The 50,819-nt window shown below is 69.8% G+C and carries 43 protein-coding genes, 2 tRNA genes and 1 pseudogene; 12 read left to right on the top strand and 34 right to left on the bottom strand.

Annotated features, from left to right (window positions below):
• The first annotated feature begins 590 nt into the window (after positions 1 to 590).
• The 4 genes from BLW43_RS10100 (at position 591) to BLW43_RS10085 (ending at position 3,847) form a co-directional block, all read left to right on the top strand.
• The gene (locus BLW43_RS10100; RefSeq protein WP_139284028.1) at positions 591 to 1,013 is read left to right on the top strand and encodes a hypothetical protein; all 423 of its coding nucleotides are present in this window, start codon (positions 591 to 593) and stop codon (positions 1,011 to 1,013) included.
• 7 nt (positions 1,014 to 1,020) lie between these two features.
• Positions 1,021 to 1,320, top strand: coding sequence for a hypothetical protein (locus tag BLW43_RS10095; RefSeq protein WP_093252598.1), 300 nt, complete (start codon positions 1,021 to 1,023; stop codon positions 1,318 to 1,320).
• A gap of 152 nt (positions 1,321 to 1,472) precedes the next feature.
• Positions 1,473 to 2,327 carry a hypothetical protein gene (locus tag BLW43_RS10090; RefSeq protein ID WP_093252595.1) on the top strand — a complete coding sequence of 285 codons (855 nt, stop codon included), beginning with the start codon at positions 1,473 to 1,475 and terminating at the stop codon, positions 2,325 to 2,327.
• On the top strand, positions 2,324 to 3,847 hold the full coding sequence (locus tag BLW43_RS10085; RefSeq protein WP_093252588.1) for an esterase/lipase family protein: 1,524 nt from the start codon (positions 2,324 to 2,326) through the stop codon (positions 3,845 to 3,847). Before BLW43_RS10090 ends, BLW43_RS10085 begins: the two co-directional genes overlap by 4 nt.
• A 402-nt stretch (positions 3,848 to 4,249) precedes the next feature.
• Here the strand turns inward: BLW43_RS10085 and BLW43_RS10080 are convergent, their stop codons facing one another.
• Positions 4,250 to 5,914 (bottom strand): methyl-accepting chemotaxis protein, encoded by a 1,665-nt coding sequence (locus BLW43_RS10080; protein ID WP_175478839.1) that lies wholly within the window; start codon positions 5,912 to 5,914, stop codon positions 4,250 to 4,252.
• Positions 5,915 to 6,250: 336 nt separating this feature from the next.
• Positions 6,251 to 6,400 (bottom strand): hypothetical protein, encoded by a 150-nt coding sequence (locus tag BLW43_RS23490; protein ID WP_175478838.1) that lies wholly within the window; start codon positions 6,398 to 6,400, stop codon positions 6,251 to 6,253.
• On the opposite strand from BLW43_RS23490, the pseudogene BLW43_RS24725 reads away from it, so the two are divergent.
• Positions 6,356 to 6,676, top strand: a pseudogene (locus BLW43_RS24725) (hypothetical protein); the annotation flags it as partial. The gene BLW43_RS23490 and the pseudogene BLW43_RS24725 sit on opposite strands and share 45 nt — an antisense overlap.
• A 25-nt stretch (positions 6,677 to 6,701) precedes the next feature.
• Here the strand turns inward: BLW43_RS24725 and BLW43_RS23485 are convergent.
• Positions 6,702 to 7,049, bottom strand: coding sequence for a hypothetical protein (locus tag BLW43_RS23485; protein ID WP_175478837.1), 348 nt, complete (start codon positions 7,047 to 7,049; stop codon positions 6,702 to 6,704).
• Between the two features lies 1 nt (position 7,050).
• Between BLW43_RS23485 and BLW43_RS23480 the strand changes: the two genes are divergently transcribed.
• The 3 genes from BLW43_RS23480 to BLW43_RS10065 all read left to right on the top strand — a co-directional run bounded on the left by BLW43_RS23480 (position 7,051) and on the right by BLW43_RS10065 (position 10,935).
• A complete protein-coding gene (locus tag BLW43_RS23480; RefSeq protein ID WP_175478836.1) occupies positions 7,051 to 7,623 on the top strand; it encodes a hypothetical protein in 573 nt (190 codons plus the stop codon).
• Positions 7,620 to 9,536 carry a PhoX family protein gene (locus tag BLW43_RS10070; protein WP_093252580.1) on the top strand — a complete coding sequence of 639 codons (1,917 nt, stop codon included), beginning with the start codon at positions 7,620 to 7,622 and terminating at the stop codon, positions 9,534 to 9,536. Before BLW43_RS23480 ends, BLW43_RS10070 begins: the two co-directional genes overlap by 4 nt.
• Before the next feature lie 187 nt (positions 9,537 to 9,723).
• Entirely contained in the window at positions 9,724 to 10,935 is a 1,212-nt protein-coding gene (locus tag BLW43_RS10065; RefSeq protein WP_093252576.1) for a winged helix-turn-helix domain-containing protein, read from the top strand.
• A 102-nt stretch (positions 10,936 to 11,037) separates the two neighbouring features.
• Here BLW43_RS10065 and BLW43_RS10060 read toward each other — a convergent pair.
• The 4 genes from BLW43_RS10060 to BLW43_RS10045 all read right to left on the bottom strand — a co-directional run bounded on the left by BLW43_RS10060 (position 11,038) and on the right by BLW43_RS10045 (position 15,323).
• Positions 11,038 to 11,113, bottom strand: a tRNA-Glu gene (locus BLW43_RS10060).
• A 67-nt stretch (positions 11,114 to 11,180) separates the two neighbouring features.
• On the bottom strand, positions 11,181 to 12,389 hold the full coding sequence (locus tag BLW43_RS10055) for an acyl-CoA dehydrogenase (protein WP_093252574.1): 1,209 nt from the start codon (positions 12,387 to 12,389) through the stop codon (positions 11,181 to 11,183).
• A gap of 62 nt (positions 12,390 to 12,451) precedes the next feature.
• Positions 12,452 to 13,348, bottom strand: a complete 897-nt coding sequence (locus BLW43_RS10050; protein ID WP_093252738.1) for a cation diffusion facilitator family transporter — start codon at positions 13,346 to 13,348, stop codon at positions 12,452 to 12,454.
• Positions 13,349 to 13,703: 355 nt separating this feature from the next.
• Positions 13,704 to 15,323 (bottom strand): ABC transporter substrate-binding protein, encoded by a 1,620-nt coding sequence (locus BLW43_RS10045; protein WP_093252571.1) that lies wholly within the window; start codon positions 15,321 to 15,323, stop codon positions 13,704 to 13,706.
• A 280-nt stretch (positions 15,324 to 15,603) separates the two neighbouring features.
• On the opposite strand from BLW43_RS10045, the gene BLW43_RS10040 reads away from it, so the two are divergent.
• A complete protein-coding gene (locus BLW43_RS10040) occupies positions 15,604 to 17,025 on the top strand; it encodes an amidase (RefSeq protein ID WP_175478835.1) in 1,422 nt (473 codons plus the stop codon).
• Positions 17,026 to 17,049: 24 nt separating this feature from the next.
• Positions 17,050 to 17,757 (top strand): isochorismatase family protein, encoded by a 708-nt coding sequence (locus BLW43_RS10035; protein ID WP_217632143.1) that lies wholly within the window; start codon positions 17,050 to 17,052, stop codon positions 17,755 to 17,757.
• Between the two features lie 55 nt (positions 17,758 to 17,812).
• Here BLW43_RS10035 and BLW43_RS10030 read toward each other — a convergent pair whose 3' ends face one another.
• From BLW43_RS10030 to BLW43_RS09900, 27 genes are all read right to left on the bottom strand, one after another.
• On the bottom strand, positions 17,813 to 19,225 hold the full coding sequence (locus BLW43_RS10030; RefSeq protein ID WP_093252566.1) for an amidase: 1,413 nt from the start codon (positions 19,223 to 19,225) through the stop codon (positions 17,813 to 17,815).
• Positions 19,222 to 19,425, bottom strand: a complete 204-nt coding sequence (locus tag BLW43_RS10025; RefSeq protein ID WP_093252563.1) for a hypothetical protein — start codon at positions 19,423 to 19,425, stop codon at positions 19,222 to 19,224. Before BLW43_RS10025 ends, BLW43_RS10030 begins: the two co-directional genes overlap by 4 nt.
• Positions 19,426 to 19,445: 20 nt before the next feature.
• On the bottom strand, positions 19,446 to 20,861 hold the full coding sequence (locus tag BLW43_RS10020; RefSeq protein ID WP_093252561.1) for an amidase: 1,416 nt from the start codon (positions 20,859 to 20,861) through the stop codon (positions 19,446 to 19,448).
• Positions 20,837 to 21,844: a DMT family transporter gene (locus tag BLW43_RS10015; protein ID WP_093252558.1), complete on the bottom strand. Its 1,008-nt coding sequence runs from the start codon at positions 21,842 to 21,844 to the stop codon at positions 20,837 to 20,839. Before BLW43_RS10015 ends, BLW43_RS10020 begins: the two co-directional genes overlap by 25 nt.
• Positions 21,841 to 23,220, bottom strand: coding sequence for a hypothetical protein (locus BLW43_RS23475; RefSeq protein WP_175478834.1), 1,380 nt, complete (start codon positions 23,218 to 23,220; stop codon positions 21,841 to 21,843). The genes BLW43_RS10015 and BLW43_RS23475 overlap by 4 nt, the downstream gene beginning before the upstream one ends.
• Before the next feature lie 13 nt (positions 23,221 to 23,233).
• Positions 23,234 to 24,223, bottom strand: a complete 990-nt coding sequence (locus tag BLW43_RS10005) for an ABC transporter ATP-binding protein (RefSeq protein WP_093252552.1) — start codon at positions 24,221 to 24,223, stop codon at positions 23,234 to 23,236.
• Positions 24,220 to 25,320, bottom strand: a complete 1,101-nt coding sequence (locus tag BLW43_RS10000; protein WP_093252550.1) for an ABC transporter ATP-binding protein — start codon at positions 25,318 to 25,320, stop codon at positions 24,220 to 24,222. The genes BLW43_RS10005 and BLW43_RS10000 overlap by 4 nt, the downstream gene beginning before the upstream one ends.
• Positions 25,321 to 25,335: 15 nt before the next feature.
• Positions 25,336 to 26,253: an ABC transporter permease gene (locus BLW43_RS09995; RefSeq protein ID WP_093252547.1), complete on the bottom strand. Its 918-nt coding sequence runs from the start codon at positions 26,251 to 26,253 to the stop codon at positions 25,336 to 25,338.
• 31 nt (positions 26,254 to 26,284) lie between these two features.
• A complete protein-coding gene (locus tag BLW43_RS09990; RefSeq protein ID WP_093252544.1) occupies positions 26,285 to 27,226 on the bottom strand; it encodes an ABC transporter permease in 942 nt (313 codons plus the stop codon).
• A gap of 60 nt (positions 27,227 to 27,286) precedes the next feature.
• Entirely contained in the window at positions 27,287 to 28,894 is a 1,608-nt protein-coding gene (locus BLW43_RS09985) for an ABC transporter substrate-binding protein (protein ID WP_217632142.1), read from the bottom strand.
• Between the two features lie 248 nt (positions 28,895 to 29,142).
• The gene (locus BLW43_RS09980) at positions 29,143 to 30,102 is read right to left on the bottom strand and encodes a GntR family transcriptional regulator (protein ID WP_093252541.1); all 960 of its coding nucleotides are present in this window, start codon (positions 30,100 to 30,102) and stop codon (positions 29,143 to 29,145) included.
• A gap of 202 nt (positions 30,103 to 30,304) precedes the next feature.
• Complete coding sequence (gene rpoC, locus BLW43_RS09975; protein ID WP_093252539.1) at positions 30,305 to 34,540, bottom strand: DNA-directed RNA polymerase subunit beta'; 4,236 nt, start codon at positions 34,538 to 34,540, stop codon at positions 30,305 to 30,307.
• 89 nt (positions 34,541 to 34,629) lie between these two features.
• A complete protein-coding gene (gene rpoB / locus BLW43_RS09970) occupies positions 34,630 to 38,727 on the bottom strand; it encodes a DNA-directed RNA polymerase subunit beta (protein ID WP_093252537.1) in 4,098 nt (1,365 codons plus the stop codon).
• Positions 38,728 to 38,985: 258 nt separating this feature from the next.
• Positions 38,986 to 39,369: a 50S ribosomal protein L7/L12 gene (gene rplL, locus BLW43_RS09965; protein ID WP_093252534.1), complete on the bottom strand. Its 384-nt coding sequence runs from the start codon at positions 39,367 to 39,369 to the stop codon at positions 38,986 to 38,988.
• A gap of 83 nt (positions 39,370 to 39,452) precedes the next feature.
• Entirely contained in the window at positions 39,453 to 39,968 is a 516-nt protein-coding gene (gene rplJ, locus BLW43_RS09960) for a 50S ribosomal protein L10 (protein WP_093252532.1), read from the bottom strand.
• Between the two features lie 269 nt (positions 39,969 to 40,237).
• Positions 40,238 to 40,960: a 50S ribosomal protein L1 gene (gene rplA, locus BLW43_RS09955; RefSeq protein WP_093252529.1), complete on the bottom strand. Its 723-nt coding sequence runs from the start codon at positions 40,958 to 40,960 to the stop codon at positions 40,238 to 40,240.
• Entirely contained in the window at positions 40,960 to 41,388 is a 429-nt protein-coding gene (gene rplK / locus BLW43_RS09950) for a 50S ribosomal protein L11 (protein ID WP_093252526.1), read from the bottom strand. Before rplK ends, rplA begins: the two co-directional genes overlap by 1 nt.
• Before the next feature lie 108 nt (positions 41,389 to 41,496).
• Positions 41,497 to 42,030 carry a transcription termination/antitermination protein NusG gene (gene nusG, locus BLW43_RS09945; RefSeq protein WP_093252525.1) on the bottom strand — a complete coding sequence of 178 codons (534 nt, stop codon included), beginning with the start codon at positions 42,028 to 42,030 and terminating at the stop codon, positions 41,497 to 41,499.
• Between the two features lie 172 nt (positions 42,031 to 42,202).
• Positions 42,203 to 42,400 (bottom strand): preprotein translocase subunit SecE, encoded by a 198-nt coding sequence (secE, locus tag BLW43_RS09940; RefSeq protein ID WP_093252522.1) that lies wholly within the window; start codon positions 42,398 to 42,400, stop codon positions 42,203 to 42,205.
• Positions 42,401 to 42,424: 24 nt separating this feature from the next.
• Positions 42,425 to 42,500: transfer RNA gene (locus BLW43_RS09935), tRNA-Trp, on the bottom strand.
• Positions 42,501 to 42,557: 57 nt separating this feature from the next.
• Entirely contained in the window at positions 42,558 to 42,851 is a 294-nt protein-coding gene (locus BLW43_RS09930; protein WP_093252520.1) for a DUF1330 domain-containing protein, read from the bottom strand.
• A gap of 152 nt (positions 42,852 to 43,003) precedes the next feature.
• Positions 43,004 to 43,864, bottom strand: a complete 861-nt coding sequence (locus tag BLW43_RS09925; RefSeq protein ID WP_342741602.1) for a cytochrome c1 — start codon at positions 43,862 to 43,864, stop codon at positions 43,004 to 43,006.
• A gap of 21 nt (positions 43,865 to 43,885) precedes the next feature.
• Complete coding sequence (locus BLW43_RS09920) at positions 43,886 to 45,199, bottom strand: cytochrome b (RefSeq protein WP_093252505.1); 1,314 nt, start codon at positions 45,197 to 45,199, stop codon at positions 43,886 to 43,888.
• Between the two features lie 4 nt (positions 45,200 to 45,203).
• Positions 45,204 to 45,773, bottom strand: coding sequence for a ubiquinol-cytochrome c reductase iron-sulfur subunit (gene petA / locus BLW43_RS09915; RefSeq protein WP_093252501.1), 570 nt, complete (start codon positions 45,771 to 45,773; stop codon positions 45,204 to 45,206).
• 155 nt (positions 45,774 to 45,928) lie between these two features.
• Positions 45,929 to 47,251 carry an MATE family efflux transporter gene (locus tag BLW43_RS09910; protein ID WP_245730993.1) on the bottom strand — a complete coding sequence of 441 codons (1,323 nt, stop codon included), beginning with the start codon at positions 47,249 to 47,251 and terminating at the stop codon, positions 45,929 to 45,931.
• A 71-nt stretch (positions 47,252 to 47,322) separates the two neighbouring features.
• Positions 47,323 to 47,823 (bottom strand): PaaI family thioesterase, encoded by a 501-nt coding sequence (locus tag BLW43_RS09905; protein ID WP_093252497.1) that lies wholly within the window; start codon positions 47,821 to 47,823, stop codon positions 47,323 to 47,325.
• Positions 47,820 to 48,269 carry a PaaI family thioesterase gene (locus BLW43_RS09900; protein ID WP_093252494.1) on the bottom strand — a complete coding sequence of 150 codons (450 nt, stop codon included), beginning with the start codon at positions 48,267 to 48,269 and terminating at the stop codon, positions 47,820 to 47,822. Before BLW43_RS09900 ends, BLW43_RS09905 begins: the two co-directional genes overlap by 4 nt.
• 119 nt (positions 48,270 to 48,388) lie before the next feature.
• Here BLW43_RS09900 and BLW43_RS09895 point away from each other — a divergent pair, with 119 nt between their 5' ends.
• Positions 48,389 to 48,808 (top strand): MerR family transcriptional regulator, encoded by a 420-nt coding sequence (locus BLW43_RS09895; protein ID WP_093252492.1) that lies wholly within the window; start codon positions 48,389 to 48,391, stop codon positions 48,806 to 48,808.
• Positions 48,809 to 48,946: 138 nt separating this feature from the next.
• Positions 48,947 to 50,737 (top strand): acyl-CoA dehydrogenase C-terminal domain-containing protein, encoded by a 1,791-nt coding sequence (locus BLW43_RS09890; protein ID WP_093252489.1) that lies wholly within the window; start codon positions 48,947 to 48,949, stop codon positions 50,735 to 50,737.
• Positions 50,738 to 50,819: the final 82 nt, after the last annotated feature.

The following is a 50,819-nucleotide window of genomic DNA, read 5'->3' as shown; positions in this document are numbered from 1 at the left end:
GTCCACGCCGTGTTCCCGTCGCGCCGGGGCCTGCTGCCCTCGGTGCGCGCCCTGCTCGACTTTCTCGCCGCCGAATGCGGGGCGCAGCGGCGCGCAGTAACGTCAGAGACCGAGCGGCGGGGGCCGTGAAATCCGCCCCGGCGGCCGGCGACGACGCTTCGGAGCGGCGCGACGACGTCACGGCCGCCCGCCCCCCACACGGTTCTGGGCGGGGTCACGCCGATCGAGTACACCAACCGGACCAATAAGGCCCACAACGACAAGATCGCCAACTCATGAGCAAGGGCGTTCCGCGGGGGGGGGGCCAGGTAAAGCCCGCCGCCGCCAGCGCGCCACGGGCCGCAAGCGTCGGTTGCTGACGATCGGCGACATCCGGCCGCGCTTCCCGCCGGGCGGCCAAAGGTTCGGGTTCAGCGCAACTCAGCCGACGACCCCGGCGCCGCCGGATGCGGGACAGCGGCCAGGCCAGCCCGCAGGAGACGCGACGATCCACGCTTTCATGAACTACCCGGAGAAAGCCGCTTGGCACAGCCGGCGCCGTCCGGCATTTTGGCCGCAGGGTGGTCGGTGATTGCGGTTGGGGTGGTTGCGTGATCAGGATCAGGGCGGCGCAGATGTCGCGGTGCGAGCAAGTCTCGCGTGAGGCTTTCCGGGCGGAACTGCGTGCCTTCATCGCCGCCCGACTGCGCGCGCAGGGTCGGGTGGCCGCGCCGGGGGCGCTGAGCGTCCTTGTCGACAGGGCGCTGGCGAAGGGCCGGGCGCGTGGACTGGCGCGGCGGGACGCGCTGGCCGTCTATGTGGGGTTCGCCTGCCTCGCGGGGCTCGATTTCGACCTGGATCCGGCGGTGGCCGAGGCGTTGGGCGAGGATCGCAGCATGGCGGATGCGCGCATGGTGACGATGGTCGACCGTCTCGATCCCGAAGATCGCGCCAGGCTGGATGCGCGCCTGCTCGGCGAGGACGCGCCCGACGCGGGCGGCCCGGCGGCCCTGCCGTGGTGGCTAGCGCCGTGAGGCTGAAATGAGCGGTGACGGCCCCGCCTGCGACCTTCGGGACGGCGCGTGCGAAAGCTTCCAGCCCGCGCCCGAGGACGCCAGCGTGACGCCCTGCGTGGATCACTGGGTGGCGGTCCTTCTGCGCATGGCCGACGTCGAGTCGAACTACGGCGACGAACCTGTGGCGGCGACCCTGACCGACCGGCAGGAGGCCGCGCGCCTGTCCGGCGGCGCGAGACGCTGGGACCGGATGCCGGCCGGGTGCTGCGAGTTCGCCTTCCCGGACTTCAACGCGCTGGGGCCTGTGCCGGCCCTGACATTGTGACCCGCGCGACGCCAGGCGCGGCGCGGTCATGGGCGATTTGCTGCGCTACGGCGCGCGTGTGGGCGCAAGCCCTCGCCTTGGCCGCGCTGACTGTCCTTTGCGCGTCGGCGGAGGCCGCTGTGGAGGCCGGGGACGGGCGGAGAGGAGAGACGATGCTTTGTCTGGGACCGCTGGCCTTCGACGTGGGCGCCTATCGGGTCAGGGGGCGCGAGGACGTGGTCGACGGCGTCGCGGTGTCGCGCACCGCGCCGGCCGACCATGTTTCGCTGGATGCGCTTGCCGCTTCGGTCGAAGCCGATCTCGCCGCGCGGCCGGGCTTCAGGGGCTCGGCCGCGCCGTCAGCGCCGGTGGCGGTGCGGACGATCGGCGATGCGCTCTGGATCGCCGCTTTCAGAAAGGCGCCCGTCGCATCGCCGGTGCTGCGCGTCGAGGGGCATGCGCTGCGCGACGGGGCGCGCTGGCGCTATGGTCTCGACGCGCCGGAAGACGGCGTCGAGGCGGCCATGGAGGATATCGCCGCGCTCGACGCGGCGCTTGAGCCCGGCGCCAGCCTTGAGACGACCGGCGCCGAGGCGTTCTGCGTGGACGGCGGCGTGATCCGGGCGCCCTTCCGCGGCTATGCCGAAAGATCCGTGGCGCGACTGGAGGGAGCCGGCGGCGTCGGCCTTGTGATCCGGGTCGAGGCCAACGGCCCGCAGATCGATGGCGATCTGGCGGAGCGCCTCGAGGCGGTGCGCGACGCCGCGCGTCAGGCGGGAGCTCCGCTGTCGGTGACGGCGCGCGGGCCCGTGACGGTCGCCGGTCTGCAGGGCGAGCAGGCGACGCTGCTGGGCGCGGATGGCGAGAGCCTCAGCGTCTTCATAGCCCCCGGCGCGGCCGAGACGCGGGCGGATCCGCGGCTGGAGATCGAGCTCGCTGCACAGCCCGGGGCGGATCAGGAAGCCGTGCGGCATGACTGGGACCGTCTGCTCGCCGCCGCGCGCCCGGCGTTCCCGCCGCTTCGATGAGCGTCGAGCGCCTTCGCTGGCACGAGGTGAAGGACCGGACCTTCATCGGCGCCACCGACGAGACCCATGAAATCCATGTCGTTCGCGAAGCGCTGCCGATCGTCCTCGTGCCGGGGATCATGGGGTCGCGCCTGCGCCAGAGCGGCTCTGGCGATGTGGTGTGGGATCCGCCCGACGGCCCCGGCTCGACCGTCTCGACCCTGTGGAGCTGGACGCGGGCGAGCGGGCGCGAGCGCAAGCGCCGGCTGATCGGCGACGCCCATGATCCGGGGTTCCTCGAGGTCGACCCCGGTCAGCTGCGCCGGATGCGCAGCAACATCAGCGGGTCAGACGCGGAGGCTCGGCGCGCCATCGACCGGGGCTGGGGCGGCGTCCACTGGTCGTCCTATGGCGGTTTCCTGAGATGGGCGTCGCTCGCGCCTTCGCTCGGCTGGCCTCGGGCGAGCCGGTACTTCACCTTCCCCGTCTACGCCATCGGCTACAACTGGAGCGCCTCGAACCGCGAGAGCGGCGACCGCATCGCCCGGCGGCTGCGCGCCATCGTGGCGGAGAACGACGGCGAAGACACGTTCTGCGAAAAGGTCATCGTCGTCAGCCACTCCATGGGCGGGCTCGCCTCGCGTTCGGCCATGATGCTGCACGGGGCCGAGGACGTCGTCGCCGGCGCGATCCACACCGTGCAGCCCGTGACCGGCGCCGCGGCGACCTACAAGCGGATGCGCGCCGGTTTCGAGGGCGCGGCCTCGCTGGTGCTGGGCTGGAACGCCGCCGAGACGACGCCGGTGCTGGCGAATTCGCCGGGCGGTCTGGAGCTTCTGCCGAACAAGGGCTATCGCGACAACGCCGGCCGCGACCGCTGGCTCAGCGTCATGATGGGCGGACGGGCGCTGATCGAGCGGCCGCTCTCGGGCGATCCCTACGCCGAGATCTATCGCGAGCGCCATGCCCTTTGGCGCATGGTCGACGAGGCGCTGATCGACCCGGGCGGGCCGCGCCGGCGCGTGACGCCGTGGATGAGCTACCTCGACAATCTCGCCGTCGCCGAGAGCTTTCACGACGACCTGGCCCTGCGCCGCCATCCCGTCACCTACACGACATGGGGCGAGGGCCGCGGACATCTCTCGTGGGACCGGGCGACCTGGACGATCACGCAACTGGCCATGGCGCCCGGCTATCCGATGCCGACCGTCTACCAGACCACGCCCTCCGCAGCGGCCCAGACCTGGGCGCGGTCCGCCAACCTCGTCGCGTCGAGCGATGACGGCGTGGGAAGCTGCAGGGTGACCGGCGCCGGCGGGGGGCCGCCAGACCCGCTCGTGGCCGACATCGAGCCGGCCGACGGCGAAGGCGACGGCACGGTGCCGGCGGGTTCAGGTCGGGCGCTGCCGACGCCGGCCGCCGCGGCCAAACGGGGCGTGGAGCATCAGATGGCGCTCAACCACCCACAGGTGAGGGCGTTCCTGACCGCCGCGATCCAGCAGATCGTTTTTCGGCATTTCGGCGCGCGGACGGGGCCGTGAAGCGCCCTGCCACACCCGTCGCCGCGGCGCGTCGGCGTCGTCCATGCCGGCGCCTCGGCCAACGCCGGCGCCCGACCGCTTCCGCCGCCGCGCCCGGAAGGCCTGCCAAGCCGCGCCGCCCGGCGACGATGCCCCCCGGCGCGCGCGGGCAGCCGGCGCGCAGAACCCAGCGCGGCCTGGATCGCGACGCTGAGCGGCGGGGCGGGCTGGCGTCAGTCACGACCATGACGCCGCGCCGCCGATCATCACCAGCAGGATCGTGACGACGATCATGGCGGGGCGGCGAAAGCCGGCGGGCCGTCGTCGCTTCGCCGCGCCCTCGCGCGCGCCCGACCCGCGGGGCCGCGGGCCGAAGCTCTCGCGCTGCGGCCCGCGATCCGGGGTCCGGGGTCCGGCGGGTTTCTACTCCGCAGCGAAGGCGCGCGGACGCGCGTTCGCGTTCGCGGTCACGAACGTCGCTACAAGACGGTCGAGTTCCGCCGCCTCCGCCTGAAGCGACTGCGCGGCGGCGGCGCTCTGCTCGGCCATCGCAGCGTTCGCCTGGGTCATCTGGTCCATCTGGCTCACCGCCGACGAGATCTCCTCGACGCCCCCGCTCTGCTCGCGGCTCGCCTCGGATATGCTGGCGATCGACTTTGCGAGCCCGTCGATCGAGTCGGCGACGGTTCTCAGCGCATCGCCGGTGCCGCGGACGAGCCCGACGCCGGTTCGGACATGGGCGGCGCTCTCGGCGATGAGGTTCCGGATCTGGAGTGCGGCGTCAGCGGAGCGCTGGGCGAGCATGCGCACTTCCGAGGCGACCACCGAGAAGCCGCGTCCGGCCTCGCCGGCGCGGGCCGCCTCGACGCTCGCGTTCAGCGCGAGCAGATTGGTCTGGAAGGCGATCGAGTCGATCATCGCGATGATTTCGCCGATCTGCGCCGAGCTCGCCTCGATGCTGCCCATGGCGTCCACCGCCTTGCCGACGACGTCGCGCCCCTTCGCGGCGAAGGACGCGGCTTCGCGCGCCTGCGAGTCGGCGCGCGAGGCGTTCTCGGCGTTGGATTTCACCGTCGCCGACATCTCCTCCATCGTCGCCGCGGTCTCCTCCAGCGCGGCCGCCTGGTTCTCGGCGCGGCCGGACAGGGCGCTGGCCGACTGGGCGATCTCCGCGGTGGCGCCGGAAACCGAGGCGCTGGTCCGGCGGATGCCGCCCACGATCTCCCCGAGGCGTTCGTTCGTCTCGTTCACGGCGTGCGATACGTCGCCGAACGCGCCCTGCCCCGCCGGCATGCGGCGCGTCAGATCCCCGTCGGCCAGCGCGCGCATGACCGCGGAAAGCTCTCCGAGATATGACGACACGGTATCATATACCTTGTGAATCGACGTCGCGACCTCGGCGCCGGCGGGGGTGAGCGCAGTCTCGTCGGCCCGCGCCTCGAAGTCTCCCTGCGCCGCCGCGTTGATGATGCGCGCGATCTCGGCCTGCGAGCGGGCCTCGTTGGTCGTCTCCCGCCACTCCACGACATAGCCGCGCAGCCGGCCGTCCTCTGTCAGCGGCGCGACCCTGAGATCGAAGCGCCGGTCGTCGAAGGCGATGTCAGCGGTCATCGGCGCAACCATCCGCTCCAGCATCGAGCGGTTGTGCGACGGGTTCCCGTGGAAGACGTCGATGTTCTGGCCGACGAGGCGGGAGATGTCCACCGGCTTCTCCCGCGCGCTCCACCACCCGCTCGAGGCGGCGAGCGTCGCCTGGAGCGCTGGCGCGACATAGACGATCGTGAGGGTCTCGTCGGCGACCATCAGGTTGGCGGTGCAGGCGTCCATCGCGAGCCGCTGCCGCCCGGCGGCGGTCTCCGCAATGGGCTGGCCGGTCGCCGCGCCCATGCGACGGACCCCGACGGAGACGACGCCCGACAGCGCCAGAACCGCGCACGCGACCGCGAGATCGAGCGCCCCGAGGCCGCCGCTGGCGAACGCATAGGCGACCGCCGTCACCCCGGGCGAGAGCGCCAGCAGGCTGAGCATGCGCCCGCCGATCATGGGGCTCGGCGTTTCGTGGGTGTTCGAATGCGATGCAGCTTTCATCCGACTTTCCTCCAGACTCCGCATTTTATGCGGGTCGGCATCAGACAGTTTATTGATGAACAAATTGCGCAGTGATCCATATCTTAGATTGTCAATGGCCCTATCGTCTCGGTTGACAATCAATCTCTCGATGCCGCTGCTAAATCAAGCAAGACGCATTCAAATTTTTTGAAACTGGATTTCCATCCGCGAAATTCGCTTAAAAATCATCACGCATTTTTAAAAAGTAATTTATTAACGTTCCGAATTCACCCTTTTTTGCATGGCCTTAATGACAACAGTTGAAATCCCTTTCCGGCAAGCTTCCCTCCGCGGAGGCGCAGTAATGACGATAGCTCAAGAATTGATCAGCATCTCGGCCTTCTGTCGATGGCGGCGCCGGTCCTTTTCCTGTTCGCCGCCAGCGCGCGGTCCGAGCGACGGGGCCTCATCCCGGAAATCATGGCCGTCATGGTGCGGGGCGTCACGGCGGTCATCCTCATGCATGCGCCGATCGCGGGGCCGGGGGAGGCGACATTCGACACACGCGCGGCGCCTCTGGTCCTGGCCGGCTTCCTAGGTGGCCCGGCTGACGCTGCGCCCGCGCCCGCGGCCGCGGCGGAAGCCGAGCGCATGGGGTTGAGGATCGAGATCGACGTTCCGTCGACGCAGGCGCTCGGCCGGGTGCGGGTCGACGCCTCCCGCGTACGGCAGGTGCTGATCAACCTGCTGTCCAACGCGGTCAAGTTCAGCGATGGCGGCGCGATCCGCGTCGAGGCCTCGCGCGACCACGGCGGGATGGTCCGGGTCAGCGTGCCCGACCAGGGACCGCCCCCCCCCAGACCCTCGCGCCTTCATCTTCGAGCGCTTCACGCAGCCGGACCCGCCGATCACGCGGGGCCATGGCGGCGCCGGCCTCGGCCGCGCTATCTGACGAGAAATCGTCACGAGCCAGGGCGGCGAGATCGGCGTCGAAGCCGCCAAAGGCGGCGGCGCCCTGTTCCGGTGCACCTTGCCGGTCGCCGTCGCGCCGGCCGCCCCCCGCCCCCGTCGGCCAGACCCCTGCGGGCGTTGCGCCGAAGCAGGCCCGGGGCGGTTCGGCGGTCGTCGCGCGACCTTCGGCCCTCAGGATCGCGCTGTCCTCGAAGCCGCTCATCGTGGTCGCCGGGGACGATTGCCCAAGCCTCGGCTTCGTCGAGGGCTACGCGCGCCACTCGGGCCACGAGGTGCGCGGCTGTCGCGACGCGGCGCAGCCGCTCGCCGACGCCGCGACATGGCGCCGGTCGGCCATGTTCCTGCTCGAGCGGCACATTCAAGGGACAACGGCCCTGTCGCTGGCGGGCGCCCTGCGGGCCGATCCGCAACGCGCCTCCGCAAGAAGCGCCCTGCTGTCGGCCGACCTCTGCTTCGAGCCCGAGCGCAAGGCCCCGCGCCCGTTCGACGCGGTGCTCCGCAATCCGGTCCGCCCTGACGACCTCGCCGTGTTCCTCGACTGGAACGACATCGCGCCCGGCTCGCGGAAACCGCCGGGTGAGCCGAGGCGCCCGCCCGCGGGCGGGCGCGCCCGCCCTCGCGGGATCGTGACCATGGCAGCGGCCGCGCGCCGTCGCCGGGGCGACGGGTCGCATCACGCTGACACAAAAGCTTCGTCGATCGGTGCGAGATGGTTAAGCGAAATTCGGCCCGGCCGGATCTTCGCCGGACACCCCGCGCCCAGGAGCGAGCCATGAACGACAGCAAGATCAAGCTATCCGCAGACGAGTGGGACGAACTGAACTTCCCGCGCCCCGAGATCCAGGAGTTCGACCGGGTTGTGGAGCGCGCCATCGGCCGGCGCGGCTTCCTCGGCGGGGCGCTGGCCTTCGGCTCCGGCGCCGCGGTCATGGGCGGCGAGATGCTGCGCGGCACGACCGCGCTCGCCCGGCAGACCTCGCGCTTCGCCTTCGAACAGCTCGCGCCGCAGACGGACGGCACGATTCATGTGCCGGAAGGCTATAGCTGGAACGTTCTGGTGCGCTGGGGCGACCCGCTCTTCTCCGACGCGCCCGCCTTCGACCCCGCCAAGGGCGTGCCCGCCGAGGGCGCCGACCGGGTGATGGGCGAGAACACCGACGGCATGGAGCTCTTCAACGTCAGCGGGCGTGAAATCCTCGTCGTCAACAGCGAATACACCAACAACGACGTCAACCTTCCGCACGCCGCCGACGGAACGCCGGCGTCCCTCGACGACGTCCGCACGCTCCAGAAGCTGCAGGGCGTCACGGTGATGGAGCTGCGCGAGGACGAGGCCGGCTGGTCGGTCGTCATCGACAGCCCCTTCAACCGACGCATCACGCACCTCACGCCGATGCTGATCGAAGGCCCCGCGGCCGGCCACGACCTGCTGAAGACCGAGGCCGACCCGACGGGGACGCAGTCGCTCGGCACCTTCAACAACTGCGGCTCCGGGCGCACGCCGTGGGGCACCTACCTGACCTGCGAAGAGAACTTCAACGGCTATTTCGGCGCGACGGCCGGGCTGCCGGAGGACGCGGTCGTGGCCGCCGGCTTCAAGCGATACGGGGTCAACGAGAAGGGCTCGGGGTACAACTATCACGCGTTCGACGCTCGGTTCGACGTCTCGAAGAACCCCAACGAGCCGCACCGCGCCGGCTACATCGTCGAGATCGACCCCACCGACGCGGCCTCCACGCCGGTCAAGCGCACCGCACTCGGCCGTTTCAAGCATGAGAACGCGGCGAGCGCCGTGGCGCCGGATGGCCGCGTCGTGGTCTATCTGGGCGACGACGAGCGCGGCGAGTTCATGTACAAGTGGGTCTCTCGGGACGTGTACACGCCCGGCGGCGACACCTCGACGCTGCTCAGCGAGGGTCAGCTCCATGTCGCCGTGTTCAACGACGACATGACCGGCGAGTGGGTCGCGCTCACCCCCGAGGCCACCGGGATGTCCGCCGCCGAGATCGCGATCTTCACCCGCACCGCGGGCTCGAAGGTCGGGGCAACGACGATGGACCGGCCGGAATGGATCGCGGTCAACCCGACCTCTCCGGAAGCCTACTGCTGCCTCACCAACAACAGCCGCCGCGGCGCGCTCACCGACAGCGGCGCGGTGCGGACCAACGCCGGCGGCGACCCGATGACGGTCAACGCCCCCAACCCGCGCGAACTGAACAATTACGGCCAGATCGTGCGCTGGCGCCCGCGCGGCGGCGACCATGCCGCGGCGTCCTTCGAATGGGATCTCTACGTCATGGCCGGCAACCCGAGCGTGCACGCCGAGGGCCCCTACGCCGGCACCGCCAACATCAACGCCGGCAACCTGTTCAACTCGCCGGACGGGATGCAGATCGACAGCACCGGGCTGATCTGGATCCAGACCGATGGCGACGACAGCAACGAAGGCGACTTCGCCGGCATGGGCAACAACCAGATGCTCGCGGGCGACCCGGCGACCGGCGAGATCCGCCGGTTCCTGACCGGGCCCAACGGCTCGGAGGTGACGGGCCTCACCTGGTCGTCCGACAAGCGCACGATGTTCGTCGGCATCCAGCACCCCGGCGCCCCGTTCCCGGACGGCGAGGGCAGCCTGCCGCGCTCGGCGGTCGTCGCCGTGAAGCGCAACGACAACGCGCTCGTCGGCTGAGACCACCGCCCGGGCCGGATACGGCCAGGTCGACATGACGACAGGACGCCGCGCCCTACGGGGCGCGGCGTACCGCTTTTGGCGGGTCCACCCGGAAGGCGGCGATCCGGACGCGACCGCCTGGCGCCAGCGATGACCGGCGGCCTTTCGTGTTCCAGACCGCGGGCCGGCCTGCTAACGACGGAACATGACGCCGCCCGTCCTGCCGAACGCCCTCGCACGGCGCCTGTTCCTGCACCGGCACGCACTTGCGGAGCCGCCGACCGGCCCCGCAAGCGGCGCGGATCTGGCCGAACTCGTCCGGCGCATCGGTTTCGTGCAGGTCGACAGCATCAACACCGTCGAGCGCGCCCACCACATGATCCTGTTCAGCCGCCGGCGGAGCTACCGGCCCGCGGCGCTGAGGCCCCTGCTGGAGCGGGACCGCAACCTCTGGGAGCACTGGACCCACGACGCCTCGATCCTGCCCATCGAGACGTTCCCCTACTGGCGGCGCCGTTTCGACGCCGACGCCGAGCGCCTTCGCGGGACATGGCGGCGCTTCTTCCGCGAGGGCTACGAGGCGCAGCTTGACGCCGTCCTGGACCGCATCGCGGTCGAGGGCCCGCTGACGACGTCCGACCTCGGCGAAGGCGAGGCGCGCGGCGACCGCGGCGGCTGGTGGGACTGGCGACCGTCCAAGACGGCGCTCGAATGGCTCTGGCGCACGGGGCGGCTCTCCGTGACGCGCCGGGACGGCTTCAGGAAGGTGTACGACCTGACCGAGCGCGTCGTCCCCGAAAGTTACCTGCGCGCCGAGGTTGAGCACGAGGAACTGGTGGACTGGGCCTGCCGCACGGCGCTGGACCGGCTCGGCTTCGCGACGCGGCGCGAGTTGCAGGCCTACTATGACGCCGTCCCTTCCGGCGCGGTCGCGGCCTGGACCGGGGCGGCGGCGGCGCGCGGCGAGATCGTGGAGATCGCCGTGGAGGGCGCGGACGGCGCGCTGCAGAAGGCGTTCGCGAGGCCGGACGTCGCGGAGCGCGCCATGGCCGCGCCCGAGCCCACCCGCCAGCTGCGCGCGCTCTCGCCCTTCGACCCCGCGCTGCGCGACCGCCGGCGCGCGGAGTTCCTGTTCGGCTTTCACTATCGCATCGAGGTGTTCGTTCCCGAGGCGAAGCGCCGCTGGGGCTACTATGTCTTTCCGCTGCTGGAGGGCGACAGGCTGGTGGGCCGCCTCGACGCGAAGGCCCACCGTTCGGAAGGCGTCCTGAAGGTCAGGGCGGCGTGGCTGGAGCCGGGCGTGCGCCCGTCGCGGGCGAGGCTCGACAGGCTCGACGCCGAGCTGCGTCGCCTCGCGCGGTTCTCGGGCTGCGACCGCGTCGAGCACATGCCCGGCTGGCGCCGGAATCCGCCCTGACCGCCAGAGAACCGCGGCGCCCGCAAGCTCGGACCGCATCGCCGAGCGGCAGGCCCCCCCGCGGAAGCCTGATCGCGGACGCCAGGCGGAAAATCGGGCGGATGGTACACCGTACGGGACTCGAACCCGTGTTTTCGCCGTGAAAGGGCGACGTCCTAGACCGCTAGACGAACGGTGCCTCGGAGCCGGGTTCTAGGGGACGCGAGGGCGGCTGACAAGACATCTCCGCCCGGTTTCGCGCCGCCTCAGAAGAACGCCTGCAGCCCCGTCTGCGCCCGGCCGAGGATCAGCGCGTGCACGTCATGGGCGCCTTCGTAGGTGTTCACCGTCTCGAGGTTGGCCATGTGACGGAACACGCCATAGTCCTCGTGGATGCCGTTGCCGCCGTGCATGTCGCGGGCGTGGCGGGCGATCTCCAGCGCCTTGCCGCAGTTGTTGCGCTTGATGAGCGAGACGACCTCCGGCGCCAGCGCGCCCTCGTCGAACATCCGCCCCGCGCGCAAGCTGGCCTGGAGCCCGAGCGCGATCTCGGTCTGCATGTCGGCGAGCTTCTTCTGGTAGAGCTGCGTCTGCGCCAGCGGGCGGCCGAACTGCTTGCGGTCGAGCCCGTACTGGCGCGCGGCGGTCCAGCAGAACTCCGCCGCCCCCATCACGCCCCAGGAGATGCCGTAGCGCGCGCGGTTGAGGCAGGAGAACGGGCCTTTCAGCCCCTCCGCGCCCGGCAGCAGCGCATCCTCGCCGACCTCGACGCCGTCCATCACGATCTCGCCCGTCACCGAGGCGCGAAGCGACTGCTTGCCGGCGATCTTCGGCGCCGAGAGCCCGGCCATGCCCTTCTCCAGCACGAAGCCGCGGATCGCGCCGTCATGCGCGTCGGATTTCGCCCAGACCACGAAAACGTCCGCGATCGGGCTGTTGGAGATCCAGGTCTTGGCGCCGCTCAGGCGATAGCCCGAGGCGGCGCGCGCGGCGCGCGTCTTCATGCCCGCGGGGTCGGAACCCGCGTCGGGCTCGGTCAGGCCGAAGCAGCCGATAAGGCGGCCCTCGGCGAGACCGGGGAGATACTTCTCGCGCTGCGCGTCGGTCCCGAAGGCGTGGATCGGGTGCATCACCAGCGAGGACTGCACGCTCATCATCGAGCGATAGCCGCTGTCCACGCGCTCGACCTCCCGAGCCACGAGCCCGTAGCTCACATAGGAGGCGCCGGCGCCGCCGAACTGTTCCGGGATGGTGACGCCGAGCAGGCCGAGCGCGCCCATCTCGCGAAAAATCTCCGCGTCGGTATGCTCGTCGCGCCAGGCCGCGACGACGCGGGGCGCCAGCCTGCCCTGCGCATAGTCGCGCGCGGCGTCGCGGATCATCCGCTCCTCGTCGGAGAGCTGGTCGTCCAGCCGGAACGGGTCCGACCAGTCGAAGACCGGCTTGCTGCTTCCGAGCGGGGTCGTGACGTTCATGGCGCGCTCCTTCTCACCCCCGCCACCATAGCACCGCAGGCTTGCGTTGAAAGGCGGCCCGCTCAGCCGACGCTCACGCCCTCGTCCTTCGCCTTGTGCTCTGGCTCGACATGGATCGAGATGCGCGCCTGCGGCTCGTGGGCGCGGATCGCGGCCTCGATGCGGTCGCAGATGACGTGGGAGGCCGAGACGCTCATCCAGCCCTCCACGACCAGATGGAACTCCACGAACAGCACCGGGCCGGCGCGGCGGGCGCGGATGTCATGCGCCTCGATGGCCCCGGAGGCCGCGGCGCGGATCGCGCGCTCGATGGCCTCGGCCTCCTCCCCGTCCACCGCCTCGTCCATCAGCCCGCCGACCGAGCCGCGCACCACCAGCCAGCCCTCGCGCAGGATGTTGAGCGCGACCGCGACGGCCAGGATCGCGTCGAGCGCCAGAAAGCCGGTGGCGGTGGCCAGCCCAAGGCCGAGCAGGACGCCGATCGAGGTCAGCACGTCGGCCCAGACATGGCGCCCGCTCGCCGTCAGCGCGGGCGAGCCGTCCTCGCGGCCCGCGCGGATCAGGAGCGTCGCCCAGACGCCGTTGACGAACGCCGCGAAGGCGTTGATGGCGAGGCCGGCCGGGTCGGCGTCGAAGGCCGGGCCGGCGGAGAACGCCAGCGCCGCCTCGCGGATGATCGCCAGCGCCGCGACGATGATGAGCGCGCCCTCGACGACGGCGGAGAAATACTCGGCCTTGTGGTGGCCGAACGGATGGTTGGCGTCCGCCGGGCGGTTCGACAGCCGCACCGCCTGCCACGCCATCAGCGCCGCGATGACGTTGATGATGCTCTCCAGCGCGTCGGAGAACAGCGCGACCGAGCCGGTCAGCTTCCACGCGACGAACTTCAGCCCCATGACCGCGGCGGCGACGGGGATCGACCAGAAGGCGAAACGGGCGATGCGGGCGCTGTACACCATCGCGCGGCTTGTGCGCCGGATGCGCAGCCGCGTCCACCGCGCGGTCCGCCGCACGCGGCCGCGCGCCGGTGCGGGTCGGCATGAATGGCCTGACAGTCGAACGGCGACGCGCAAACCCGAGAACTGTCGACGACCGACCGCGGCCGCGCCGTTTCCTAGGAGCACGTCGCGCGCGGCCCCATCCCGGCAGGGAGCAGGCTCCGAGGCCGGATATGTTGAGGCGGGCTGCTCAAGCCCTTCTGCAGACGGTGCGGGCCGTATCTCGAGGTTCGGTAAGCGTTTCTTGAGCCGGTCGGCCTCACCTCATTGCGAGGCCCCGAAGAACGGAGATCGGGGCCTTGCCGGGTGCGTCGGTTCAGCGGACGGTGACGCCCGTGAAGTCCTGCATCCAGCTCTGCGCCGCCACGAAGCCCTCGACGTTCGGCGCGAAGGCGCGCGGGTTCAGGTCGTGCACGATCCAGACCCAGGGGCTTTCCTCGACAAGCACCGCATGGGCCTTGGCCAGCAGCGCCTCCATCTCATCGATGTCGAGCGTGCGGGACACCTCGTTCATGATGGCGTCGTAGTCGGGGTTCGACCAGTGCGCCCAGTTCGAGGAGACGGGCGTCTTCGCCTCGCTGTGGAACCAGCGGAACCAGACGGAGGGATCGGTCCATGTCAGGCTGATGTTCATGGCGTGGCAGCCCAGCGCCTGCGGGTCGTCGGGGCGCTGGCGGAACGCCACCAGCATCGTGCCCCACTCCACCACCTCGAAGTCGACCATCACGCCGATCTTCGCCAACGACTGCTGCAGATATTCGTTCATCGGGATCGGCACCATCTGGCCCGAGCCGGAAGTCGAGATCATCACCTTGAAGCGCAGCGGGTTGGCCCCGTCGTAGCCCGCCTCCTTCAGCAGCGCCCTGGCGCGCTCGGGGTCGTAGCCGTAGTCGATCGCGGGCGCGCCGAACTGCACGTCGTCGGACGTCACGAAGCCCTTCGCCGCCAGCGCCGTGCCGTTGAGGTAGGCGACCAGACCCTCGCGGTCGATGCCGAAGTTGATCGCCTGCCGCACCCGCTTGTCGAAGAAGGGCGAGCCCTCCAGCGTGTTCAGCACCCAGGGCCAGATGTGGGGATAGATCTTCGTCACCACGTCGAAGCCCGCGGCCTCAAGACTCGGGATGGTGTCGGGCGGGGGCACCTCGATCCAGTCCACCTGGCCCGATCGCAGCGCGGCCAGCCGCGTCGTCGCCTCGGGCATGGGGAACAGCGTGACCTTCGCGACCTTCGGGACGCGCGACGGCTCCCAGTAGTCCGCGTTGGCGGCGAGTTCGGCGCTGACGCGCGGCGTGACCTTCGTGATGCGGAACGGGCCGGTTCCGGCGGGCTGCGCGCCGAAGGCGTTCCAGTCGCCGACCTCCTCGTAGCGGGCGCGGCTGACCATCGGGATCCATGCGATGAGCATGGGGAAGAAGGACGTCGGCTTGTAGGTCGTCAGCTGGATCGTCGCGTCGTCGATCCGGCTCCAGTCCTTGAGCTGCGGCACGCGCGCCTTGGCGATTGCCGAGGCGGACGGGTCGTAGTGCGGCGCCTCCGTGTCATAGAGGCGCGCGAAGTTCCACAGCGCCACGTCGGCGTCGAAGTGCGCGCCGTCGTGGAAGCGCACGCCCTGCCGCAGCCGGAAGGTCCAGACGGTCATGGTCTCTTCGTCCACGGACCATTCGGCGGCGAGGCCGGGGCGGAAGCCCGACCGGCGGTCGGCGGCGTTGGCGAGATCCCAGTCCACCAGCGGCTCGAACACCGGATAGCCGAGGAAGCGCATCCCCTCGGCCCCGTTGTTCGGCATGCCTGTGGTCGTGGGCACGTCGGCGGCGGTCATCGCGATGCGCAGATGGCCTGCTTCGGCGCGGGCGGGCGTCGCAAGACCCGAGGTGAGCGCGGCGCCGGCGATGGCCGCGCCGCTGCCAGTGATGAAAACGCGTCGGTCGATGCGCATTGTCGGCTCTCCATTCCAAGTTTTGATGGCGCCATGAAGCGATTTAAGACCCCACATGTAAACAAAATTGATTTTTCGAAAGCAAATTTTTGCTAGCCCTGTGCTGTCACTCGATTCGGAACGAGAGTTACAAATCTGTCTTGTAATTTGGCATTTCAGCGTTTGTTCTGTTCAACATGTGATCTTTTTCGCTTTACGAACTCGCATGGGTCGAATTTCATTGGTCCGTACCACTCGGGGGGGCGCAGTCTGGCCGAACACCCTTTCGCAGGAGGCGGCCATGACGGCGATCTGGGAACTCGGGCTTGCGGGAACGGCGCAGGCCGTCGCGGCGAAGACGGTCTCGCCGGTCGAGGCGGTGACGGAGGCGCTGACGCGAATCAGCGCGCTCGCGCCCGAACTGCGCTGCTTCGTCCATGTCGACGCGGAGGGCGCCCTGGCCCAGGCCCGCCATGCCGAGGCGGCCGTCGCCGCCGGCGCCGCGCTCGGGCCGCTCCACGGCGTTCCCGTCGCGCTGAAGGACATCTGCGACGTCGCCGGCATGCCGACCGGCAATGGCTCGCGTCTGACCGAAGGACAGGTCGCGGCGCGAGACAGCGCGGTTGCAGCGCGGTTGCGCGCGGCGGGCGCGATCCTCGTCGGCAAGACCGAGACGCATGAATTCGCCATCGGCGGCCCGGACCCGGACCTGCCGCACGGGCCCGCCCGCAACCCGTGGAACCTCGCGCACTACCCCGGCGGCTCGAGCAGCGGATCTGGCGCAGCCGTCGCGGCAGGGCTGGTTCCGGGCGCCGTCGGCACCGACACGGGCGGCTCGATCCGGATTCCGGCCGCCTTCTGCGGTCTGGCCGGGATGAAGCCGACCTATGGGCGCGTCAGCCGGTCGGGCGTCTCGCCGCTGGCCTACAGCCTCGACCATATCGGTCCGATGACGTGGACCGTCGCCGACAACGCGCTGATGCTGGCGGCGATGGCCGGCCACGACCCCCGCGACCCCGGCTCGGCGGAACGGCCCCGCGCCGACTGGCCGGCCGCGGCCGCACGCGGCGCCGCGGGCCTGCGCGTCGGGCTGGCGCGCGGCTTCCACGACGGCGACGCCGCCTTCGACCCGCAGGGCGTGGCGGCCTTCGACGCCGCCGCCGACGCGCTGGCCGACGCCGGCGCGGTCATCGAGGACGTGCGCCTCTCGCCGCTGGCCGACTATCAGGCCTGCAACCGCGTGATCCTGATGAGCGAGGCTTTCGCGCTGCACGAGGCGGATTTCCGCGAACGACCCGAGATCTTCGGCCCCTACATGCGCGCCCGACTGCTGCCCGGCGCGCTGTTCACCGCGGCGGACCATGTGCAGGCGCTGCGCCGCCGCCGCGAGCTCTGCGCCGAGATGGCGACCGCCATGGCCGGCCTCGACGTGCTGCTGGTCGCCGGCGCCGTCGGCCCTGCCCCGCGGCTCGACGCCGTGCGCCCCGACACCATGCTGTCGGGCCCGCCGTCGATCACCTCGCCCTGCAACGTGACGGGCCTGCCCGCGCTCACCGTATGCGCCGGCTTCGCCCGCGACGGGCTGCCGCTTGCGGTGCAGCTGGTCGGCGGGCCCTTCGACGAGGCCGCGGCCTACGCCGCCGGCGCGGTGGTCGAGGCCGCGCTGGGCGAACGCGCGCGCCGGCCCGCCATCGCCCGCGGCGACGCCGCCGCGGCCGCCTGACCCCCAGCAGAGGAGACCGAGACGATGCACGAGGTGAAGATCGGCGCGCACGCCGTCGCCCGCGCCATGGCCCGCCGCGGCCGGGTGCGCATCCACGAGACGCTCGACCCCGCGCGCACCGCGCTGGTGGTGGTCGACCTCCAGAACGCCTTCATGGCCCCCGGCGCCCCGGCCGAGATCGGCCATGCGCGCGACATCGTGCCGAACGTGAACCGGCTTGCGGCCGCGATGCGCGAGACCGGCGGCGAGGTGGTCTGGATTCGCAACACCATCCACCCCGAGACGGCGGCGAACTGGTCGGCCTGGTGCGACCACTTCATGACGCCCGACCTCAAGGCGCGGATGTTCGCATGGATGGCCCGCGGCGCGGAGGGGCACCAGCTCTGGCCGCTGCTCGACGTGCGACCCGACGATCCGCAGATCGAGAAGACGCGCTTCAGCGCGCTGATCCAGGGCTCCTCGACGCTCGAGGCGCATCTGCGGGCCGGCGGCTTCGACACGGTGATCGTCGTCGGCACCGCGAGCCATGTCTGCTGCGAGTCCACCGCGCGAGACGCCATGATGCTGAACTTCAAGACGGTGTTCGTCTCCGACGCCAACGCGGCGCCGACCGACGCCGACCACAACGCCACCCTGACGGCGCTGCTGCAGTCGTTCTGCGACGTGCAGTCGACCGACGAGGCGATCGCGGCGCTGCGCGCCGGCGCCGCCACGGCCGTCGCCGCCGAATAGGCTTCCGGCCCGAGTCCGTGGCCGGGGCGCGGTTCCGCGCCCCGGCCCTCGCTTTTCAGGCCGCCGCATCGACCGCTTCGAGCGACGGGCGCCGCGCGGCCCATTCCGTCGCCTTCTCGTAGGCGTGCGCCGCCGCCAGCACCGTCGCCTCGTCGAACGGCTTGCCGATCAGCGACAGCGACAGCGGCAGGCCCTCGGACGAGAACCCGGCCCGCGTCGCGAGCGCAGGCGAGCCGGTCACGTTGAACGGCATCGTCAGCAGCGGCCGGGCGAAGGTGTAGAACGCGCCCATCTCCTCGATGCGCGGGGCGGGCCCCGCGGCGGTGGCGGTGAACATCACGTCCACGTCGGCGAAGGCCGCGGCGAACTCGGCGCACAGCTCGCGCCGCCGCCTCAGGGCCTGCACATAATCGGCCGCCGTGATGGCACCGGCCAGGAACAGCCGCATCCGCATGAACTCGCCATAGATCTCGGGCGAGCCGCGCAGCCATTCCTCGTGCACGGCGAAGGCTTCCGACAGCAGGATCAGGCTGCACGTCGCGCACCAGTCGCTGAGCGGCGACAGCCGCACCTCGACCAGCTTGGCGCCGAGGCCCTCGAACACCTTCAGCGCCGCCTCCAGCGCCGCGACGGTCTCGGGCTCGGCCTCGGCCTCCTCCCAGAAATGCCGGATCACGCCGATGCGCAGGCCGGTGAGGTCGCGGTCCAGCATCGCGGCGTAGGGCGGCGCGGGAACGTCGGCGGAAGCAGGGTCGGCCGGGTCGTGGCCGGCCATCGCCTCCAGCATGATCGCGCAGTCCTCGGCGGTCCAGGCCATCGGCCCGGCATGGTCGAGGCTGAAGGCCAGCGGGAACACCCCCGCCCGGCTGATGCGGCCATAGGTGGGCTTCAGTCCGACGAGGCCGAAATAGGCCGCCGGCAGGCGGATCGAGCCGCCCGTGTCGGACCCGAAGCCGCCCAGCGCCAGCCCCGCCGTCACCGCCGCCCCCGTGCCGCTGCTGGAGCCGCCGGTGAAATGCGCGGTGTTCCACGGGTTGCGCGCCGGCTGGCCCAGGATGTCGAAGCTGGGGCCGCCGAAGGCGAACTCGTGGGTGGTCAGCTTGCCCAGCCCGACGGCGCCGGCCGCGCGGACCTTCGCGACCGAGGTCGCGTCCCGTGCGGGCACATGGCCCGCCAGCGCGCGGGACTGGCAGGTGGTGGGCACGCCCGCCGTCTCGAAGATGTCCTTGAAGGCGATCGGGACGCCGTGGAGCGGGCCGCGTCGGCGGCCCGCCCGGATCTCGGCCTCGGCGTCCCGCGCCTCGGCGCGGGCGGCGTCTGCGGTGACGGTCAGATAGGCGTTGAGCCGACCGTCGAGCGCGGCGATGCGGTCGAGGATGAACTCGGTCAGCGCCACGGGCGACAGCGTCCCGGCCTCGATGGCGCGCGACGCCTCGGCGATGGTGGGGAAGGCGTTCGAGCCGATCATCCCGCCGTCGCCTCGTGCGGGAAGACGAAGATGTGCGCCGGCTCGGCCTCACGCCCGCGGGGGGTGCGCACGCGTTCGGCCATGGCCTGCACATATTTGTAGGCGTGGCGGAGGTCCTCGGCCTGCTTCTCGTCCAGCGTCAGGCCCGCGCGGGCCAGAAGCACGTCGAAATCCTGCCTGCTGATGGTGGGTTCGGTCATGGCGTTCACTCCTCTGGTTGTCACTCGGCGGCCATCGCCAGAGGCTCGGGGCGCATGCCCCGCCACTGCGTGGCCTTCTCGTAGGCGTCGCCCACGCGCATCACGGTCGCCTCGTCGAAGGGGTGGCCGACGATCTGCAGACCGAAGGGCAAGCCCTCGGCGCTGAAGCCGTCGCAGACCGACAGCGCCGGGCTGCCGGTGAGGTTGAAGGGCGTGGTGTAGAGCGGCCGGTCGATGGTGAAGTGCTTGCCGTAGGCGCCGAGTTTCGGCGCCGCGGTGGGCAGCGTGGGCAGCGCCACGACGTCCACGCCGCGCATGGCGGCGGCGAACTCGACGCACAGCTCGCGCCGCCGCCGCATGGCCTGCACATAGTCGGCGCCCGTCACCAGCGCGCCCATCAGCATCCGCTCGCGCGCGACCTCGCCGTAGAGCCCGGGGCTGGCGCGCAGCGTCTCCTCGTGGATCGCGAAGGCCTCGCTGCGCGAGATCAGGAACGCGGCGGCGAGGTAGTCCTGCATCGGCGAGAGCGCCGGCAGCTCCACCACCGTCGCGCCCAGATCGGCCAGCGCCGCCAGCGCCGCGTCGAAGGCCGCGGCGCAGTCCGCGTCGGCGGGGGCGTCGGTCTCGTAGAACTGCCGCAGCACGCCGACGCGCAGGCCCTTCGCGTCGCCGGTCAGCGCGGCGCGGTAGTCGGGGACGGGAAGCTCCGCCGAGGCGGGGTCGCGCGGGTCATGACCGGCCAGCGCCTGCATCATGATCGCGCAGTCCTCGACCGTCCACGCCATCGGCCCGGCGTGATCCAGACTGAACGACAGCGGCATGACGCCGGCGCGGCTGACGCGGCCATAGGTCGGCTTGATGCCCGCGATGCCGCAGAGCGCCGCCGGAAACCGGATCGAGCCGCCGGTGTCCGACCCCATGCCGCCCAGCACCATGCCGGTCGCGACCGCCGTGCCAGTGCCCGAGGACGAGCCGCCCGGGTCATGGTCGTGCCGCCACGGGTTGCCCGCAGGCGGCCAGGGCAGGTCGAAGCTCGGGCCGCCGATCGCGAACTCCCAGGTCGCGAGCTTGCCGAGGTTGATGGCGCCCGAAGCCTCGAGCATCGCCGTCGTCGTCGCGTCCTCGGTCGGCACATAGTCGGCCGCGACGCGGGAATGCCCGGTGGTCCGCACGCCCTTCGTCTCGTAGATGTCCTTCAGGCCGATGGGGACGCCATGCATCGGGCCGCGCCAGCGGCCGGCGGCGATCTCGGCCTCGGCCGCGCGGGCGGCGGCGAGCGCGGGTTCGCGCAGCACCTCGATGAAGGCGTGATAGGTTCCGTCCAGCGCGTCGATGCGGCGCAGGCAGTCCTCGACCAGCCCGACGGGCGAGAGCTTGCCGTCGCGGATCAGGTCCGCCGCCTCGGCGATGGTCAACGGTCGGTCGTTCGGGAGCATGGCTGCTGGTCTCCTGTGGCGGGGGGCGGGACGATGGCCGGGGGCGCGGCGCGCGCCTCCGCCCGGGTGACGAGGACGGCCGCGGCCGCGATGACCAGCGAGCCGACGACGGTCCAGAGGTCGGGCCGCTCGCCGAAGAACAGCGCCCCGATGATCGCGATGAACACGAGCCGTCCGAAGTCGAAGGGCATGACCGACGTCGCGTCGGCGACCTGAAGCGCGCGGGTCAGCAGCACCCGGCCCAGCGTGCCGGCGAGGCCCATGGCCGCGAGCAGCGCCCACATCGAAGGCGGCGGCGCGCTCCAGACAGCCAGCGCCGGGACCAGCGAGAGCGGCGTCATCACCAGCGCGGTGTTGACGATCACCGACGCCGCGCTCTCGTGCGCCAGCAGCATCTTGGTGGTGACGTACATCGCCGCCATGCCCGCCGCGGCCAGCAGCGTGACAGCGGCGCCGAGGTCCAGCGCGACGATCCCCGGGCGCAGCACCAGCATCGCGCCGAGAAAGCCCGCCGCCAGCGCCAGCCAGCGCCCGCGCGTGACGCGCTCTCCCATCATGAACCCGGCGGCGGCGGCGACGAACAGCGGCGCGGTGAAGCTGAGCGCGGTGGCCTTGGCGAGCTCGACCTCGGTCAGCACCCACATCCACGCCATCAGCGTCGCCACGCCGGTCAGCGCCCGGACGGCGTGAATCCCCGGCGCCTTCATTCGCATCGCCCGCCAGCCCTCGCGGCGCACCCAGGGCCAGACGGTCAGCAGCCCGGCGAGGTTCAGGAAGAAGCCCGAGACGAAGGGGTGAACATCGGGCGCAAGGCCGCGCACCATGGCGTTCGAGCTGGCGAGAAAGAAGGTCGAGGCGGTCATCAGCAGCGCGCCCTCGACGACGGCCGGCGTGCCGCCCGGCGCCGCCGGCGCGCCCAGCCCCAGCGCCCGCGCCACCACCGCGCCCGCCATCATGCGCGCGGGGCGGTCCACCGCGCTCATGACCGCGCCGCCCAGTCGATCAGCCCGACGGCCAGCGTCAGCGTCAGGCCAAGGACTGCGGCGAAGGGCAGGTTGGCGCCGTAGATCAGCCGGCCCATCGGCACGTCGAAGGTGCGGCCCGTCACCGCCACCGCCAGCGAGGACATGGACAGCATCGCCCCCATCGACCACGCGAACAGGATCAGAAGGAACACCGCCAGATCGCTGAGCGCGCCGTCGAGGCCCGAAGCGATCGCGATCGTCACGGCGCCGGTCACGGTGACGTGCAGCCCCGCCAGCGCGCAGAGCAGCGCCATGGTCGTGAGCATCGCCATCAGCGCCACCGCCGGCAGCCCGTCGAGGCCGAGGCCCGTCAGAGCGCCTTCGAAGCCCGGATGCGCCTGCAACGCGAAGCCCATGGCGATGGAGCACGAGAACAGCAGCATGTCGTTGCCCATGCCGCCCAGGTCTCGCCAGACCCGCGCGCCCAGCGGCGCCACGGAACCGGGCCGCATCCGCCAGACATAGAGCAGGCTGACCGGCGGCATCAGCAGGATGATCAGGTGCAGGGTGCTCAGGCCCGTCGCCGCATTGGCCGCGATCAGCGCCGCCGCGGCCAGCAGCGCCGGCGCGGTCACGGGCGCCACGTCGGCGACGGCGCCGCCGACGCTTCGCAGGTCGCGCCCGCCCCGCAGCGAGGCGGCGAGCCCGACGGCCGCCAGCGCCGCGCCGCAGAGCGACGCCTCCCACAGCGGCACCGACGGCAGATGGCTCGCCGCAAAGCCCATGCCCACGGTGAAGGGCGTCCACAGAACCGCAAGGCACATGCCGCGCAGGCAGGTCAACGCCGCGGCGTCCCGCGACGCGTCCTCGCCGGACGACTGCGCCAGCGGGCCGACGACGCCGACCGCGCCCATCGTCATCACCGCGCCGGTGACATGCGCCAGCAGCAGCAGGCTGTCGGACCGTCCGGCCGCGCCGCGGGCGGCCAGCCGCCGGGCGACGCGGCCGATCTGCGGCCCGGCCTCGAAGGCGGCGCGCACCATCACGAGGGCGGGGAAGAAGCCCATGAACACCAGCGCGAAATCCAGCCCGTCGCGGATCGAGGCGGAGGGCGAGCCCGTCGCCAGCAGCATCGCCGTCACCGCCGCGCAGGCCGCGGCGATGAGGGCCGTCGTGCGGCTGGCCTGGCGCAGCGTGAGCGCGAGATAGGCGACCAGCAGCGCCACCGCCGCGTCGCGCAGCGGCGGCCAGGGCGCCGCGACATGCTGGACGTTGAGCGCCCAGAGCGCCGCGCCGACGGCGCAGGCCGCCAGCGCCGGCGCGGCGGGGGGCTGCGCGGGCGCACTCTCGGACGCGCTATCCGGGGCTTCCGGGCGAAGGTCGACGTGCTTCACGATCGCGCGCGCCTCATCGCCCCGCCGACAGATGATGGCAGCGCGCGACATGCGACGGCCCGACCACGCGAGGTTCGGGCGCCTCGGCGCGGCAGCGGTCGTCGGCATGGCGGCAGCGCGGCGCGAAGGCGCAGCCCGGCGGCAGCGCGGCGAGGTTCGGCGGGGCGCCGGGAATGGTCTCGAGCCGCTCGCCCTTGCGCTGGCCATGGACGGTGGAGGCGAGCAGCCCGCGCGTATAGGGGTGGGCGTGCGCGTCCACCAGCGCCTCGATCGGCGCCTCCTCGACGAAGCGGCCGGCATACATCACGCCGATGCGGTCCGAGATTTCGACCGCAACGCCGATGTCGTGGGTGACGAACACCACCGCCATGTCGAGTTCGGCCTGAAGCCGGCGCAGCAGCAGCAGGATCTGGATCTGCACCGTCACGTCCAGCGCGGTCGTCGGCTCGTCGGCCAGCAGCACGGAGGGGCGGCAGGCCAGCGCCAGCGCGATCATGGCGCGCTGGCGCATGCCGCCCGACATCTCGTGCGGATAGTTCGCGAGCCGGCCTTTCGCCGAGGGGATCGCGACCAGTTCGAGCAGCTCCTGCGCGCGCTTCATCGCGGCGTCGCGGCCGACGCGGTCGTGGCGCATGATCGTCTCGGCGATCTGACGGCCGATGGTGAACACCGGATCGAAGGCGGTCATCGGCTCCTGGAAGATCATCGCGACGGTCGAGCCGCGCAGGCGGCGCAGCGCGTCTGGCGGCAGCGACAGCACCGGCTGTCCCGCCACCGTCACCGTTCCCTCGGTGCGGGCATGCGCCGGCAGCAGGCCCAGCAGCGTGCGCAGCATGACGCTCTTGCCCGAGCCGGACTCGCCGAGGACGCCCAGCACCTCGCCCTTGCGCAGGGCGAAGCTGACGCCGTTGACCGCGCGCACGGCGCCGGCGCCCTTGCCGAAGCTGACGTGCAGATCGCGAACCTCGACCATGGGTTCGTCGATGATGGCTTCGTGCTTCATGACGCGGCCTCCATGACCGTGGCGCCCGCGGCGCGGCTGTGACCCGAGGCGCCGTCGGCCATGTGGCAGGCGACGCCGTGGCCGTCGCCGCCCGGCACGGCGGCGAAGACGGGCGCGCGGGCGGCGCAGACGTCCTCCGCCAGCGGGCAGCGGGTGCGGAACCGGCAGCCGGAGGGCGGGTTGACGGGGTTGGGCGGATCGCCGGCGATCGGCGTCTCGCGCGTGCGGCGGCGGGGGTCGAGGCTCGGCACCGAGGCCAGCAGCGCGCGCGTGTAGGGATGGCGGGGATTGTCGTAGATGTCGTCGACCGAGCCGCTCTCTACCACGCGCCCCAGATACATCACCGCCACGCGGTCGCTGATGAAGCGCACCACGTTCAGGTCGTGGCTGATTAAGACGTAGGTCAGGCTGTGCGCCTCCTTCAGCGCCACCAGCAGGTTCAGCACCTGCGCCTCAACCGACTTGTCGAGCGCCGACACGGCTTCGTCGAGGATCACGAGCCGCGGCTCGACCGCCAGCGCGCGGGCGATGTTGACGCGCTGGCGCTGGCCGCCCGACAGCTCGTGCGGATAGCGCTTCGCGAAAAGCGCCGGCGACAGGCCGACCTGCTCCAGCAGCGCCCGGGCGCGCTCGGTCGCCAGCCGCGGCGGCACGCCGTTCATCTTCGGCGCGAAGGCGATGGTGTCGGCGATGGGGATGCGCGGGTTCAGCGAGGAGTAACTGTCCTGGAACACCATCTGCATCCGCCGGCGCAGATCGGACACGGACAACCCGCCGCGCACGCCCACCGGGTCGCCGTCGAACACCATCTCGCCGTCGTCGGGCTCGATCAGCCGCATCAGCAGCCGCGCCAGCGTGGACTTGCCGCAGCCGGACTCGCCGACGACGCCCAGCACATCGCCCTTGGCCACCGACAGGTCCACCCCGTCGACCGCCTGCACCACCCCGGCAGGGCGGCCGAGCACGCCCCTGCGGACGGGGAAGTGCTTCTTCAGGCCCGCGACGGTCAGCATCGGCTGGCGCGGGCCGCCGCGGTCGCGGGGGTCCTGCACGATGCGGGACACGATGTCGGGCTTCTTCCTGCGCGCGGTGAACATCGGCGTCGTCCTCCCTCAGGTCCGGATCCGGACGTCCATGGCCCCGCGCAGCCCGTCGCTGATCAGGTTGAAGCACATCGAGGTCACGAAGATCATCGCGCCGGGCAGCGCAGCGAGCACCGGGTCGATGTAGATCGCCTGCCGCAGCGCGTTCAGCATCAGCCCCCATTCGGCCGTCGGCGGCGTGACGCCGAGACCGAGGAAGCTGAGGCCCGCCGCGAGGATGATCGACAGGCTGACGAGGCTGGTGGCGTAGACGAGGATCGGCCCCAGCACGTTCGCCAGCACCTGATGCCGGATCAGCTGCATCGGCCGGGCGCCGCTGGCGCGCGCCGCCTCGACGAAGTCGTAGGCGCGCACTTGCGTCGTGACGCTCTCGGAGATGCGGATGATCGGCGGGATGAACACCAGCGTCAGCGAGATCAGCGTGTTGACCAGCCCCGCGCCCAGCAGGCCGCAGATCGCGATGGCCAGCAGGATCGACGGGAAGGCGTAGAACACGTCGGTCACGCGCATGATCAGCGTGTTGACCAGGCCGCCGAAGAAGCCGGCGACGACCCCCAGCGTGCCCCCGATCGCCAGCGCCGCGGCCACCGGCGCGACGCCCGCCAGCAGCGAGACCCGACCGCCATAGAGCAGCCGCGAAAGCATGTCGCGGCCGGTCTCGTCGGTGCCGAGGGGGTGGCCCTCGAAGCCGACCGGCTTCATCCGGGTCATGATCGAGCCCTGATAGGGGTCGTAGGGCGCCAGCAGCGGCGCCAGCAGCGCCGACAGCACGATCAGCGCCAGCACCGTCCCCGCGCCGATGGTGACAGGGTCGCGGGACAGGCGGTTGCGGACCTGCCGCCAGTAGCCGGGACTCTCCACCTCTCGCGGGCGGACAAGGTCGGCCTGCGGCGGGAACTCGGTCGCGACGTCATGGAGGGCGTTCATGGCTGTCTCCGTCGTCCGATGCTTCAGGGGGTCAGCGGCGGATGCGCGGGTCGATCGCGGCCTGCGCGATGTCGACCAGCAGGTTCACGAGCACGAAGAAGAAGGCGAGCACCACGATGGTCGCCTGCATCACCGGCACGTCGCGCCGGAAGATGGCGAGGTTCAGCAGGTTGCCGGAGCCCGGCCAGTTGAACACCGTCTCGACCAGGATCGAGCCGCCGAGCAGATAGCCGAACTGCAGGCCCATCACCGCGAGCGCCGCCGGCGCGGCGTTCTTCAGGACGTGGAGCAGCACCTCGCGGTCGATCAGACCCTTGGCGCGCAGCGTCGCGACGAATTCCTGATTGAGCACCTCGAGCACGGTCGCGCGCACGACGCGCGCCACCACGCCCATCGGGATCAGCGACAGGGTGACGACCGGCAGGACCAGCGACCGCGCCTCCGCGAAGCTGCCGGGCAGTCCCTCGAACCCCATGCCCTGCGCCGGCAGCCAGTTCAGCGTGACCGAGAAGATCACCACCAGCACGATGGCGAACCAGTAATGCGGCAGGCTGACCCCGGTGATGGCGAAGGCCGAGGCCGCCTTGTCGATCCATGTGCCCTGGTGGAAGGCCGCCAGCGCGCCCAGCCCGACGCCCAGCGCGAAACCCAGCAGCGCCGCCGGCACGGCGAGCACGAAGGTGTTGCCCAGCGCGCTCATCAACTCCCGCGCGACGGGCGCGCCGGTGAAGATCGAATATCCCAGATCGCCCTGCAACGTGCGGCCGAGCCACGAGAAATACTGGATGTGCAGCGGCTTGTCGAAACCGTAGGCCGCCGTCATCTGGGCGATCAGCTCGGGCGGCGCCTCGGGCGGGAGCAGCAGGTCGATCGGGTTGCCGGGGATCATCTGAACCAGCCCGAACACCAGCATCGAGACGCCGAGCAGGATCGGGATGGCGTGGAGCAGCCGTCTGGCGACGAAAGTCAGCATGGGGTCGGCCTCGCGGGGATGGGGCGGGGGCTGGTCCGGCGGCGCCGGACCGGAGCGCGATCAGTTCTCGATCCAGACGCCCGTCAGATCCTGGAACCAGCTCTGGGCCGAGACGAACCCCTTCACGCTGGCCGACATCGCCCGCGGGTTCAGGTCGTGCACGATCCAGAGCCACGGGGACTCGGCCACGACCATCTCATGCGCGCGGACCATCGCGGCGTCGACCTTCGCCTGGTCGAACTCGGCCTCGACCGAGTCGAGCAGGGCGTCGAACTCGGGGTTCTTCCAGTGGCCCCAGTTGAATGCGACGGGCGAGGCGTTCTTGCTGTGAAAGTAGCGCCAGAGGTAGGACACGTCGGATGTGACGAGGCTGACGTTGATCGCGTCCACGCCCATCGTCGGGGGTGAGCCCGGCGGGTTGCGGAAGCCCACAAGCATCGTGCCCCATTCGACCACCTCGAACTGAAGCTCGATGCCGACCGCGGCCATGTTCTGCTGGATGAACTCGTTCATCGGGATCGGCAGCATCTGGCCCGAGCCCGACGTGGAGATCATCACCCGCGCCTTCAGCGGATTGCCGGGGCCGTAGCCGGCCTCGGCCAGCAGCGCCTTCGCCTTCTCGGGGTCGTGCCCGTATTCGACCGCCGGGGCGCCGAAATAGGGATGGCCCTTCGGAAACAGCCCGGCCGCAGGCGCGGCCGTGCCGTTCAGCAGCGTGGCCAGACCCTCGCGGTCGATGGCGTAGTTGGCGGCCTGCCGCACTCGGACGTCAGCGAAGGGCGAGCCCTCCTGCACGTTCAGCAGATAGGGCCAGATGTGGGGATAGGTGTTGGTGACGACGTCGTAGCCGGCCGCCTCCAGCCCCGGAATGGCGTCAGGCGGCGGCACCTCGATCCAGTCCACCTGACCCGAGCGCAGCGCGGCCAGACGCGTGGTCGCCTCGGGCATCGGGTAGAGTTCGACGCCGTCGAGCTTCGGCGTTCGCTCCGGGTTCCAGTAGTCGTCAAAGCGGGCGAGCGTCACGCTGACGCGCGGCGTGACCTTTGTCACGCGGAACGGCCCGGTGCCGGCGGGAGCGGCGGCGAAGGCGTTCCAGTCGGCGCCGACGGCCTCAAACTGCGCGGGGCTGGCGATCAGCAGGTAGCAGATGACGTTGGGGAAATAGTGGGCGGGATATTTCGTCGTAATCGCAACGGTGTGCTCGTCGATCTTCTCCCAACCTTTCAGCAGCGGATTGCGCGCGCGGGTGATGGCCGATCCGGCGGTGTCGAAATGCGCCTTCGACTCGTCGAAGAACCGCTCAAGGTTCCAGATCACCGCGTCCGCGTCGAAGGTCGAGCCGTCATGGAACGTCACGCCGCGGCGCAGCCGGAAGATCCAGCGCGTCGGATCGGCCGGATCGACCTCCCACGCCTCGGCGAGTCCGGGGCGCAGACCGGCGGGAACGTCGGCGCGCGACAGGTCCCAGTCGATCAGCGGCTCGAAGATCGGGTAGCCCAGAAAGCGCATGCCCTCGAAGCCGTTGTTCGGCATGCCGGTGGTGCTGGGAACGTCTGCGGCGGTCATGGCGATGCGCAGCACCCCGCCATCCGCGGCGGCGGCGCCTGCGGAAAGGGCGAGAAGGGCGGCGGAGGCGAGGGCGGCGGCGCGGCGGCGAAGGGTTCTCACGGCGGCATCTCCTGTCGGCGTTTCGACAGGCAAGCAGCAAGCCCCGTGCCACTCGTGGAGCGTGCGCGCACTGCACGCTTCAAATGCATGTTAAGGCGTGGTTAATCCCTTCCGGCCGCCCCCCGGGCCGGCTCCCGCCCTCTGGCGGCTCATTTTTGGTCCGGACCAATTGCCGTAATATGCGGCGTGGATTCGCCGCGCCGCACAAATTCGAGACAACCTCCGCGCGATGCCGAGAGGCGGTCGCCTCAGCCGCGACGCAGGGCGAACTCGAAGGCGTAGCGTCCTTCGGGGTGGGTGCTGACCGCCAGTTGCAGCGGCGCTCCGGACGCATTGCGATAGGCTCGGATGATCCGGATTGCCGAGGATCCGGGCGCCACCTGCAACGGCTCCGCGAAGGGCGCGATGACGGCCGTCGCGTCGATGCGCAGCCGCACGTCGGTCGCCCTGACGTCGAAGCGACGCTCGATCAGCGCGAAGATCGGCGTCTCGCTGCCGTCGATCGCGTCCACGACGTCGGCGTAGGCGCCTGGAAACATCACCTGACTGAGCGAGATCGGCAGGGAAGAACCGCTGATGTAGCGGCGAAGCGTGACGCTCAGCCAGCCGGCGGTCACTCTTGCGCCGAATTCCGCCCCCAGCGCCGGATCGTCGCCCGCGGGCGCGACGGCGTCCACGCGCACGAAGGTGTCGGGCGGGTACGTCAGCAGCGTGTCGAGCGAGTCGATCGACTGCGAGAACCGCTGCGGGCTGGTCGCCACGACCTGGGTGCCAGACCCCTGCCGCCGCACGATCATCCCCTGCGACTCCAGCGCGCGCAAAGCCTCACGCACCGTCGCGCGACTGACGCCATACTCTTCGGCGATGTTTCTTTCAGGCGGCAGAAAATCGCCAACCGCATAGGCGCCGTTCTCGCAGAGCAGCCGAAGCGTCCGGGCGAGCGCCTGATGCCGCCAGACGCTCTGGACCTCGATGCGGGAAGTCATTTCCAAAGCTCCAGTCATCGCGGCAACCCTGGGCGCCTGCGCATCACTGCGGAGCGCGCGTGCCACGCCATGGTCAACTTTGCAAGTGCGACGCAGCCCGGATGACGCGATGCGCGGCAGGTCCTTTCGTGGGAGGCTTCCGAGGCGAGACGCCCCGGCGCGGCGGCGGGCGGATCGATCCGCGAGCCGTCGCGGGCCGATCACATGGGATGCGCGGCGCATCCGCCCAAACGTCCGGGAACCGCTCCATCTGTGGCGCGAGGCGCGGATCGCCGCTCCGGCCGATGACGGTTCATCAACTGAAGCGAACGCCCCACCGCCGAAATGGGCGACAGAGCTGACTTTCCGTTGCTGCAGGCGGCGCGCCACGGCTGCCTTGCGGCGACGCGCGCAGCCGGGCGAGCCGGCTGCGCGCCCAGGGCGATCAGTCGATGATCAGGTTGTCGACGTCGGCGTCCTCGGGACCGCTGATGACCGCGAGACTGTCCTCGTTGGCCCTCGCCGCCTCGGCCGCCGCCGCCTGACGCTCGGCGATGATGCGCTTGTCGCGCTCGCTCGCCACCGCCTTCAGACGCGCCGCGGCGCCGCCGGTGCCGGCCGGGATCAGCCGGCCGACGATGACGTTCTCCTTCAGGCCAAGCAGCTTGTCGCGCTTGCCCTGGGTCGCCGCCTCGGTCAGCACGCGGGTCGTCTCCTGGAACGAGGCGGCCGAGATGAAGCTGCGCGTCTGCAGCGACGCCTTGGTGATGCCGAGCAGCACCGGCGCCCCCTTGGCCGGGCGCAGGCGCGCGGCCTCCGCCTTCTCGTTGATCTCGTCGAACTCGATCCGATCAACGGTCTCGCCGGGCAGGAGCGTCGTCTCGCCGCTCTCGGTGATCTCCACCTTCTGCAGCATCTGCCGGACGATGACCTCGATGTGCTTGTCGTTGATCTTCACGCCCTGCAGTCGGTAGACGTCCTGCACCTCGTTGATCAGGTAGTCGGCGAGCGCCTCGATCCCCAGAATGCCGAGGATGTCGTGCGGGGCAGGGTTGCCGTCCAGCACATACTCGCCCTTCTGGATGAAGTCGCCCTCGGCCACGGTGATGTGCTTGCCCTTGGGGATGAGGTACTCGCGCGCCTCGTCGTCTTCCTTGGCCGGTTCGATGGTGAGGCGACGCTTGTTCTTGTAGTCCTTGCCGAAGCGCACATAGCCGTCGATCTCGGCGATGATCGCGTGGTCCTTCGGGCGACGGGCCTCGAACAGTTCCGCCACGCGCGGCAGGCCGCCCGTGATGTCCTTGGTCTTGGCACCCTCGCGCGGGATGCGGGCGATCACCTCGCCGGCGCGCACCGACACGCCGTCCTCGATCGAGAGGATCGCGTCCACCGACATGTAATAGTGCGCCGGATTGCCGTTATCGAGCCGCACGACGTCGGGCTTCTCGACACCCTCCTCCATGACGGAGATGGCGGGCTTCAGCTCGTTGCCCTTCGGCGCCGTCCGCCAGTCGGAGACGATACGCTGGACGATGCCGGTCGCGTCGTCGGTCTCCTCACGCACCGAGATGCCGGGGATGAGGTCCACCAGCCGCGCGACGCCCGCCTTCTCGGCGATGATCGGCAGCGTGTAGGGATCCCACTCCGCGAGGCGCTGGCCGCGGATGATGCGGTCGCCCTCCTTCACCAGCAGGCGCGAGCCGTAGAGCAGCTTGTGCGTGGCCCGCTCCTGCCCGTGCTCGTCGCGGATGACGAGCTGGACGTTGCGGCCCATCACGACCATATCGCCCTCGGCGTTCTCGAGCAGGTTGCGGTTCTTGATCTCGAGAACGCCTTCCTGGCTCGATTCCACGAAGGACTGGTCGGCGACGTTGGCCGCGCCGCCGATGTGGAAGGTGCGCATGGTGAGCTGCGTGCCCGGCTCGCCGATCGACTGGGCGGCGATGATGCCCACCGCCTCGCCGATGTTGACCATGGTGCCGCGCGCGAGGTCTCGCCCGTAGCACTTCACGCAGATGCCGTCCTTCACCTCGCAGGTGAGCGCGGAGCGCATGTAGACGGACTGCACCCCCGCCGCCTCGATCGCCAGCGCGTCCTTCTCCTCGATGAGCTGGTTGCGCGCGACAAGCACCTCGCCGGAGGCGGGGTGCACGACGTCCTCGTTCGGCACGCGGCCGAGGATGCGCTCGCTGAGCGGGGACTTGATGTCGCCGCCCTCGATCACCGCCGCGATGGTGATGCCTTCCTCGGTGCCGCAGTCCTCGACCTGCACGATGCAGTCCTGCGCCACGTCCACGAGACGCCGCGTCAGGTAGCCGGAGTTGGCGGTCTTGAGCGCGGTGTCGGCGAGGCCCTTGCGGGCGCCGTGGGTCGAGTTGAAGTACTCGCCCACCGTCAGGCCTTCCTTGAAGTTCGAGATGATCGGCGTCTCGATGATCTCGCCCGACGGCTTGGCCATCAGGCCGCGCATGCCGGCGAGCTGCTTCATCTGGGTGGGCGAGCCGCGGGCGCCGGAGTGGCTCATCATGTAGACCGAGTTCGGCTCGAGCTGCCGGCCGGCGTCGTCGTAACGGACGGCCGAAATCTCGGCCATCATCGCGTCGGCGACCTTGTCGGTGCACTTCGACCAGCGGTCGACGACCTTGTTGTACTTCTCGCCCTGGGTGATCAGGCCGTCCTGATACTGCTGCTCGAACGCCTTCACGTCGAGACGCGCGGCCTCCACGATGTCCCACTTGTCGTCGGGGATCATCATGTCGTCCTTGCCGAACGAGATGCCGGCCTTGAACGCCTGGGTGAAGCCGAGCGTCATGATCCGGTCGCAGAAGATCACCGACTCCTTCTGGCCGCAGTGGCGGTAGACGGTGTCGATGACCTCCTGCACCTCGCGCTTGCGCAGCAGGCGGTTGACGATCTCGAAGTCGATGTTGGCGTTCTTGGGCAGCAGGTTCGCCAGCATCATGCGACCGGGCGTCGTCTCGACGCGCTTCAGGACCGGGTTCCCCTCCTCGTCCACCGTCTCGAAGCGGGTGGTGATCTTGGAGTGGATGGTGATCTGCCCGTCAGTCATGGCGTGCTCGATCTCGCTCATGTCGGCGAAGGCGCGGCCCTCGCCGGGCGCGCCCTGCTTATCCAGCGAGATGTAGTAAAGCCCCAGAACCATGTCCTGCGACGGCACGATGATCGGCTTGCCGTTGGCCGGCGACAGCACGTTGTTGGTGGCCATCATCAGCACGCGGGCTTCAAGCTGCGCCTCCAGCGAGAGCGGCACGTGCACGGCCATCTGGTCGCCGTCGAAATCGGCGTTGAAGGCGGCGCAGACCAGCGGGTGCAGCTGGATCGCCTTGCCCTCGATCAGCACCGGCTCGAAGGCCTGGATGCCAAGGCGGTGCAGCGTCGGCGCACGGTTCAGCAACACCGGGTGCTCGCGGATCACCTCGTCGAGGATGTCCCAGACCTCCGGGCGCTCCTTCTCGACCAGCTTCTTCGCCTGCTTGACCGTGCTGGAATAGCCCTTGGCGTCGAGCCGCGAGTAGATGAACGGCTTGAACAGCTCCAGCGCCATCTTCTTGGGCAGGCCGCACTGGTGCAGCTTCAGCTCCGGGCCGGTCACGATCACCGAGCGGCCCGAGAAGTCGACGCGCTTGCCGAGCAGGTTCTGGCGGAACCGGCCCTGCTTGCCCTTGAGCATGTCCGACAGCGACTTCAGCGGGCGCTTGTTGGTGCCGGTGATGACGCGGCCGCGGCGGCCGTTGTCGAACAGCGCGTCGACCGACTCCTGCAGCATCCGCTTCTCGTTGCGGATGATGATGTCGGGCGCGCGCAGCTCGATCAGCCGCTTCAGGCGGTTGTTGCGGTTGATCACGCGACGATAGAGGTCGTTGAGGTCGGACGTCGCGAAGCGGCCGCCATCGAGCGGCACCAGCGGGCGCAGCTCGGGAGGGATCACGGGGACCACCGTGAGGATCATCCATTCCGGCCGGTTGCCGGACTCGATGAAGCTCTCGACCAGCTTCAGCCGCTTGATGATCTTCTTGGGCTTCAGCTCGCCGGTGGCCTCCTTCAGCTCCTCGCGCAGCTTCTCGGCCTCCGCATCGAGGTCGATGCCGGCGAGGATCTCGCGGATCGCCTCGGCGCCGATGCCGGCGGTGAAGGCGTCCTCGCCGTACTCGTCCTGCTTCTCCAGATACTGCTCCTCGGTGAGAAGCTGCATGTGGCTGAGGTCGGTCAGGCCCGGCTCGAGCACCACATACTTCTCGAAGTAGAGGATCTGCTCAAGGTCGCGCAGCATCATGTCCAGCATCAGGCCGATGCGTGACGGCAGCGACTTCAGGAACCAGATATGGGCGACGGGCGCGGCCAGCTCGATATGGCCCATGCGCTCGCGGCGGACCTTCTGCAGCGTGACCTCGACGCCGCACTTCTCGCAGGTGACGCCGCGATACTTCATGCGCTTGTACTTGCCGCACAGGCACTCGTAGTCCTTGATCGGGCCGAAGATGCGGGCGCAGAACAGGCCGTCGCGCTCGGGCTTGAACGTGCGGTAGTTGATCGTCTCCGGCTTCTTGATCTCGCCGAAGGACCACGAGAGAATCCGCTCCGGGCTCGCAAGCGAGATCTTGATCTCGTCGAAGCCGCGCGGGGCGGGGGTCGGGTTGAAGATATTGAGTTCCTGGTTCATGTCAGGCTCCTCGATCTTCCCAAGACAAAACAACGTCCCAAAGCGCGCGCCTGTTGGGCGTCAGGCGCGCGCGGACGATCGGGACGCGCTTATTCGGTCGCGCTGTCGAGCAGTTCGACGTTGAGGCCCAGCGAGCGGATCTCCTTCACGAGAACGTTGAAGCTCTCGGGAATGCCCGCCTCGAAGGTGTCCTCGCCCTTCACGATGGCCTCGTAGACCTTCGTGCGGCCGGCGACGTCGTCGGATTTCACGGTCAGAATCTCCTGCAACGTGTAGGCGGCGCCGTAGGCTTCAAGGGCCCAGACCTCCATCTCGCCGAAGCGCTGGCCGCCGAACTGCGCCTTGCCGCCCAGCGGCTGCTGGGTGACGAGGCTGTAGGGGCCCGTCGAGCGCGCATGGATCTTGTCGTCGACAAGATGGTGCAGCTTGAGGATGTACTTGACCCCCACCGTCACCTTGCGGCTGAACGCCTCGCCGGTGCGGCCGTCGAACACCGTCGACTGGCCCGAGACGTCGAAGCCCGCCATCTTCAGCCGCTCGTTGATGTCGGCCTCCTTGGCGCCGTCGAAGACCGGCGTGGCGATCGGCACGCCCGCCTGCACGTTCTCCGCCGCCTCGATGAACTCGTCGTCGTTCATGTCGATGGTCGCGGCCTGATAGACGTCCTCGCCGTAGACCATCTTCATGGCGTCGCGCACCGGGGTCATGTCGCCGGAGCGGCGATACTGCTCCAGGCTCTCGCGTACCACGCCGCCGAGGCCGCGCGCGGCCCAGCCCATGTGGGTCTCGAGGATCTGCCCGACATTCATCCGGCTCGGCACGCCGAGCGGGTTGAGCACCACGTCCACCGGCGTGCCGTCCTCGAGGAACGGCATGTCCTCTTCGGGAACCACCTTGGAGATGACGCCCTTGTTGCCGTGACGGCCGGCCATCTTGTCGCCGGGCTGCAGCTTGCGCTTCACCGCGACGAACACCTTGACCATCTTCATGACGCCGGGGGGGAGGTCGTCGCCGCGGCGCACCTTCTCCACCTTGTCGTCGAAGCGGGCCTTCAGCGTCTTCTTCTGGGCGTCGTACTGGCCGTTGAGGGCCTCGATCTCGGCGGCCTCGGCCTCCTCGCCCAGCACGAGCTGCCACCACTGGCCGCGGCTCAGCGTCTCCAGCAGCGCCTCGTCGATGACGGCGCCGGCCTTTACGCCCTTGGGGCCCTTGATCGCCTTCCTGCCGAGCAGGATGGCCTTGAGGCGCGCATAGATGTTGCGCTCAAGGATCGCCACCTCGTCGTCGCGGTCGCGCGCGAGACGCTCGATCTCCTCGCCCTCGATCTGCAGGGCGCGCTCGTCCTTGTCGACGCCGTGGCGGTTGAAGACGCGGACCTCCACGATGGTGCCGTAGTCGCCGGGCGCCATGCGCAGCGAGGTGTCGCGCACGTCCGACGCCTTCTCGCCGAAGATGGCGCGGAGCAGCTTCTCCTCCGGCGTCATCGGGCTCTCGCCCTTGGGCGTGATCTTGCCGACAAGGATATCGCCGGGGCCGACCTCGGCGCCGATGTAGACGATGCCCGCCTCGTCGAGGTTGCGCAGGGCCTCCTCGCCGACATTGGGGATGTCGCGCGTGATCTCCTCCGGCCCGAGCTTGGTGTCGCGGGCCATCACCTCGTATTCCTCGATGTGGATCGAGGTGAACACGTCGTCCTTCACGATGCGTTCGGAGATGAGGATCGAGTCCTCGTAGTTGTAGCCGTTCCACGGCATGAACGCGACCAGCACGTTCTTGCCGAGCGCCAGTTCCCCGAGATCGGTGGACGGACCGTCCGCAATCACGTCGCCCTTGGTCACGAGGTCGCCCACCTTAACCAGCGGGCGCTGGTTGATGCAGGTGTTCTGGTTGGAGCGCTGGAACTTGCGCAGGCGGTAGATGTCGACGCCCGGATCGCCGGCGCTGAGGTCGTCAGTGACGCGAACGACCACGCGGGTGGCGTCGACCTGGTCGATGACGCCGCCGCGCCGCGCCGCAATCGCCGCGCCGCTGTCACGCGCCACGATCTCCTCGATGCCGGTGCCGACAAACGGCGCCTCGGCGCGCAGCAGCGGCACCGCCTGGCGCTGCATGTTGGAGCCCATCAGCGCGCGGTTGGCGTCGTCGTTCTCGAGGAAAGGGATCAGCGAGGCCGCGACCGACACCAGCTGCTTCGGCGACACGTCGATGAGGTCGATGTTCTCGCGCGGGTTCAGCATGAACTCGCCGCCCTTCCGGGTGGAGACGAGTTCGGAGACGAAGGCGCCCTGATCGTCGAGTTCGGCGTTGGCCTGCGCGATGACGTGGCGCATCTCCTCGGTCGCCGAGAGGTAGATCACCTCGTCGGTCACGCGGCCGTCGACCACGCGGCGGTAGGGCGTCTCGATGAAGCCGTACTTGTTGACGCGCGCGAAGCTCGCCAGCGAGTTGATGAGCCCGATGTTCGGCCCCTCCGGCGTCTCGATCGGGCACATGCGGCCGTAGTGGGTCGGGTGCACGTCGCGCACCTCGAAGCCGGCGCGCTCACGGGTCAGGCCGCCCGGGCCAAGCGCCGAAAGGCGACGCTTGTGCGTGACTTCCGAGAGCGGGTTCGTCTGGTCCATGAACTGCGAGAGCTGGCTGGAGCCGAAGAACTCCCGCACCGCCGCCGCCGCGGGCTTGGCGTTGATGAGATCCTGCGGCATCACCGTGTCGATCTCGACCGACGACATCCGCTCCTTGATCGCCCGCTCCATGCGCAGAAGGCCGACGCGGTACTGGTTCTCCATGAGCTCGCCGACCGAGCGCACGCGGCGGTTGCCGAGATGGTCGATGTCGTCCACCTCGCCGCGGCCGTCGCGCAGGTCGACCAGCGCCTTGATGACGGCGATGATGTCCTCGGAGCGGAGCGTCCGCATCGTGTCGGGCGCGTCGAGCTCCAGACGCATGTTCATCTTCACGCGGCCGACAGCCGAAAGGTCGTAGCGCTCGGGGTCGAAGAACAGGCTCTCGAACAGCGTTCTGGCGCCCTCCAGCGTCGGCGGCTCGCCGGGGCGCATGACGCGGTAGATGTCGATCAGCGCCTCGTCGCGGGAACGGTTCTTGTCCACCGCCATGGAGGTGCGGATGTACGGGCCGATGTTGACGTTGTCGATGTCAAGCGTCGGGATGTCCGTCACGCCCGCGTCGAGCAGCGTCTGCACGTTCTCCTCGTGCAGCTCGTCGCCGGCCTCGACGTAGATGAGGCCGGTCTGCTCGTTGATGACGTCGATCGCGGCGAAGCGGCCGTAGATCGCCTCGAACGGCTCGAGCGTCGCCTTCACGCCGTCCTCGGCGAGCTTCTTGAGCTTGCGCGGCGTCAGCTTGTCGCCGGCCTTGGCGACGATCTCGCCGGTGTCGGCGTCGACGAGCGCATGGGTCGGCTTGGCCCCCTTGAGCCGCTCGGGATTGAACGGCACCGACCAGCCCTCGCCGTGGCGGGCGTAGGCGACGCGCTCGAAGAACGTGTCGCAGATCGCCTCCTGATCGAGGCCGAGCGCATAGAGCAGCGTCGTGACCGGCAGCTTGCGGCGACGGTCGATGCGCGCGAACACCACGTCCTTGGCGTCGAACTCGAAGTCGAGCCACGAGCCGCGATAGGGAATGATGCGGCTGGCGAACAGCAGCTTGCCGGAACTGTGCGTCTTGCCCTTGTCGTGGTCGAAGAACACGCCCGGCGAGCGGTGCATCTGGCTGACGATCACGCGCTCGGTGCCGTTCACGATGAAGGTGCCGTAGCCGGTCATGAGCGGCATGTCGCCCATGTAGACGTCCTGCTCCTTGATGTCCTTCACGGAGCGGGCGCCGGTGTCCTCGTCCACCTCGAACACGATCAGCCGCAGCGTCACCTTGAGCGGCGCTGCAAAGGTCATGTCGCGCTGCTGGCACTCCTCGACGTCGTATTTCGGCGGTTCGAGTTCGTAGCGCACGAACTCTAGCGTCGCGGTCTCGTTGAAGTCCTTGATCGGAAAGACCGACTGGAAAACGCCCTGCAAGCCCTCGCCGTCGGTGGGCGTCGGGCCCTCGCCGCTGTCGAGGAAAAGGTCGTATGAGCTCTTCTGGACTTCGATGAGGTTCGGCATCGCCGCAACCTCACGGATCTTGCCGAAGTGCTTGCGAATGCGTTTGCGGCCGGAATGCGTCTGCGCCATGCTCGTCCTCAAGCCTGCCGTCCTCGGCGGCCGCTGGGGCGTGCGGCGCCATGGACTTGCGGGATGCTGCTTCGGTCCAATGCTTACGCGCCGCCTGCCCACGCGGCGCGTCCGGACCTTTCGCACCCTCCGGGGCCCCCTGTCGGGCCCGGGACGCTGCGAATCGTAAACGTCGGGTTGACGATGCGAATCACACCGTCAACCCTGAAACCTTAACAGGCCGTTAATGCGGCGCAGCCGAGGCGCGCCGCATCACGATCACTTAAGCTCGACCTTGGCGCCGGCCTCTTCGAGCTTCTTCTTGATCTCCTCGGCCTCGGCCTTCGGAGCCTGCTCCTTCACGGCCTTGCCGCCGGCCTCGACGAGATCCTTGGCTTCCTTGAGGCCCAGGCCAGTGATGGCGCGGACTTCCTTGATCACGTTGATCTTCTTCTCGCCGGCCTCGAGGAGGATGACGTCGAACTCGGTCTTCTCCTCGACCTCCTCGGCCGCGGCGCCGCCGCCGACCGGGCCGGCCATCATCACCGCGCCGCCCGCGGCGGGCTCGATGCCGTAGTCGTCCTTCAGGATCTGCTTGAGCTGGGTCGCTTCGAGCAGGGTCAGGCCGACGATCTCTTCGGCCAGTTTCTTCAGATCAGCCATTTTGTCACTTCCATCTCAAAGGGTTCGCATCTGGTCCGTCGCGTGGGCCGCGATCGGGACCGCATGGGCGCCGGGCGCCAGTCTCAGGCGGCCTCCCGCTCCTCCAGCGTGCTGAGCACGCCGGCGATGTTGGAGGCGGGCGCCATGATCGCGCTGACGAGGTTTCCGGCCGGCGCGCCGATGCAGGCGGCGATGGAGGCGAGAACCTCCTCGCGCGACGGCAGCGACGCCACGGCCTTCACGCCATTCTCGTCGAGGATCTCGGGGCCCATGGCCCCGCCGAGAATCACGAACTTGCCGTTCTTCTTGGCGTAGGCCTCCACCACTTTGGCGGCGGCCACGGGATCTTCGGAGTAGGCGAGAACCGTCTGCCCCTTGAGCAGCTTCTCCATGCCTTCGCATGGTTTGCCTTCAAGGGCGATCCTGGCGAGCCTGTTCTTGGCGACGCGGACCTTGCCCCCAGCTGCGCGCATCTGGGAGCGAAGGTCCTGCATCTCGGCGACCGTGAGTCCCGCATAGTGCGCCACGACGACGACGCCAGAGTCCGTGAAGATCTGGCCGAGTTCCTCGACCGCGGTCTGCTTCTGGGCTCTGTCCACTTGGTCTCTCCAGTCAGTGGCGGGAGATTTCCCGCCGGCTCGTATCGCCGCCGCCTACGTCGGCGCCGGCGTTCTCGGGGCCCGTCCGGGTTCCCGACCAGGGCCGCCCCCGCCGCGTGACGCGGCGAAATCCGGTCCAGTTCGTTCCCCGTCTATGGCGGGAGATTAAGGTCCGGGGTCTCCCCCTCGCCGCCCGCCGTCTCGGACAGGGGGCGCCGGCGTCTGAGACGCCGCCGCCCGTCATCCCGCGCCCTTCGGCGCGGAAACCTTTACTCCGCGGCCTGCTGGGCCGGCTGCGCCGGTCCGGTCGCGGTGCTCACGTCCACCGTCACGCCCGGGCCCATCGAGGAGCTGAGCGACAGCTTCTTGAGATAGGTGCCCTTGGCGCCGGTCGGCCGGGCGCGGCTGACCGCGTCCACGATCGAGCGGATGTTCTCGGCGAGCTTGGCGGCGTCGAAGGACGCCTTGCCGACGCCGGCGTGGATGATGCCGGCCTTCTCGACACGGAACGTCACCTGGCCGCCCTTGGCCGCCTCGACTGCGCCTTTGACGTCCATGGTCACGGTGCCGATCTTGGGGTTCGGCATCAGGCCGCGCGGGCCGAGGATCTTGCCCAGCCGGCCGACGATCGGCATCATGTCCGGCGTCGCGATGCAGCGGTCGAACTCGATGGTCCCGCCCTGCACGGTCTCCATCAGATCTTCCGCGCCCACGACGTCAGCGCCCGCAGCCGTCGCCTCGTCGGCCTTGGGGCCGCGCGCGAACACGGCCACCCGCACCGTCTTGCCGGTGCCGTTCGGGAGCGTCACCGAGCCGCGAACCATCTGGTCGGCGTGGCGCGGATCGACGCCGAGGTTGAGCGCCACCTCGATCGTCTCGTCAAACTTGGCCGACGCGTTCGCCTTGACGAAGGCCACGGCCTCCTCCAGCGAGATCGCCGCCTCGGGCCGGACCTGCCGCGCGGCCCGGATACGCTTGCCGCCCTGCGCCATCAGCCCTTCACCTCGATGCCCATGGACTTCGCCGAGCCCAGAATGATCTTCATCGCCGCCTCGACGTCCGTCGCGTTCAGGTCGGGCATCTTGGCCTCGGCGATCTCGCGGACCTGCTTCAGCGAGATCGAGCCCGCCACCGCCTTGCCGGGGGTCTTGCCGCCGGACTTCAGCTTCGCCGCCTTCTTGATGAAGAACGACGCCGGAGGCGTCCTCATCTCGAAGGTGAACGACTTGTCGGCGTAGTAGGTGATGACGACGGGCGTCGGGGCGCCCGGCTCCATCTCCTGCGTCTTGGCGTTGAATTCCTTGCAGAACGCCATGATGTTGATGCCGCGCTGACCCAGCGCCGGGCCGATGGGCGGCGACGGGTTCGCCTTGCCCGCGGGCACCTGCAGCTTCAACTGGCCTACGACCTTCTTGGCCATGCCTCGTTCACTCCTGACCCATGCCGGACGGTCGCGACCGCCGGCGCTTCAACGGCCGTGGTGCGGGGGCCGGCGGCGCGCCGCCTCCCCCTCCCACGTCTCGACGCCTCAGCTCGCCTTGGCGACCTGCGCGTATTCCAGTTCGACCGGGGTTGCGCGCCCGAAGATCGACACCGCGACCTTGAGACGGGCGTTGGCCTCGTCGATGTCCTCGACCTGGCCCGAGAAACTCTCGAACGGTCCTTCGGTCACGCGCACCGTCTCGCCGATCTCGAAGCTGATCTGCGGGCGCGGACGTTCGGCGGCGTCGCTCACCTGACCGATGATGCGCTCAACCTCGGCGTCGCGCAGCGGCATCGGCCGGCCCTGCGGTCCCAGAAAGCCCGTCACGCGGTTCGTGGAGGTGATGAGGTTCTGCACCTCCGGCGTCATGTCGCATTTCACCAGCACATAGCCGGGCATGAAGCGCCGCTCGGTGTGGACCTTCTGGCCGCGCCGGACCTCGACCACCTCTTCGGTGGGGACCAGCAGCTCCTCGATCCACTCATCGATGTTCTTCTGGCGCGCGCCCTCGCGGATCGCCTCGGCGACCTTCTTCTCGAAGTTCGACAGCACGCTCACCGTGTACCAGCGCATCGCCATCGTGCCCGTCGCCCCGCCTGCTTTGCGCCGCCCGACCGGCGGACGCCCTTCTTGGGGCGTGACGCGAATCGCCAGACCCCGAATTTATTGCGAGCGCGTGGCGTATCCCCGCCAGACAGCCCGCGTCAACCCTCGGCCCGCAAGTCGGGAGACCCGAGATCGGCCCGCGTCGTCAGAAACGGGAAGTGAGGATGACGTCGACGCCGAGGCCCAGCAGCCAGTCGACGAAGAAGAAGAAGATCGCCGCCACGGCCGCCATCACGAACACCATCACGGTGGTCAGCAGCGTCTCGCGGCGCGTCGGCCAGACGACCTTCGCGGTCTCCGCGCGGACCTGCTGGATGAACTGTGCCGGGTTGACGCGCGCCATGGGCGACTGCTCCTCAAACTGCGCTGGCAGGGGCGATAGGACTCGAACCTACGACCCTCGGTTTTGGAGACCGATGCTCTACCAACTGAGCTACACCCCTCCAAGCGCAGGCGGGGTATAGGGGCAAGCGGCGGGGCTGCGCAAGGGGGCGCGGCCGCTACCGGAGCCCTTCGACGACCACGACCGTCGACCGCGCGCTGTCGCGCCGCAGCTGCTTCGCCGGCGCGTAGTCCGGGCTGGCGAGATAGGCATGCGCCGACGCCATGTCCGGGAACTCGATGATCACGAGGCGGGTGGGCCGCCACAGATCCGCGTCGTCGACCTGGAGCGCCCCGCCCCGCGCGCGATAGACGCCGCCGAAGCGCTCCGCGAGCGCCTTGGCCTGGGTCTTGTAGGCCTCATAGGCCTCGGCGTTCTCGATGGCCGTGTCGGCGATCAGGTAGGCGGCCATGGCGGCGCGCTCCTCCGGGGCGTCGCAGCGGCGCGACACGAGGAGCCTGTCACGCGCCGAACCCGCGCGCCACCAAGACAAAAGCCCCGCCGGATGTCTCCGGCGGGGCCATTAGCCGCGTCGCCCCAGCGGGCAGCGGGCCCCGCGGTCGCTTACGCGTCCTCGCCCTTCACGGGCTTCCAGATGCGCTTGTTGACGAAGTAGAGCAGCACCGCCAGCACGCCGAGCCAGATGAAGTTGCGCAGGCCGGCCTCCTTGCGCTCCATCATCTTGGGCTCCGCCGCCCACATCAGGAAGGCCGAGATGTCCTCGGCATACTGGTCCGCCGTCGCGGGCGTTCCGTCGGCGTACTCTACCAGACCCTCGTAGATCTGCGCGGGCATGGCGATCCAGGAGCCGGGAACGGTGCGGTGGCCGGCCTCGTCAAGGCACTCCTCGGGATAGCCGCCGACGGCGAAGGCCGCGTTGTAGTAGCCGCCGATGTCGCTATCCAAAGCGCATTCCGGCGTGTCGTGATAGCCCATCATCAACGAGTAGATGTACTCGGGACCGCCGGTCCCCTTCATCAGCTGGTTGATGCCGGTGCCGATGGGCCCGTGGAACCCCGCGCGCGCCTTGGCGATCAGGCTGAGATCCGGCGGATGGCCCTCGCCAAAATACTCCGGCGTCGGGAAATGGTCGAACGGCGCGCCGGGGCGCATCTCCTCGGGGTCGTCCTCCCGCGGAAATTCGTGCTGTTCGGCGAAGGCCTTGACCTGCTCCTCGGGAAAACCTGGCCCGTCCTCGGCGCCCAGATGCCGGAAGGCCAGATACTGCATGCCGTGGCACGACGCGCAGACCTGATTGAAGATCTGGTAGCCGCGCTGCAGTTGGGCCTGATCGAACACGCCGAACGGGCCCTCGAACGAGAACGCCTTGTCGGTGATCTCGGTCTCGACCTCGGCCGCCGCCACCGGCCCGGCGAGGCCCGCCGCGGCCAGCGCCGCGGCGAGGATGAAGCGGTTTGTGCGCATCGGTGTCATTCCTTTTCGCGCTTACTCGGCCGGCGTGGCGGCGGCGCCGCCCGGAGCGGGCGCGTGCTTGGGATGCTCGGCCTCAAAGGCCGCCTCGATCGAGGCGGGCTGCGCGTCGGGCCGCTCGATGACGCCGAGGACGGGCAGGATCACCAGGAAGTAGACGAACCAGTAGAGCGTCGCGAGCTGGCTGATGATGACGTAGGGCTGTTCGGCAGGCATCGCGCCCACCCACATCAGCACGAAGAAGTCCACGACGAGCCCGTAGAACGCCAGCTTGAACGTCGGGCGGTAGCGGCCCGAGCGCACGCGCGAGGTGTCCAGCCACGGCGCGAGCGCCAGCAGGGCGATGGCGCCGAACATGGCCAGCACGCCGCCCAGCTTGCTGTCGATGAACAGAATGTCGAAGGTGATCGCGCGCAGCATCGCGTAGAACGGCAGGAAGTACCACTCCGGCACGATGTGGGCCGGCGTCGCAAGCGGGTTCGCCTCGATGTAATTGTCCGGGTGGCCGAGATAGTTCGGCATGAAGAACACGAACACCACGAACAGCATAAGGAACAGCACCAGCGCGTACATGTCCTTGATGGTGTAGAAGGGGTGGAACGGCACCGTGTCCTTCTTCACCACGTCGATGCTGTCACGACGCACTTCGACGCCGGTGGGGTTGTTGTTGCCGGTGGTGTGAAACGCCCAGATGTGGACGACGGTGAGGCCCGCGATCACGAACGGCACGAGATAGTGCAGCGAGAAGAAGCGGTTCAACGTCGGGTTGTCCACCGAGAAGCCGCCCCAGAGCCAGGTCACGATGCTGTCGCCGACCAGCGGAATGGCCGAGAACAGGTTGGTGATCACGGTGGCGCCCCAGAACGACATCTGCCCCCAGGGCAGAACGTAGCCCATGAAAGCCGTCGCCATCATCGCGAGGTAGATCAGGATGCCGATGATCCAGGTGATCTCGCGCGGCGCCTTGTAGGAGCCGTAGAACAGCCCGCGGAAGATGTGGGCATAGACGGCGATGAAGAAGAACGAGGCGCCGTTGGAGTGCACATAGCGCAGCAGCCAGCCGCCGTTGACGTCGCGCATGATGTGCTCGACCGACGCGAAGGCGTAGTCGACATGCGGCGTGTAGTGCATCACCAGCACGATGCCGGTGACGATCTGGATCACGAGGAACACCGAGAGCATCACGCCCCAGATCCACATCCAGTTGAGGTTCTTCGGCGTCGGGAACGCCATGAAGTCGAGCGCCATGCCGACGATCGGCAGCCGCGAGTGCAGCCACTTCTCGGAAGCGGTCTGCGGCTCGTAGTGCTCCTGAGGAATTCCGGCCATGTGCTTACGCCTTGTATTCTTCGAGAAGGGTGATGGTCGAACCGTCGAAGGCGAGCTCCGGGATGAACAGGTTCATCGGCGCGGGGCCTTTGCGGATGCGTCCGGCGGTGTCGTAGTGCGAGCCGTGACACGGGCAGAACCAGCCGTTGTAGTCGCCCTGCTGCCCGAGCGGCACGCAGCCGAGATGGGTGCAGACGCCCATCATCACGACATATTCGCCGTTCTCGCCAAGGGAGCGGTTCGCGTCGGACGCGTCCGCGCCGGGCTGGTTGCCGCTGCGCGCGACCGTGTCCTTGAGGTCATCGAGCGGCGTCTCGCGGGCCGCCTCGATCTCGGCGGGGCTGCGGTAGCGCACAAACACCGGTTTGCCGCGCCATTTCACCGTGAGCTGCTGCCCCTCCGACAGCGACGCGACGTCGATGTCGATGGTGGCGAGCGCGAGCACCGAGGCGCTCGGATTCATCTGGTCGATCAGCGGCCACACCGCCGCGCCTGCCGTCACCGCGCCGACGGCGCCGGTCGCGACGAACAGGAAATCACGGCGGGAGCCCTCGTCTTCGGTCGTGGCGGTCAAGGGACAGCTCCTCAAGGCCTGCGCCGCGGGGCGTTCCAGCGGCGGCTCCAACTGCGATGGGCGGCGCGAACCGCGCGCCGTCCGGTGATGTGCGTTCTAGGGCGCCGCTGCGCCTCTGACACCCCTGCGACGCGAACGCCGCGCCCAGCGAGGCTTTAGCCGCCGTGACGCGCCGCGGCAACGGGACCGGAGGCCGCGCCTTCAAGCGCGTCGTAACGCCTCAGCAGCGCTAACGCCCGTAGCATGAGGAACAGGTGAAGCGCGCCCCAGACGCCGTGGTTGCCGAAAGCCTCCGCAGCGAGCCACGCCGCAGGGACGTAGACCGCCACCGACACGAGCATCGCGTCGCGCATCCAGCGCGCCTGCGCCGCGCCTACGAAGACGCCGTCGAGCTGGAACGCCGCGAAGCCAGCGAGGGGCGTCAGCGCGGCCCAGGGCGCGAACTCCCGCGCCAGCGCGCGCACCTCCGGAGACGCCGTCAGAAGGTCGATCAGGGGGCCCGAAGCGAGCAGCAGAGCGACCGAGGCCGCCGCCGCGAGCCCGCCCGACCAGATCGAGGTCGCGACCGCCGCGCGCCGCAGCGCCCGCCTGTCGCCCGCCCCGTAGGCCTGCCCCACCAGCGTCTCGGCCGCGATGGCGAAGCCGTCGAGCATGTAGGCCGAGCACTGGAAGAACTGCCACAGCACCACGTTGGCCGCGAGCGTCGCGTCTCCCTGCAGCGAGCCGAGCCGCGTCATCCACGCGAACGCGCCGATCAGCAGCAGCGTGCGGATGAAGAGATCCCGGTTGAGCGACATCATTCGCGTCAATTCGTCGCGCCTGAGGATGCGCGGCCAGTCCGGGCGCCAGCCGGGGCCGGCCAGCGCCGACACCCGCCGCCGGGCCAGCCACAGCCCGTAGGCCAGCCCCAGCCCATGCGCGAGCCCCGTCGCCAGCGCCACGCCCTCCACACCCCAGCCGAAGCCGAGCACGAAGAGCAGGTTGAGCGCGATGTTGCTCAGCGACACGACGAGCTGGTGCTGGAACAGCCGCCGCGTCATCTCCTGCCCGGAGAACCAGCCCATCAGGGCGTAGTTGCCCAGTTCGGCCGGCGCCGCCCAGATGCGCACGTCGAAATAGGCGCCGGCCAGCGCCTCCGCCTCGGCGGAGCCCTCGAACAGCGCCAGCCCCGCCCAGCGCAGTCCGCCCTGGCACAGGATCAGCAGCGCCGCGATGCAGCCGGCGAGAACCAGCGCACGCAAGAGCGTGTTGACCACGCGCCCGTGGTCTCCCGCCCCCAGCGCCTGCGCGGCGAGGCCCGAACTGCCGATCTGGAGGAAATTGAAGACCGTGATCATCAGCGCGAAGATCTGCGCGCCGAGGCCGACCGCCGCGAGCGGCGTCTCGGAGGCCAGCGCCCCGATCACCGCGACGTCGACGGCCCCCTGCAGCGGCACGGTGACGTTCGAGAGCGCCACCGGCAGCGCGATCGCGAGCACGCGCCCCCCGCCGAAGCCCTTCGCGGCGGGAGCCGCCGCAGGGGAAGGCCGGGGCGCGGACGACGCGCCGCTCACCGCGCGTCGCGCAGCAGGTAGTGGCCGTGAGCGATGGCGATCGGGCGGGCGCGCTCGTCCTGCCACGCCTCGACCCGCACGTTGGCGACACGCCGGCCGCGCTTCGTGACCTGGGCGCGGGCGTAGGCGTCCCGCGGCTTGCCGGAGCGCAGGTAGTCGATGGTCACGTCCACGGTCTTGGGCGTCGGCGGGAAGCCGCCCGCGGCGATCCGCGCCGCGCCGTCCGGCCCGCTCTCCATGATTTCCCACGCCGCGTCCCACGCGAGCTGCACGATGGCGGTGATCTCCAGGAAGGCGCCGGTGACGCCGCCATGCAGCGCCGGAATCGCCGGGTTGCCGATCAGCATGTCGTCATAGGTCAGCCGCCCGGTCAGCTCGTCGCCCAGCCGCTGGAAGCTGACGCCGAGGAAGGCGTGATAGGGCACGCGGTCCACCAGCCGCGCCAGCGCCTCGTCGCGCCGCGCCTTCAACAGGTGGACCGGCTCGAACCCGCTCACGCCGCGCCCTCCCCTTCGGCCGGGCGGGCGGCGAGCTCGACCATGAAGGCGCCGGCGGCGGAGGCGAGCGGATCGTCCTCGTCGGCGTCCCACGCCGTGGCGCGCACGAACGCCACCGAGCGCGTCATGCGATGGCACTCCGCGCGCGCCGTCACCGCGATGCCGGGACGCGCGGGGCGCATGTAGTCGATTCGCAGGTCGAGCGTCGCCGTGCTGAGCGGGCGGTTCCCCGCGCTCAGCACCGCGACGCCGCAGCAGGTGTCGAGCAGGGTGGTGACGACGCCGCCGTGTATCACCCCGGTCTCGGGGTCGCCCACGAGGCGCGGATCATAGGGCGCGCTGAGCACCGCGACGCCGTCGCCGGCGGAGACGACGCTCAGCCCCAGCGCCCGGGCATGGGGCAGGCCCTGGAGCATCCGGGTCAGCAGTCCCGTCCCGTCGGTCATCGATCATACCTCACGCCCCGCGCCCGCACCCGCGCCCTTATGCCGGGCGGCGCGACGCCGGCCAAGACGCCGCCGCCAATCACTTGACGTGAACGTAAGCGTAAGCTATCTCACTTCCCATGAAACAGTCACTCTCCCTCGACGCCCACGGCGTCATGACCATAGGCCAGATGTGCGAGGCGTTCGACGTGACGCCGCGCACGCTGCGCTTCTATGAGCAGCGCAACCTCATCGCGCCGATCCGCGAAGGCCAGCGCCGCCTGTTCACGGCGCGGGACCGCGCGCGCCTCAAGCTGATCCTGCGCGGCAAGCGCTTCGGGTTCAGCCTCGACGACATCCAGGAGCTGCTGGAGCTATACGACCCGCAGGACGGGCAGCGCCGGCAGCTCGCCGCGACGCTGGAGCGCGCGGTCGAGCGCCTCGCCGCCATGCAGGCCCAGCGCCTCGAACTGGACGCCGCCATCGACGAACTGAAGGGCCAGATCGGCCTCGTCGAGCGGATGCTCGCCGACAGGGGCCGCGCCGAGGCCGCCGAATAGCGCCGGCCGAAGCGCCCGGAGGCCCGCGGCCCACTCCCGATCCCGCCGGCGCGGCGACCGGGCGCATGAACCATCCGAAACGGTCGCGCGCCGTCGCCGCCCGACGGCGCGCACGCCCCGAACCCAGAGAGAGCCGCCATGCCCGCCTACACGCCGCCGCTCCGCGACTTCCGCTTCGTCCTCCATGAGACGCTGCGCATCGACCAGCGCGCCGAGATCGAGGGCTACGCCGACCTGACGCCGGACTTCACCGGCGCGGTGCTGGAGGAGGCCGGCAAGCTCGCCGCCGACGTCCTGATGCCGCTCAACGCCGTCGGAGACGCCGGCTGCGTGCTGGAGAACGGCGTGGTGCGCACGCCGCCGGGCTTCCGCGAGGCGCTCGACGCGCTGCGCGAGGGCGGCTGGCCCTCGCTCGAATGCGACCCCGAGTTCGGCGGCCAGGGCCTGCCGAACGTCATAGCGCTCGCGGTGGGCGAGATGCAGTCCGCCGCCAACATGGCGCTGATGATGTATAACGGCCTCACCCACGGGGCCTATTCCGCGATCCACAAGCATGGCGCGCCGGAGCAGAAGGCGACCTACCTGCCCAAGCTCACCTCCGGCGAGTGGACCGGCACCATGAACCTGACGGAGCCCCACTGCGGCACCGACCTCGGCCTGCTGCGCACGAGGGCCGAGCCGCAGGAGGACGGCTCCTATCGTCTAACCGGCCAGAAGATCTTCATCTCCGCCGGCGAGCACGACTGCGCCGAGAACATCGTCCACCTCGTCCTCGCGCGCATTCCGGGCGCGCCGGAGGGGGTGAAGGGCATCTCGCTGTTCGTCTGCCCGAAGTTCCTCGTCAACCCCGACGGCTCGCTCGGCGCCCGCAACGGCGTCTCCTGCGGCAAGGTCGAGGAGAAGATGGGCATCCACGGCAACGCCACCTGCGTCATGAATTTCGACGGCGCGCAGGGCTGGCTGGTGGGCGAGGCGAACAAGGGCCTGCGCGCGATGTTCACGATGATGAACGAGGCGCGCATCCTCGTCGCCATGCAGGGTCTCGGCCAGGCGACCATCGCCTACCAGAACGCCACGGCCTATGCGAAGGACCGGCTGCAGGGCCGCGCCGTCACCGGCGCCGCGGCGCCCGACAAGCCCGCCGACCCGCTGATCGTGCACCCCGACGTGCGCCGCCTGCTGCTCGACCAGAAGGCGTGGATCGAGGGCGCCCGCGCCTTCATGCTGTTCGGCTCCACGCTGATCGACGCCGAGCACCGCCACGCCGACGCCGCCGAGCGCGAGAAGGCCGCCGACATGATCGCGCTGCTGATCCCGGTGCTGAAGGGCGTGCTGACCGACACGGGCTTCGACCTCACCGTGAAGGCGCAGCAGGTGCTGGGCGGGCACGGCTACATCGCCGAGTGGGGCATGGAGCAGTTCGTCCGCGACGCCCGCATCGCCATGATCTACGAGGGCGCCAACGGCATCCAGGCGCTCGACCTCGTGGGCCGCAAGCTCGCGATGAAGGGCGGCCAGCCGATCATGGCCTATTTCGGCATGATCCGCGCCTTCCTGAAGGAGAACGAGGGCCATGAGGCGCTGAAGCAGGATTACCTCGACCCGCTCAAGGCCGCGTCGAAGGATCTCCAGGCGGCGGCGGAGTACTTCATGTCGGAGGGGATGAAGAACCCCGATGCCGCGCTGGCCGGCTCGTCGGACTTCATGCACCTGTTCGGCCATGTCGCCATCGGCCACGCCTGGGCGATGATGGCGAAGGCCGCCCACGCCGCGCTCGACGCCGGGACGGACGACGCCGACTTCTACGCCAACAAGCTGCGGACGGGGCGCTACTACATGAGCCGGCTGCTGCCCGAGACCGCGGTGCGCCTCGCGCGCATCCGCTCCGGCGCAGGCCCGGTGATGGACCTGCCCGCCGAGGCGTTCTGAAGCGCGCGCGGCCGCCCGCCCTACACGCGCCGCCGCATTCGCTGTAGCGTGGAAGGCGCGGGGCCGGCGACGCGGAACACGC

Origin of the sequence: Rubrimonas cliftonensis (assembly GCF_900107585.1) — a bacterium.
Taxonomy (GTDB): Bacteria; Pseudomonadota; Alphaproteobacteria; order Rhodobacterales; family Rhodobacteraceae; genus Rubrimonas; species Rubrimonas cliftonensis.
Note: the sequence above shows the minus strand (reverse complement) of the source record. Positions and strands in the feature narration are given on the sequence as shown.

Coding starts and splice junctions, on each gene's coding strand:
- rplL (WP_093252534.1), bottom strand. CDS start 39,369: ATGGCTGATCTGAAGAAACTGGCCGAAGAGATCGTCGGCCTGACCCTG.
- BLW43_RS09890 (WP_093252489.1), top strand. CDS start 48,947: ATGCCCGCCTACACGCCGCCGCTCCGCGACTTCCGCTTCGTCCTCCAT.
- rpoC (WP_093252539.1), bottom strand. CDS start 34,540: ATGAACCAGGAACTCAATATCTTCAACCCGACCCCCGCCCCGCGCGGC.
- BLW43_RS09925 (WP_342741602.1), bottom strand. CDS start 43,864: ATGCGCACAAACCGCTTCATCCTCGCCGCGGCGCTGGCCGCGGCGGGC.
- BLW43_RS10030 (WP_093252566.1), bottom strand. CDS start 19,225: ATGATCGGCTCGAACGCCTTCCCCACCATCGCCGAGGCGTCGCGCGCC.
- BLW43_RS10015 (WP_093252558.1), bottom strand. CDS start 21,844: ATGAGCGCGGTGGACCGCCCCGCGCGCATGATGGCGGGCGCGGTGGTG.
- rplK (WP_093252526.1), bottom strand. CDS start 41,388: ATGGCCAAGAAGGTCGTAGGCCAGTTGAAGCTGCAGGTGCCCGCGGGC.
- BLW43_RS10025 (WP_093252563.1), bottom strand. CDS start 19,425: ATGACCGAACCCACCATCAGCAGGCAGGATTTCGACGTGCTTCTGGCC.
- BLW43_RS09920 (WP_093252505.1), bottom strand. CDS start 45,199: ATGGCCGGAATTCCTCAGGAGCACTACGAGCCGCAGACCGCTTCCGAG.
- BLW43_RS09995 (WP_093252547.1), bottom strand. CDS start 26,253: ATGAACGCCCTCCATGACGTCGCGACCGAGTTCCCGCCGCAGGCCGAC.
- BLW43_RS10090 (WP_093252595.1), top strand. CDS start 1,473: ATGCTTTGTCTGGGACCGCTGGCCTTCGACGTGGGCGCCTATCGGGTC.
- BLW43_RS23485 (WP_175478837.1), bottom strand. CDS start 7,049: ATGAGCGGCTTCGAGGACAGCGCGATCCTGAGGGCCGAAGGTCGCGCG.
- BLW43_RS09930 (WP_093252520.1), bottom strand. CDS start 42,851: ATGGCCGCCTACCTGATCGCCGACACGGCCATCGAGAACGCCGAGGCC.
- BLW43_RS10065 (WP_093252576.1), top strand. CDS start 9,724: ATGACGCCGCCCGTCCTGCCGAACGCCCTCGCACGGCGCCTGTTCCTG.
- BLW43_RS10020 (WP_093252561.1), bottom strand. CDS start 20,861: ATGCTCCCGAACGACCGACCGTTGACCATCGCCGAGGCGGCGGACCTG.
- BLW43_RS10000 (WP_093252550.1), bottom strand. CDS start 25,320: ATGTTCACCGCGCGCAGGAAGAAGCCCGACATCGTGTCCCGCATCGTG.
- rplA (WP_093252529.1), bottom strand. CDS start 40,960: ATGGCGCAGGGCGGCAAGCGTATCCGGGCCGCGCGGCAGGTCCGGCCC.
- BLW43_RS10095 (WP_093252598.1), top strand. CDS start 1,021: ATGAGCGGTGACGGCCCCGCCTGCGACCTTCGGGACGGCGCGTGCGAA.
- BLW43_RS09990 (WP_093252544.1), bottom strand. CDS start 27,226: ATGCTGACTTTCGTCGCCAGACGGCTGCTCCACGCCATCCCGATCCTG.
- BLW43_RS09900 (WP_093252494.1), bottom strand. CDS start 48,269: ATGACCGACGGGACGGGACTGCTGACCCGGATGCTCCAGGGCCTGCCC.
- BLW43_RS09895 (WP_093252492.1), top strand. CDS start 48,389: ATGAAACAGTCACTCTCCCTCGACGCCCACGGCGTCATGACCATAGGC.
- BLW43_RS09980 (WP_093252541.1), bottom strand. CDS start 30,102: ATGCGCCGCGCATCCCATGTGATCGGCCCGCGACGGCTCGCGGATCGA.
- BLW43_RS10055 (WP_093252574.1), bottom strand. CDS start 12,389: ATGAACGTCACGACCCCGCTCGGAAGCAGCAAGCCGGTCTTCGACTGG.
- secE (WP_093252522.1), bottom strand. CDS start 42,400: ATGGCGCGCGTCAACCCGGCACAGTTCATCCAGCAGGTCCGCGCGGAG.
- BLW43_RS10040 (WP_175478835.1), top strand. CDS start 15,604: ATGACGGCGATCTGGGAACTCGGGCTTGCGGGAACGGCGCAGGCCGTC.
- BLW43_RS10035 (WP_217632143.1), top strand. CDS start 17,050: ATGCACGAGGTGAAGATCGGCGCGCACGCCGTCGCCCGCGCCATGGCC.
- BLW43_RS10085 (WP_093252588.1), top strand. CDS start 2,324: ATGAGCGTCGAGCGCCTTCGCTGGCACGAGGTGAAGGACCGGACCTTC.
- BLW43_RS10080 (WP_175478839.1), bottom strand. CDS start 5,914: ATGAAAGCTGCATCGCATTCGAACACCCACGAAACGCCGAGCCCCATG.
- BLW43_RS10070 (WP_093252580.1), top strand. CDS start 7,620: ATGAACGACAGCAAGATCAAGCTATCCGCAGACGAGTGGGACGAACTG.
- BLW43_RS23490 (WP_175478838.1), bottom strand. CDS start 6,400: ATGCATGAGGATGACCGCCGTGACGCCCCGCACCATGACGGCCATGAT.
- rpoB (WP_093252537.1), bottom strand. CDS start 38,727: ATGGCGCAGACGCATTCCGGCCGCAAACGCATTCGCAAGCACTTCGGC.
- nusG (WP_093252525.1), bottom strand. CDS start 42,030: ATGGCGATGCGCTGGTACACGGTGAGCGTGCTGTCGAACTTCGAGAAG.
- BLW43_RS10050 (WP_093252738.1), bottom strand. CDS start 13,348: ATGGTGTACAGCGCCCGCATCGCCCGTTTCGCCTTCTGGTCGATCCCC.
- BLW43_RS10045 (WP_093252571.1), bottom strand. CDS start 15,323: ATGCGCATCGACCGACGCGTTTTCATCACTGGCAGCGGCGCGGCCATC.
- BLW43_RS10005 (WP_093252552.1), bottom strand. CDS start 24,223: ATGAAGCACGAAGCCATCATCGACGAACCCATGGTCGAGGTTCGCGAT.